At 73.0% G+C, this 55,628-nt stretch carries 51 protein-coding genes and 2 pseudogenes (1 of these 53 running past the window's edge); 24 read left to right on the top strand and 29 right to left on the bottom strand.

Annotated features, from left to right (window positions below):
- Positions 1-177, bottom strand: the 5' end (the start) of a protein-coding gene (locus tag ACZ5WC_RS23115) for a helix-turn-helix domain-containing protein (protein WP_468542565.1). It extends 657 nt beyond the left edge of the window; 177 of the gene's 834 nt are visible here — the first part of the coding sequence; its start codon is at positions 175-177; its stop codon lies off the left edge, out of view.
- Between the two features lie 213 nt (positions 178-390).
- Here ACZ5WC_RS23115 and ACZ5WC_RS23110 point away from each other — a divergent pair, with 213 nt between their 5' ends.
- The gene (locus ACZ5WC_RS23110) at positions 391-756 is read left to right on the top strand and encodes an ATP-binding protein (protein WP_468542564.1); all 366 of its coding nucleotides are present in this window, start codon (positions 391-393) and stop codon (positions 754-756) included.
- A 124-nt stretch (positions 757-880) separates the two neighbouring features.
- On the opposite strand, the gene ACZ5WC_RS23105 is transcribed toward ACZ5WC_RS23110, so the two are convergent.
- Entirely contained in the window at positions 881-1,573 is a 693-nt protein-coding gene (locus tag ACZ5WC_RS23105; protein WP_468542563.1) for a ribonuclease H family protein, read from the bottom strand.
- Positions 1,574-1,731: 158 nt separating this feature from the next.
- Between ACZ5WC_RS23105 and ACZ5WC_RS23100 the strand changes: the two genes are divergently transcribed.
- Positions 1,732-3,639 carry an ABC transporter ATP-binding protein gene (locus ACZ5WC_RS23100; protein WP_468542562.1) on the top strand — a complete coding sequence of 636 codons (1,908 nt, stop codon included), beginning with the start codon at positions 1,732-1,734 and terminating at the stop codon, positions 3,637-3,639.
- 100 nt (positions 3,640-3,739) lie between these two features.
- Here ACZ5WC_RS23100 and ACZ5WC_RS23095 read toward each other — a convergent pair whose 3' ends face one another.
- Entirely contained in the window at positions 3,740-4,009 is a 270-nt protein-coding gene (locus tag ACZ5WC_RS23095) for a hypothetical protein (RefSeq protein WP_468542706.1), read from the bottom strand.
- Positions 4,010-4,182: 173 nt separating this feature from the next.
- Here ACZ5WC_RS23095 and ACZ5WC_RS23090 point away from each other — a divergent pair, with 173 nt between their 5' ends.
- The 3 genes from ACZ5WC_RS23090 to ACZ5WC_RS23080 all read left to right on the top strand — a co-directional run bounded on the left by ACZ5WC_RS23090 (position 4,183) and on the right by ACZ5WC_RS23080 (position 7,296).
- Complete coding sequence (locus ACZ5WC_RS23090; RefSeq protein ID WP_468542561.1) at positions 4,183-4,842, top strand: class I SAM-dependent methyltransferase; 660 nt, start codon at positions 4,183-4,185, stop codon at positions 4,840-4,842.
- 316 nt (positions 4,843-5,158) lie between these two features.
- Positions 5,159-5,755, top strand: a complete 597-nt coding sequence (locus tag ACZ5WC_RS23085; RefSeq protein WP_468542560.1) for a carbonic anhydrase — start codon at positions 5,159-5,161, stop codon at positions 5,753-5,755.
- 71 nt (positions 5,756-5,826) lie between these two features.
- Complete coding sequence (locus ACZ5WC_RS23080; protein ID WP_468542559.1) at positions 5,827-7,296, top strand: SulP family inorganic anion transporter; 1,470 nt, start codon at positions 5,827-5,829, stop codon at positions 7,294-7,296.
- Between the two features lie 175 nt (positions 7,297-7,471).
- On the opposite strand, the gene ACZ5WC_RS23075 is transcribed toward ACZ5WC_RS23080, so the two are convergent.
- From ACZ5WC_RS23075 to ACZ5WC_RS23065, 3 genes are all read right to left on the bottom strand, one after another.
- Positions 7,472-7,906, bottom strand: coding sequence for a DUF2267 domain-containing protein (locus tag ACZ5WC_RS23075; RefSeq protein ID WP_468542558.1), 435 nt, complete (start codon positions 7,904-7,906; stop codon positions 7,472-7,474).
- Positions 7,907-7,935: 29 nt separating this feature from the next.
- The gene (locus ACZ5WC_RS23070; protein ID WP_468542557.1) at positions 7,936-8,331 is read right to left on the bottom strand and encodes a DUF2267 domain-containing protein; all 396 of its coding nucleotides are present in this window, start codon (positions 8,329-8,331) and stop codon (positions 7,936-7,938) included.
- 99 nt (positions 8,332-8,430) lie between these two features.
- On the bottom strand, positions 8,431-8,862 hold the full coding sequence (locus tag ACZ5WC_RS23065) for an Hsp20/alpha crystallin family protein (RefSeq protein WP_468542556.1): 432 nt from the start codon (positions 8,860-8,862) through the stop codon (positions 8,431-8,433).
- 139 nt (positions 8,863-9,001) lie between these two features.
- Here ACZ5WC_RS23065 and ACZ5WC_RS23060 point away from each other — a divergent pair, with 139 nt between their 5' ends.
- On the top strand, positions 9,002-9,685 hold the full coding sequence (locus tag ACZ5WC_RS23060) for an HSP18 transcriptional regulator (RefSeq protein WP_468542555.1): 684 nt from the start codon (positions 9,002-9,004) through the stop codon (positions 9,683-9,685).
- Positions 9,686-9,694: 9 nt separating this feature from the next.
- Here the strand turns inward: ACZ5WC_RS23060 and ACZ5WC_RS23055 are convergent, their stop codons facing one another.
- The 8 genes from ACZ5WC_RS23055 to ACZ5WC_RS23020 form a co-directional block, all read right to left on the bottom strand.
- Positions 9,695-10,480, bottom strand: a complete 786-nt coding sequence (locus tag ACZ5WC_RS23055) for an SAM-dependent methyltransferase (RefSeq protein WP_468542554.1) — start codon at positions 10,478-10,480, stop codon at positions 9,695-9,697.
- Positions 10,481-10,568: 88 nt separating this feature from the next.
- Positions 10,569-10,724, bottom strand: a complete 156-nt coding sequence (locus ACZ5WC_RS23050) for a hypothetical protein (protein WP_468542553.1) — start codon at positions 10,722-10,724, stop codon at positions 10,569-10,571.
- Between the two features lie 170 nt (positions 10,725-10,894).
- Complete coding sequence (locus ACZ5WC_RS23045) at positions 10,895-11,848, bottom strand: 5'-nucleotidase (protein WP_468542552.1); 954 nt, start codon at positions 11,846-11,848, stop codon at positions 10,895-10,897.
- Between the two features lie 66 nt (positions 11,849-11,914).
- Positions 11,915-13,282 (bottom strand): lanthionine synthetase C family protein, encoded by a 1,368-nt coding sequence (locus tag ACZ5WC_RS23040; RefSeq protein ID WP_468542551.1) that lies wholly within the window; start codon positions 13,280-13,282, stop codon positions 11,915-11,917.
- Complete coding sequence (locus ACZ5WC_RS23035) at positions 13,254-14,477, bottom strand: JmjC domain-containing protein (RefSeq protein ID WP_468542550.1); 1,224 nt, start codon at positions 14,475-14,477, stop codon at positions 13,254-13,256. Before ACZ5WC_RS23035 ends, ACZ5WC_RS23040 begins: the two co-directional genes overlap by 29 nt.
- Positions 14,474-15,763 (bottom strand): hypothetical protein, encoded by a 1,290-nt coding sequence (locus tag ACZ5WC_RS23030; RefSeq protein WP_468542549.1) that lies wholly within the window; start codon positions 15,761-15,763, stop codon positions 14,474-14,476. Before ACZ5WC_RS23030 ends, ACZ5WC_RS23035 begins: the two co-directional genes overlap by 4 nt.
- The gene (locus ACZ5WC_RS23025; RefSeq protein WP_468542548.1) at positions 15,760-18,255 is read right to left on the bottom strand and encodes a DUF4135 domain-containing protein; all 2,496 of its coding nucleotides are present in this window, start codon (positions 18,253-18,255) and stop codon (positions 15,760-15,762) included. The genes ACZ5WC_RS23030 and ACZ5WC_RS23025 overlap by 4 nt, the downstream gene beginning before the upstream one ends.
- Before the next feature lie 78 nt (positions 18,256-18,333).
- The gene (locus ACZ5WC_RS23020) at positions 18,334-18,501 is read right to left on the bottom strand and encodes a hypothetical protein (protein WP_179500316.1); all 168 of its coding nucleotides are present in this window, start codon (positions 18,499-18,501) and stop codon (positions 18,334-18,336) included.
- A gap of 120 nt (positions 18,502-18,621) precedes the next feature.
- Here ACZ5WC_RS23020 and ACZ5WC_RS23015 point away from each other — a divergent pair, with 120 nt between their 5' ends.
- A complete protein-coding gene (locus tag ACZ5WC_RS23015; protein ID WP_468542547.1) occupies positions 18,622-20,694 on the top strand; it encodes a neutral/alkaline ceramidase in 2,073 nt (690 codons plus the stop codon).
- A gap of 4 nt (positions 20,695-20,698) precedes the next feature.
- Here the strand turns inward: ACZ5WC_RS23015 and ACZ5WC_RS23010 are convergent, their stop codons facing one another.
- The 4 genes from ACZ5WC_RS23010 to ACZ5WC_RS22995 all read right to left on the bottom strand — a co-directional run bounded on the left by ACZ5WC_RS23010 (position 20,699) and on the right by ACZ5WC_RS22995 (position 24,399).
- Positions 20,699-21,181, bottom strand: a complete 483-nt coding sequence (locus tag ACZ5WC_RS23010) for an NUDIX hydrolase (RefSeq protein ID WP_468542546.1) — start codon at positions 21,179-21,181, stop codon at positions 20,699-20,701.
- 30 nt (positions 21,182-21,211) lie between these two features.
- A complete protein-coding gene (lnt, locus tag ACZ5WC_RS23005) occupies positions 21,212-22,804 on the bottom strand; it encodes an apolipoprotein N-acyltransferase (protein ID WP_468542705.1) in 1,593 nt (530 codons plus the stop codon).
- Between the two features lie 175 nt (positions 22,805-22,979).
- On the bottom strand, positions 22,980-23,543 hold the full coding sequence (locus ACZ5WC_RS23000) for a hypothetical protein (protein WP_311118455.1): 564 nt from the start codon (positions 23,541-23,543) through the stop codon (positions 22,980-22,982).
- A gap of 70 nt (positions 23,544-23,613) precedes the next feature.
- A complete protein-coding gene (locus ACZ5WC_RS22995; protein WP_468542545.1) occupies positions 23,614-24,399 on the bottom strand; it encodes a glutamate racemase in 786 nt (261 codons plus the stop codon).
- 58 nt (positions 24,400-24,457) lie between these two features.
- On the opposite strand from ACZ5WC_RS22995, the gene ACZ5WC_RS22990 reads away from it, so the two are divergent.
- Positions 24,458-25,657: a glycosyltransferase gene (locus ACZ5WC_RS22990; RefSeq protein ID WP_468542544.1), complete on the top strand. Its 1,200-nt coding sequence runs from the start codon at positions 24,458-24,460 to the stop codon at positions 25,655-25,657.
- Positions 25,658-25,712: 55 nt separating this feature from the next.
- On the opposite strand, the gene ACZ5WC_RS22985 is transcribed toward ACZ5WC_RS22990, so the two are convergent.
- Positions 25,713-27,032, bottom strand: a complete 1,320-nt coding sequence (locus ACZ5WC_RS22985) for a TerD family protein (RefSeq protein WP_468542704.1) — start codon at positions 27,030-27,032, stop codon at positions 25,713-25,715.
- Positions 27,033-27,656: 624 nt separating this feature from the next.
- A pseudogene (locus ACZ5WC_RS22980) lies at positions 27,657-27,911 on the bottom strand (SulP family inorganic anion transporter); the annotation flags it as partial.
- Between the two features lie 245 nt (positions 27,912-28,156).
- On the opposite strand from ACZ5WC_RS22980, the gene ACZ5WC_RS22975 reads away from it, so the two are divergent.
- The 4 genes from ACZ5WC_RS22975 to ACZ5WC_RS22960 all read left to right on the top strand — a co-directional run bounded on the left by ACZ5WC_RS22975 (position 28,157) and on the right by ACZ5WC_RS22960 (position 32,856).
- Positions 28,157-28,606: a DUF6643 family protein gene (locus ACZ5WC_RS22975; protein ID WP_468542543.1), complete on the top strand. Its 450-nt coding sequence runs from the start codon at positions 28,157-28,159 to the stop codon at positions 28,604-28,606.
- A gap of 130 nt (positions 28,607-28,736) precedes the next feature.
- A complete protein-coding gene (locus tag ACZ5WC_RS22970; RefSeq protein WP_468542542.1) occupies positions 28,737-29,561 on the top strand; it encodes an MOSC domain-containing protein in 825 nt (274 codons plus the stop codon).
- A gap of 27 nt (positions 29,562-29,588) precedes the next feature.
- Positions 29,589-30,197: an Rv1733c family protein gene (locus ACZ5WC_RS22965; RefSeq protein ID WP_468542541.1), complete on the top strand. Its 609-nt coding sequence runs from the start codon at positions 29,589-29,591 to the stop codon at positions 30,195-30,197.
- A 226-nt stretch (positions 30,198-30,423) separates the two neighbouring features.
- A complete protein-coding gene (locus tag ACZ5WC_RS22960) occupies positions 30,424-32,856 on the top strand; it encodes a right-handed parallel beta-helix repeat-containing protein (protein WP_468542540.1) in 2,433 nt (810 codons plus the stop codon).
- Here the strand turns inward: ACZ5WC_RS22960 and ACZ5WC_RS22955 are convergent.
- A complete protein-coding gene (locus ACZ5WC_RS22955; RefSeq protein WP_468542539.1) occupies positions 32,823-35,324 on the bottom strand; it encodes a hypothetical protein in 2,502 nt (833 codons plus the stop codon). The genes ACZ5WC_RS22960 and ACZ5WC_RS22955 overlap by 34 nt on opposite strands.
- A gap of 239 nt (positions 35,325-35,563) precedes the next feature.
- On the opposite strand from ACZ5WC_RS22955, the gene ACZ5WC_RS22950 reads away from it, so the two are divergent.
- The 4 genes from ACZ5WC_RS22950 to ACZ5WC_RS22935 all read left to right on the top strand — a co-directional run bounded on the left by ACZ5WC_RS22950 (position 35,564) and on the right by ACZ5WC_RS22935 (position 39,289).
- Positions 35,564-36,430, top strand: coding sequence for a DeoR/GlpR family DNA-binding transcription regulator (locus ACZ5WC_RS22950; protein WP_468542538.1), 867 nt, complete (start codon positions 35,564-35,566; stop codon positions 36,428-36,430).
- 88 nt (positions 36,431-36,518) lie between these two features.
- A complete protein-coding gene (locus ACZ5WC_RS22945; RefSeq protein WP_468542537.1) occupies positions 36,519-36,965 on the top strand; it encodes an SRPBCC family protein in 447 nt (148 codons plus the stop codon).
- A gap of 217 nt (positions 36,966-37,182) precedes the next feature.
- Positions 37,183-38,748 carry an SDR family oxidoreductase gene (locus ACZ5WC_RS22940; RefSeq protein WP_468542536.1) on the top strand — a complete coding sequence of 522 codons (1,566 nt, stop codon included), beginning with the start codon at positions 37,183-37,185 and terminating at the stop codon, positions 38,746-38,748.
- Between the two features lie 61 nt (positions 38,749-38,809).
- Positions 38,810-39,289: an SRPBCC family protein gene (locus tag ACZ5WC_RS22935; protein ID WP_468542535.1), complete on the top strand. Its 480-nt coding sequence runs from the start codon at positions 38,810-38,812 to the stop codon at positions 39,287-39,289.
- Between the two features lie 27 nt (positions 39,290-39,316).
- On the opposite strand, the gene cds1 is transcribed toward ACZ5WC_RS22935, so the two are convergent.
- Complete coding sequence (gene cds1, locus ACZ5WC_RS22930; protein WP_468542534.1) at positions 39,317-40,450, bottom strand: L-cysteine desulfhydrase Cds1; 1,134 nt, start codon at positions 40,448-40,450, stop codon at positions 39,317-39,319.
- A 232-nt stretch (positions 40,451-40,682) separates the two neighbouring features.
- Between cds1 and ACZ5WC_RS22925 the strand changes: the two genes are divergently transcribed.
- Positions 40,683-41,000, top strand: coding sequence for a hypothetical protein (locus ACZ5WC_RS22925; RefSeq protein WP_468542533.1), 318 nt, complete (start codon positions 40,683-40,685; stop codon positions 40,998-41,000).
- A 250-nt stretch (positions 41,001-41,250) separates the two neighbouring features.
- Positions 41,251-41,769, top strand: a complete 519-nt coding sequence (locus ACZ5WC_RS22920) for an ATP-binding protein (protein WP_311118467.1) — start codon at positions 41,251-41,253, stop codon at positions 41,767-41,769.
- Positions 41,770-42,041: 272 nt separating this feature from the next.
- Here the strand turns inward: ACZ5WC_RS22920 and ACZ5WC_RS22915 are convergent, their stop codons facing one another.
- A complete protein-coding gene (locus ACZ5WC_RS22915; protein ID WP_468542532.1) occupies positions 42,042-43,256 on the bottom strand; it encodes an ROK family protein in 1,215 nt (404 codons plus the stop codon).
- 228 nt (positions 43,257-43,484) lie between these two features.
- Between ACZ5WC_RS22915 and ACZ5WC_RS22910 the strand changes: the two genes are divergently transcribed.
- Positions 43,485-44,618 (top strand): MFS transporter, encoded by a 1,134-nt coding sequence (locus tag ACZ5WC_RS22910; RefSeq protein ID WP_468542531.1) that lies wholly within the window; start codon positions 43,485-43,487, stop codon positions 44,616-44,618.
- A gap of 142 nt (positions 44,619-44,760) precedes the next feature.
- Complete coding sequence (locus ACZ5WC_RS22905; RefSeq protein WP_468542530.1) at positions 44,761-45,534, top strand: maleylpyruvate isomerase family mycothiol-dependent enzyme; 774 nt, start codon at positions 44,761-44,763, stop codon at positions 45,532-45,534.
- A 48-nt stretch (positions 45,535-45,582) separates the two neighbouring features.
- On the opposite strand, the pseudogene ACZ5WC_RS22900 reads toward ACZ5WC_RS22905, so the two are convergent.
- Positions 45,583-45,807: pseudogene (locus ACZ5WC_RS22900) on the bottom strand (DNA-binding response regulator); the annotation flags it as partial.
- Between the two features lie 113 nt (positions 45,808-45,920).
- Entirely contained in the window at positions 45,921-46,625 is a 705-nt protein-coding gene (locus ACZ5WC_RS22895) for a TetR/AcrR family transcriptional regulator (protein ID WP_468542529.1), read from the bottom strand.
- Between the two features lie 152 nt (positions 46,626-46,777).
- Between ACZ5WC_RS22895 and ACZ5WC_RS22890 the strand changes: the two genes are divergently transcribed.
- On the top strand, positions 46,778-47,230 hold the full coding sequence (locus ACZ5WC_RS22890; RefSeq protein ID WP_096632886.1) for a nitroreductase/quinone reductase family protein: 453 nt from the start codon (positions 46,778-46,780) through the stop codon (positions 47,228-47,230).
- 124 nt (positions 47,231-47,354) lie between these two features.
- On the opposite strand, the gene ACZ5WC_RS22885 is transcribed toward ACZ5WC_RS22890, so the two are convergent.
- Positions 47,355-48,608: a geranylgeranyl reductase family protein gene (locus ACZ5WC_RS22885; protein WP_468542528.1), complete on the bottom strand. Its 1,254-nt coding sequence runs from the start codon at positions 48,606-48,608 to the stop codon at positions 47,355-47,357.
- Between the two features lie 195 nt (positions 48,609-48,803).
- On the opposite strand from ACZ5WC_RS22885, the gene ACZ5WC_RS22880 reads away from it, so the two are divergent.
- On the top strand, positions 48,804-50,168 hold the full coding sequence (locus tag ACZ5WC_RS22880) for a M20/M25/M40 family metallo-hydrolase (protein WP_468542527.1): 1,365 nt from the start codon (positions 48,804-48,806) through the stop codon (positions 50,166-50,168).
- Between the two features lie 215 nt (positions 50,169-50,383).
- Here ACZ5WC_RS22880 and ACZ5WC_RS22875 read toward each other — a convergent pair whose 3' ends face one another.
- Both ACZ5WC_RS22875 and ACZ5WC_RS22870 read right to left on the bottom strand, forming a co-directional pair.
- On the bottom strand, positions 50,384-51,421 hold the full coding sequence (locus ACZ5WC_RS22875; protein ID WP_468542526.1) for an NUDIX hydrolase: 1,038 nt from the start codon (positions 51,419-51,421) through the stop codon (positions 50,384-50,386).
- A 150-nt stretch (positions 51,422-51,571) separates the two neighbouring features.
- Positions 51,572-52,501 carry an ROK family protein gene (locus ACZ5WC_RS22870; RefSeq protein WP_468542525.1) on the bottom strand — a complete coding sequence of 310 codons (930 nt, stop codon included), beginning with the start codon at positions 52,499-52,501 and terminating at the stop codon, positions 51,572-51,574.
- Positions 52,502-52,698: 197 nt separating this feature from the next.
- Here ACZ5WC_RS22870 and ACZ5WC_RS22865 point away from each other — a divergent pair, with 197 nt between their 5' ends.
- Both ACZ5WC_RS22865 and ACZ5WC_RS22860 read left to right on the top strand, forming a co-directional pair.
- The gene (locus ACZ5WC_RS22865; protein ID WP_468542524.1) at positions 52,699-53,727 is read left to right on the top strand and encodes a LacI family DNA-binding transcriptional regulator; all 1,029 of its coding nucleotides are present in this window, start codon (positions 52,699-52,701) and stop codon (positions 53,725-53,727) included.
- A 166-nt stretch (positions 53,728-53,893) separates the two neighbouring features.
- Positions 53,894-54,064 (top strand): hypothetical protein, encoded by a 171-nt coding sequence (locus ACZ5WC_RS22860; RefSeq protein ID WP_468542523.1) that lies wholly within the window; start codon positions 53,894-53,896, stop codon positions 54,062-54,064.
- A gap of 71 nt (positions 54,065-54,135) precedes the next feature.
- Here ACZ5WC_RS22860 and ACZ5WC_RS22855 read toward each other — a convergent pair whose 3' ends face one another.
- The gene (locus ACZ5WC_RS22855) at positions 54,136-55,434 is read right to left on the bottom strand and encodes a DUF6986 family protein (protein WP_096625316.1); all 1,299 of its coding nucleotides are present in this window, start codon (positions 55,432-55,434) and stop codon (positions 54,136-54,138) included.
- Positions 55,435-55,628 lie beyond the last annotated feature (194 nt).

The raw sequence follows: 55,628 nt of genomic DNA, 5'->3' as shown, positions 1-55,628 counted from the left end.
GCTGACCTGCCGGGCGTCGAGTCCGGTCTCGGCCCGTTCGATCCGCCGGACGGTGGCGGGGTGGGCATCCAGTGCCTCCGCGGCGGCCCGGAGGCTGATCCCGGCGCGTTCCCGCAGCAGCCGGAGGCGGACCGCCAGTACGCGGTGCTCCACGGTGGGACCGGAGCGGGCTCGCATGCGGATACCTTCCTCGTCGAGCCCCGATAGGGAGCACTACACACTCTGTCGGTTGCAAAGTACGCGTTTTGCGTCGAGAGTGCATACATGTCGGAAATAGCCATTTGCGCGGAACGCGCCCCCGATGCCGTAGGCGGCCGAGGTGCGCACAGCTGGTGGGTGCCCCGATCGCCCAGGGGGGTGCCGGAGGCGCGGCACCGGGTGCAGGAGGCGATGCGCGCGTGGGGCGAGCCCGCCGACCGCGTCGAGGCGGCCGCTCTGATCGTGACGGAACTGGTCACCAACGCCGTGCAGCACACCAGCACCCGGCGGATCCGCTGTCGCCTCCTGCGCTCGGCCGGTGGGGTGCGCCTGTGCGTGTGGAACCGCGGCCGGGCCCGTATCCCCTCCCCCGCCTGTCCTGACGACTCGGCGGAGCTGCTGAGGGCCTCGGCCCGGGAGACGGGCGGCCCCGGCGCCGACGATGCGATCGACTGCCTGTCCGAGGACGGCAGGGGCCTGCTGCTCGTCGACGCGCTGGCGGCCCGCTGGGGCACCCGCGCCGCGCTGGCGGGCCGACTCGTCTGGGCCGACCTCTGACGCCGCTCGTCGCCTGACGCCACTCGCCGCCTGACGCCGCCCGCCGTCTCGGGGCCGGCGCCGCCCCGCCCCCGGCAGGGACCGGGGCCCGGGCAGGGACCCGGCCTCAAGCAGGGGCCGTGGCTCAGGCAGGGGCCGTACGGCACTCCGGGTGTCCCCAGCCGTTCGGGTTCTTCGCGATCGGCTCCTTGGCCGCGTACGACTTTCCGCAGTGGCACCGGCCCGCGAACCGCGCCTTGATCGTGCCGGTGGACCGCCCGCCCCGCGAAGCGCCCGCCGCGCCGGAGGCTTCCGTACGCCCCTTCGCCTTCGTCGACCGTGCGGGAGCGGGCACCGGCAGAGCCGTGTCGCCGTGGGCCGTGCCCGCCGGGCGCTGGGTCACCGCGGCCTCGCTCGCGGCCTGGTCGGCGAGCGCGTTGAGCCGGTCCCCGTCCACCTGATGGGCGGGGACATGGCGGAAGGTCACCGAGCGCTCGGTGAGCAGGGCGTCGATCCGGGTGACCAGCTCACGGTTGGCGACGGGCTTCCCGCCGGAGGTCTTCCAGCCGTTGCGCTTCCAGCCCGGCAGCCACTTGGTCACGGCGTTCATCGCGTACTGCGAGTCCATCCGCACCTCGACGCGCACCGCCGGATCGACGGATTCCAGCAGCTCGGCCAGCGCGGTCAGCTCGGCGACGTTGTTCGTCGCGGTGCCGAGCGGTCCGGCCTCCCAGCGCACGGGGGTCCCCTCCGCGTCCGCCACGACCCACGCCCAGGCGGCCGGTCCCGGATTGCCCTTGGACGCCCCGTCACAGGCGGCGATGATGCACTCGTTCATCCCTCGATCATGCCAGCCCCGCACGACCCTTCCGACCGGCCGCCCACAGGGGCCACACGCAGCCTTGACCTCAACCAAACTTGGGGTTTTAGCGTTCTCAGTGCACCCGGGGCCGCACGGCCACGGGCCACCCTGGCCATCAGATTTCGGAGCGCCCCATGGACATGGAAGTCACGGCTTGGCACTCGCTGCACAGTGCGATCAACGCCCAGGAGGACCGCCGGCCCTTCTCCCGGGCCACCTTGCGCCGCATCCTGGTCTTCGCACGTCCCCACCGGCGGCGCATCCGCCGGTTCCTGCTGCTCAGCGTCGTGACCGCGCTGCTCGCCGTGGCCACACCGGTCCTCGCCGGCTGGGTCGTCGACGCGATCGTCAAGGGTGAGGAGACCGGGACGGTCATCCGGCTCGCCCTGCTCATCGCGCTGATCGCGGTCCTCGAAGCCGGGCTGGCGCTGCTCACGCGCTGGTTGTCGGCGACGCTGGGCGAGGGTCTGATCCTGGACCTGCGCACCGCCGTGTTCGACCACGTCCAGAAGATGCCGGTGGCCTTCTTCACCCGGACCCGGACCGGTGCCCTGGTCAGCAGGCTCAACAACGATGTGATCGGCGCCCAGCGCGCGTTCAGCAACACGCTCTCCGGGGTCGTCTCCAACCTCGTCACCCTGCTGCTGACGCTCGCCGTGATGCTCACGCTCTCCTGGCAGATCACCCTGCTCTCGCTGGTCCTGCTCCCCGTCTTCGTCGTGCCGGCCCGCCGGATGGGAGCCCGGATGGCCGGGCTGGAGCGGGAGGCCGCGAGCCACAACGCCGCGATGGGCACGCAGATGACGGAGCGGTTCTCCGCCCCCGGCGCGACCCTCGTCAAGCTGTTCGGGCGGCCGTCCGACGAGTCCGCGGAGTTCGCCGCCCGCGCCGACCGGGTCCGGGACATCGGTGTCCGTACGGCGATGGTCCAGTCGGCGTTCATCACCGCGCTGACCCTGGTGTCCGCCCTGGCCCTGGCGCTCGTGTACGGGCTCGGCGGGTTCTACGCCCTGCGCGGCAGCCTGGAGCCGGGGGCCGTCGTGGCACTGGCCCTGCTGCTGACCCGGCTGTACGCGCCGCTCACCGCGCTCGCCGGGGCGCGGGTCGAGGTGATGAGCGCGCTCGTCAGCTTCGAGCGGGTTTTCGAGATCCTGGACCTGAAGCCGCTGATCGAGCAGAAGCCGGACGCCCGTCCGGTGCCCGAGGGCCCGGTCTCCGTGGAGTTCGACCGGGTCTCCTTCGGCTACCCCTCCGCCGAGAAGGTCTCCCTCGCCTCCCTGGAGGAGGTCGCCGCACTCGACGACCGGGGCGGCACACCGGTCCTGCACGAGGTGTCCTTCCGCGCCGAACCGGGCCAGATGATCGCCCTGGTGGGCTCGTCCGGCGCGGGCAAGTCGACGATCGCGCAGCTGCTGCCCCGGCTGTACGACGCGGATGCCGGTGCCGTCCGGTTGAACGGTGTCGACGTACGGGACCTGAGCGCCGACTCGATCCGGGACACACTCGGCATGGTCACCCAGGACGGGCACCTGTTCCACGAGTCCGTACGCGCCAATCTGCTGCTCGCCCGGCCCGACGCCTCCGAGGACGAGATCTGGGACGCCCTGCGCCGCTCCCGGCTCGACGGCCTGATCGCCTCGCTGCCGGACGGTCTGGACACGGTGGTGGGCGAGCGGGGCTACCGGCTCTCCGGCGGTGAGCGTCAGCGGCTCACCATCGCCCGGCTGCTGCTGGCCCGCCAGCGCGTCGTGATCCTCGACGAGGCGACCGCGCACCTCGACTCCACCTCGGAGGCCGCGGTGCAGGAGGCCCTGGCAGAAGCGCTGGCGGGCCGTACCGCCGTGGTGATCGCCCACCGGCTCTCGACCGTACGGGCGGCCGACCGCATCCTGGTCGTGGAGGCGGGCCGGATCGTGGAGAACGGCACGCACACCGAACTGCTGGCGGCGGGCGGGCGGTACGAGGAGCTGTACCGCACCCAGTTCGAGCGGCCGTCGGGGGACGGGGAGGACGAGATCCGGGAGATCGAGCCCGTCCGCTGACCCACTCCCCCGCCGCCTCCCCGTTTCCCACTCCGTACCCCTGACACCGCCATTCCGTACCCCTGACGCCGTCCGGCCGGACATCACCGGCCGGACGGCGTCAGCGCGTGCCGAAGCGGCCGATCCTCACCCGTTCGGCGGTACGCAGCCTGCGCAGCGCGTGACCGCCGCACCGGCGCCACTCCTTCGGCGACACACGCGGGCGGTGACCGCCGTTGGTGACCAGTGCGTTCACCGACGTCATCGGGTCCGCCGCCATGGTCTTGGCCAGCAGCACGCCGACCACCAGCGGGAGCAGCGTGACGGCGAGGGCGGTACCGGCGGTGGTGACGTGCTGGATGCCTGGGTGGCGCGGCGCTTCGGAGGTCATACGGACGTCGGAGGTCATACGGGTATTCGAACAGCGGCCGGGCGCCGGAACATCGGGGCACGTACTCAGGGGTGGCGGCCCGGCATACTCAGGTGGTCACGGGGGACGCTCACAGCGGCCGTGCACGACGACGGGCCCCGAACTCACCGCCGTACCACGGAAGGACCGCTCCGATGGGTGACAGCCACGGACTCCCGGACGCGCACGACGGCCGGGGGCGTCCGGCCGCGACGGTGTTCGACGCGCTGGGGGCGGAGTACGAGCGGGCCTTCGCCTCCTCCACGGCTCACCGCGCCTCGCTGGACCGCCTGTTGGCGGACCTCGCGCCGGGCAGCCGCGTACTGGACGTGGGCAGCGGAACGGGCCGTCCCACCGCGCAGACCCTGGTGGAGGCGGGGCACCGGGTGCTGGGCGTCGATGTGTCGCCGGTGATGACGGCTCTCGCGGTCCGGCAGGTGCCGGGGGCCGAGTTCCGGTGTGCCGACATCCGCGAACTACCTCTGCCCGAGCGAGAGTTCGACGCCGTCTGCGTCTATTTCTCGCTGCTGCAGATGTCTCGCGGCGAGCAGGGCGAACTGCTGGAGCGGCTCACCCGGTCGCTGCGGGCCGGCGGGGTGCTGGTGGCCGCCACGGTCCCGGTGGACGTGGCGGATGCCGACGCGGTGTTCATGGGGCAGCCGGTCCGGGTCTCCAGCTTCGGGGCCGAGGAGTTCACCGCACTGCTGACACGGTCGGGGCTCATCGTGGAATGGGAGCGGAGCACGCTGTTCACCCCGGAGCATCCGGCGGGCCGACCCGAGCCGCACCTGTTCCTGCACGGCCGCCGCATCTGACGTTCCTCCCGTCCCACGCGGACCGGCCTCCTCATTGGCTATCACAAAGAACCAGCCGAATGAATGGCAAGGATGGCGCATTCGTGTTCCTTCACGAGAAGGTAATGCGAAAGCAAAGTTCTGGTCTATATGGTGAGCTGTAGTCGTATCCCCGCGATGCGATCGGAACGGGTCTCACAGTGCCTGCCTTGCGGCATATCACGAGGTGAGACGCCCCCTCCGTTCCGAACATTCATACGGATATAAACAGCTCATTCGCCAATATGACCCGACCACACCGCTCCCCGGCCCCGCCGGATGCAGGAGGCAGGCCACCATGCAGTCCCTCGTAGAACACGCCCGGACTTTCACCGAGCACGTCGCCGCGAACGCAAAGGATTTCGCCCTACTCGCGGACGGCCAGACCCCCGAAGCCCTCTTCATCACCTGCTCGGACTCCCGGGTCGTCCCCTCACTGTTCACCGGCGCCCGCCCGGGGCAGCTCTTCGAACTCCGTACGGCGGGCAATATCGTGCCGCCCTATCCCGAACGGGACCGGCCCACCGGCGAGGCCGCGACCATCGAGTACGCGCTGCGCATGCTCCAGGTGCGCGACATCATCGTCTGCGGGCACTCCCACTGCGGCGCGGTGGGCGCCGTGTTCCGGGGCGACGACCTCTCCGCCATGCCCGCCGTCCGCCATTGGCTGGAGTGCTCCTCGGACGGCAGGACCCCCACCGCCCACTCCGGCGATCTGCCCGGGGCGATCCAGGCCCACGCCCTCGCCCAGCTCGACACCCTGCGGGGTTACCCCGCGGTGCGGGAGCGGCTCGCCGAGCGCACCCTCGGTCTGCACGCCTGGTACTACGAGGTGCACACCGGCTCCGTCAGCGTGCACCGACCGGAGCACGGGCCCTCGTTCGCCCGCCTCTGACGGCTTCCCTCCCCCACTCTCACGCGCCCGGCCCCGGCCGGGCGCGACCGTACCCACAAGGGAAACCATCCGTGATCTCCGCGAAGGAACTCAAGAACCCCCAGGTCGTTCGACGTGACCTACTGGCGTCGATCGTCGTCTTCCTCGTCGCGCTGCCGTTGTGCGTCGGTGTCGCCGTCGCCTCCGGAGTCCCGGCCGAACTGGGCCTGGTCACCGGTATCGTCGGCGGGCTCGTCGTCGGCATGATGCCGGGCAGCAAGCTCCAGGTCAGCGGGCCCGCCGCAGGGCTCACCGTGCTGGTCTACGAGGCGGTCAAGGAGTTCGGGCTCGGCACACTGGGCCCGATCGTGCTGGCCGCCGGACTGCTCCAGGTGGTGCTGGGCGCGGCCCGCTTCGGCCGCTGGTTCCGCGCCATCTCCGTCTCCGTGGTGCAGGGCATGCTCGCCGGGATCGGCCTGGTCATCGTGCTGGGCCAGCTCTACGCCCTGGCCGACACCGAGCAGCCGGGCAGCGGGCTGTCCAATCTGGCCGGACTGCCCGGACTGGCCGTCGAGATCGCCACCGACGGCGAGGCCCTGACCGCCTTCGGCCTGGGCGCCGGGACGATCGCCGTGCTGCTGGTGTGGCCGAAGCTCCCGGCCGCCGTACGGATCGTGCCCGCGCCGCTGGCCGCGGTGGGCCTGGCCACCGCAGCCGCCTACGTGGCCGGGCTGCGCCCCCTGGTGGCCGATGTGAACGGGCTGCTGCACGCCATCGAGCTGCCGGGGGGCGCGGAGTTCGGACGGCTCGCCGATGTGGCGGTCATCGGCACCGTCCTCGCCTTCGCCCTGATCGCCTCCGCCGAGAGCCTGTTCAGTGCGGCGGCCGTCGACCGGATGCACGACGGGCCGCGCACCGACTACGACAAGGAACTGGTGGCCCAGGGCGTCGGGAACACCATCTGCGGGGCGCTCGGCGCGCTGCCGATGACCGCGGTCATCGTCCGCAGCGCCGCCAACGTCCAAGCCGGGGCGACGACCGCACTCTCCCGGGTCGCCCACGGCATGTGGCTGCTGCTGTTCGCCGCCCTGCTCCCGGCGGCCATCGGCATCATCCCGCTGGCCGCGCTCGCCGGAATCCTCGTGCACGCCGGGTGCAAGCTGGTGCCCGCCAAGGAGTTCGGGCCGCTGTGGCGCGAGCACCGCGGGGAGGCGGTCCTGCTGGCGGTCACCGCGCTGGCCATCGTGGTGACCAACCTGTTCGAGGGGGTCGTGCTCGGTCTGCTGCTGGCCGTGGTCAAGTCGGCCTGGGAGACCTCGCACGTACAGCTCTCCACCCACCAGCTCACCGGGGGGCGGGTCGTGGTGACGCTCACCGGCAACGCCACCTTCCTGCGTCTGCCGCGCATCCTGGAGCAGCTGGAGAAGCTTCCGCAGGACCAGGCCATGGAGCTGGACCTCAGCGGCCTGCGCCACCTCGACCACGCCTGCCGGGTGGCGCTGGAGAACTGGGCGCGGAGACACAACGACGCGGAGACCGACCCGGTGACGATCCGCCGCTAGGACCTGTGCGCGCGGGAGGAGCTGGGCGCGTCGGCGGTGCGGGCCGCTCTACGCATCCGCCGCGCGGACATGGGCCGGGGCCACCGGCCGCGGGTGCCGAATCTCCCGCCCGGGCCGTGTCCGGACACGGCCCGGGTCCGCTGACGTCCTCGTCGGCGGCCGGAACGCCTACGGGTCAGGCGGCCGGGGCGAGTTCCGCGCGCCCGAAGAGGAGCGCGTAGCCGGGCGGCAGCCTGCGGACGAGCCGGGTGACCAGTTCGTCCCCCACGAGAGCGGCGACGGCGGTCAGGACGACTCCGGCGTCCCAGCGGGCGGTCGCCGGGGTTCCTGCGGTGCGCAGGGCGAGGTCGTACACGAAGCCCGCGCCGCCGAGCTGTTCGAGGGCCGGGGCCTCGGTGGTGAACGCCCGGGCGGCTTCTCGGGGCAGGGCGGCGGCGAGGGCGACGCGCTCGTCGCCGGTGACCTGTCGGCCGAGTGCGGTCAGCACGGCGCGCAGGGTGTCCTCGGCGCGTTCGCGGGTGGGGTAGGCCCCGTCGTATCTGATCTTCTCCAGCAGCCGGTCCCACGTCGCGTCCTGTCGTGCGCCGGCGTTCCGAGGCTCGTGAATCATCGTGGCAGCAGCCCTTCTCGTCGTACTGCTCAGGTGTTCTTCAGGTGGCCGAAGAGCGCGTCGTACCCCGTCGGCAGTTGCAGCAGGATGCGGCGGGTGAGTTCGTCGCCCGCCGCATCCGCGGCGACACTGAGGACGGCGCCGACGTCCCACAGGGCCGTCTGTTCGGTGGCGCCCTCGATCCACGCCGCGGTGGCGCGCACGAACCGGTCCGGGGAGAGCGGTTCGGCGGCCTGGAGCGGGTTCAGCAGGATCAGGGCCATGGTCTCCGGGAGCCGGGCGGCCAGCTCGGCCCGTTCCCTGCCCACCAGGTGGGCGCCGAGGAGAGCCAGGACGACGCGCGCGGCGCGTTCGGCCTCCGTTCGCGTTTCGTACTCTCCGCGTTCCCGGACCCGGTCCAGGAACGCCTCCCATCGCAGGGTCACCGCAGCCGCCCCCTCGGGGTGGTGAGGGCGGGAGCCGGGACCGGGGGAAGAAGGGGAGATCCCGTCCCGGCCCTCGCCGCTGTCGCGGGCGGACCTGGGTCAGCCCTTGATCTGCTTGCGCCGGGACCCCCCGCCGACGGCGATCTTGCGGGGCCGGGCGCGCTCGGCGATCGGGATGCGCAGGGTCAGCACACCCGCGTCGTAGTCGGCGTCGATCCGTTCGGTGTCGAGGGTGTCCGCGAGGACGATCTGCCGGGAGAAGACGCCCAGCGGGCGCTCGGAGAGCTCCATCTGCACGTCGTCGGTGTTCACGGCCGGGCGGCGCTCCGCCCTGACGGTCAGCATGTTCCGTTCGACGTCGATGTCGATCGCGTCCGGTGAGACACCGGGAAGATCGAATGCCACCACGTACTCGTCGCCCTCCCGGTACGCGTCCATCGGCATCGCCGAGGGCCGCGACCAGGTGCCGGGGCGCAGGATCTGCTCGGTGATCCGGTCGAGTTCGCGGAAGGGATCGGTACGCATCAGCATGGCGGAAACACCTCCAGTCGCTCGGGCGGGTAGCCCACGCATTTCACCTGACACCGTTGTAACATGTCATCCATTCGATGACAAACATGAGTGTCGCCGAAAGGATGACAGCATCTCCGAGCACCTCAGGGAGTCCCCGGTGTCCCCATCAGCCCAGCCCGACCCGGTTCACCGCCCCGATCCGGACCCCGTCTCCTTCCTCGCCGCCTCGGCGGCCCTCGAAGCCATCGACGAGGCGGTCCGCGACGCGCACGCCCCGGGCGCGGAGGCCGCCTGCGCCCCCTCGGCGGACCCGGAGCGCGACCGGGCCCTGGCCTCGCTCCAGCTGCTGCGCGAGGTGCGGGAGCGGCTCGCGGGCTGGGAGACCGGGCTGATCGAGGCGGCCCGGGCGGCGGGGGCGAGCTGGGCCGACCTCGCCGATCCGCTGGGCGTCGCCAGCCGCCAGGCCGCCGAGCGGCGCTATCTGCGGCTGCGCCCGGGCACCGCGGGCAGCACCGGCGAGCAGCGGGTCCGGGCCACCCGGGACAGCCGGGCGGCGGACCGGTCGATCACCACGTGGGCCCGGCAGAACGCGGCGGACCTGCGGTCGCTCGCCGGGCAGATCACCGCGCTCCCGGACCTCCCCGCCTCGGCGGACCCCTCGCTGGACCGGCTCCGCCAGGCTCTCGGCGCGGACGACGCCGCCGCCCTGGTCACCCCGCTCACCGCGCTCCACCCCCATCTCGCCCCGGGGCACCAGAAGCTGGCGGACCGCGTCGACTCGCTCACCCGTCACACCAGCCAACTGCGCAGGGATACGACCACCCGGCGGCGGAGCGGCTGAACGGTACGGCTACGGCTTGCGGGCGACGAGCCCCCACTGGTCGACCGGCACCGCGTCGTCGCCCTCGGGCCGCCACCGGTCGATCGAGACGAATCCCGGTTCGAGGAGCTCCAGGCCGGCCGCGCAGGCGGTGATCTCCTGCGGGTCCCGCACCAGGTACGGCGGGTTGTCGCCCGAGTCGTAGGCCTCCTGGGCGGCCAGGGTCTGCGGGGTCTTCACCGTGTCGCAGAGCACCAGATGACTCCCCGACGGCATGCGGGCCATGTACCGCTGGACGACCTCGACGCCCTCGGCCGGAGCGAGGTGCCCCAGCGTCGACAGCAGGAGCACGGCAACGGGTTCGGACAGGTCCAGCGTCTTCGCCGCCTCGTCGACCACCGCGTCCGTGTCGGAGAGATCCTCGTCCACATAGGCCGTGCGGCCCTCCGGGGCGCTGGTCAGCAGCGCCTGGGCGTGGGCGAGGACGATGGGGTCGTTGTCGACGTAGACGATCCGCGCCTCGGGCGCGATGCTCTGGGCCACCTCGTGGGTGCTGTTCGCCACCGGCAGCCCGGTGCCGACGTCCAGGAACTGGCGTACACCCATGGAGGCCAGATGGCGGATCGCGCGGACCTGGAAGGCACGGGAGGCGCGGGCGATGTCGACCATCTGCGGATAGGCCGCACTGACCGCGTCGGCCAGCTCCCGGTCCACCGGATAGTGGTCCTTGCCGCCCAGCCAGGCGTTCCAGACGCGCGCCGAGTGGGGAACGTCGGAGCGGACCCTGCGGCGGAGCTCATCGTCGTCGACGCTCATGTCTCTCCTCTACTCGCCGGCACTCCACACGGAGGTCACTTTCTGTGACTTTAGCGTAGCCGTACGCACGCACAGGGGGGCGGCGACGTCAGAACAGCCGTCCCAACAGCCCGAAAACCCAGCTCATCAGCATCGCGAGCAGGATCGCCACCCCGAGGACGATCACGCCGCACCAGGACCAGCGGCCCCTTGTGACCATCTCGTGCTCGTCGCGTCCGCCCAGCTCCCCGTCGAACAGGTCCACGGTCTTCCCTCCCTCGTCACCGGGCCCCCGGCCCCGTAGGTACGCGAACTCTCGCACGGCGCGCCGGACAGGTGGCTCAGCGGGTGCGCCCGGAGCGATGGGCGGTCAGCTCGCCGTGGGCCGCGAGCGCGGCGGGCAGACCGGCAACGTCGACGCACCATCGAACGGGATCAGGCGTCCGCACCCGTCGGCGCCGCCCGCTGGTTGAGCCTGCCGAACGGCACGTGCACGCTCGGGGTGGTCCGTGAGGTGCTCTCCAGGTGGCCCTGCTGGTCGTCGAAGAAGATGTGCGGCTTCAGGACCTTCATGATCTCGCCCTTGTCGATGCCGCCGAGGAAGAACGCGTCGTTGACGGTGACGCCCCATCCCTTGAGGCTCTGCACCGCACGCTCGTGCGCGGGCGCGTTGCGGGCGGTGACGATGGAGACGTGCAGGCGGATGCGGTAGCCGGGGTTCTTCCGGCGCTCCCTCTCCTCCCGCTGCTGGATGCGGTTCACATTGGCCAGGAAGTCCCTCAGCGGGCCCGCGTCGTGCGGGACCGCCGCGTTGGCGACCTCGTGGGCGCGGAACTTCTCGATGCCGCCCTCCTGGAACACCTGCTCCGATGCGTCCGTCGCCAGGACCCCGTCGAAGTCGAAGGAGATCCGCAGGTCGTGGTCTTCTGCGTCGTCCTCGTACGGAGCACCCAGCACATGCCCGGCGGGCCGCCCGGCGGTGACGGCCTCGCGGACGTCCTGCTCGTTCGCCGACAGGAACAGGGACATGTTGAGCGCGGGCATGAAGCGGTGCGGGGAGCGGCCCTGCATGAAGATGGCGCGGCTGATGGGCAGTCCGTGGGCCGCTATGGACCGCATGACCCGCAGCCCGGTGTCGGGGTCGTTCCGGGACAGGACGATCACCTCGACCAGGGGGTCGTCCGCCGCGCCCAGGTCGTTCAGCGACAGCAGACGCCGGATGAACGGGAACGCCGTCCCCGGGCGGAGCGGATCGCCCACGTGGTGCTCCTGGTAGGCGCGGTAGCTCTCCTCGCCCTGTTCCCGGAAGACGGCGTCCGACTCCGTGAGATCGAAGAGAGCGCTGGACGCGATCCCGATGACCAGCCGGTCGGCAAGGTCGTAGTGCACGGTGATTCCTCCGGTGGGCCACTGGTTCGTTCGCCCCCCGACTATCGCACCGGCGCATGCCCGCTCTCAGCTCAGCAGCAGCGCTCCGTCCCACGGCGTGGCCGGTGCGTTCCCGGTGGCGTAGGTGTGCAGGGCGAGGGCGATCCCCGCGGCTCCCTCCAGAAAGCCGGGCCGGTCCAGTTCGCGGGCGGCCAGGACGTGGGCGTAGCGGAAGCCGAACGGCGCCTCGGGGTCGAATCCGTCGGCCACCCGGGCCGCCAGCCGGTCGGCGTCCGCCCGGTAGTCCTCGTCGGCGGTGTCGTGGGCCATGCGCAGCACGATCTGGAGCAGTCCCGCCCAGCCGTGGCACAGCGCGGAGTCCCGGATCAGCTCGTCGCTCGCCGCGTCCAGCGCGCCCCGCAGGGCGGCGTGTGCCTCGGCGCGCCAGTCCGCCCGGTCCAGCGCCAGCCCGGCGAGGTGCACGGCGCGGGCCGCGCCCGCGGCGCCGTAGCACCAGGAGTCCCGTCCGCGTTCCGGCCCCTCGCCGCTCTCGATGTGGGCGAGATTGATCAGGTGCGGCCAGCGGGGTCCGTGGGCGTCGGTCGTCCGGCGGCGCGACAGGAGGGCCATGATCCGTTCGATGGCCTCGTCCTGACGGTCCACCCGGAAGCCCGCCCGCCAGGCGGTGGACAGGAGCGCGAGGGGACCGGTGACCCCGTGTGCGAGACCGAAGTTGACGTGTTCGACGAGCCCGTGCTCCAGCCCGTCGGTGACCCACCACGCGGGCAGCCGGGTGCCGTGGCGCGTGATGTCGTCGGCCGTGGCCGCCGCCACGAGGGAGGTGAGCACGTCGGTCAGCGCGGCCCCGGCCGTCTCCCGCGCCGCCTGCCCGTCCGCCGCCTCGTGCCGGGCCAGCAGATAGCGGCCGATCCCGGCGGTGCCGCCCAGTACGTCGTAGCGGCTCCACGCGCCCACCGGCTCTCCGGCGCGCGTCCGTTCCAGGTCCGCGTGGGCGCGTTCCCGGGCCTGGTCGGTGATGTGCCGGTCAAGACCGGCCAGCATCGTCGCGTAGCCGCCGGATCCGACGGCGGCGGTGTGTCCGGCGTACGCGAGCGCCACCATTCCGCCGAACAGGGACTGCGGCCGGAGCCGGATGCCGGCGGCGAGGGCCGCCGAGAGGTGTGCGTGTGCCCGGCCGCGCAGTTCCGGCTCGCCCGCGGCCAACTCCGCGAACAGCAGGGCGACTCCGGGGTGGCCGTCGTTGAGCAGCAGCGGGTCCCAGACCGGTTGCGGGGCGCCCGGATAGCGCATGACGTTGTCCGGTACGCCCGCGATCCGGGCCACCCGCTCCGGCTCGGCGAGCCGGTCCGCGATCTCGGCGACGACGCGGGCGGCGGCGGTCCGGCGGGCGGGGGCCGCTGTCCGGTCAGTCGGTGTCGGTGCGCGTGACGGCACGGAAGCTCTCCAGTTCCTGGAGCAGGCGGCGGGCCTCCGCCCGCCGGGACACGGGAAGTTCACCGACGCGCACTACGTCACCGGCGTCCAGGCGGCGCAGCACGGCGAGCGCTTCGGTGGTGATCGGGCCGGAGACGGCGTGGCCGTTCGCGGCGCAGGCGCGGGTGCCGTCGCCGGGCGCGGCCAGCAGCGGGGCGCACGCCCGTACCGGGGTGTCGTCGTCGAGCACCCGCTCCTCGGCGGGCGGCTCGGTCGGCCAGAAACCGCCCGCCGTCCTCACCCGCAGGGCCAGCGCGGTCGCCCGCTCGGCGAACCGGTCCTCCTCCAGGTGCCGGGCGAAGGTCTCCACGGCAGCGGCGAGGGCCGGGGGCAGCTCACCGGCGAGCCGCCCGTCCGCACCGGCGTCCGGGGTGAACAGCGGGGCGGAGGCCACCGGACGGGTGCCCCGGAACAGGTCCTTGATCTCGTAGTACGGCCGGTGTTCGCGGCGCGGGATGCCCACGTTGACGCTGGTCGCGGGGGTGTCACCGGTGCTCTCCCCGACGTGGTAGTAGCGCGAGGGCCAGTACAGCAGGTCCCCCGGTTCGACCTCGGCGACGAACGATGAGGCCAGGTACGGCTGGTAGTCGAGCACCGTGTGCACCGGGTCCGACCACGGACGTTCGGCCCAGAACCGCATGCGCTTGGTGCCGCGTACGCAGTACATGAAGGTCGCGAAGCGGTCCTGGTGCACGCCGACGGGGCTGTGTTCGTAGGAGCCGTGGAACAGCGTGGATCCCGCGCTGTGCGTGGGCTGGCCGACCCGCTCCCACAGTCCGCCGTAGAACCGCTGGGCGCGGGCCCACAGCGGGTGGGAGAAGGCGTGGAAGCGGTGGACGACGAGGGCGTAGCGCTGCCCGTCCAGCCGGGCGGCCATCCGCTGCTCGTAACCGTCGAGCGAGCCGTCGGAAAGCTCGGGCGGATAGTCGTACGGCCGGGTCTGCTGCCGCCGTCGCACGACGAACTGGACGTTGCCCGGGACGGCGAGCGGATGGGGCGGGCGGCTGCCGCGCACGGCGGCCCCGAACACCTCGGCCTCGTCGTAGGGCGCCCCCTCGAACGCCCCGTCGACGCCTTTGTACAGCACGGGCCGCCGGTCCCAGAACCGGTCGACGAAGGTGTCCCAGTCGAAGGACTTCTCGATGCTCAGCGTCATCGCCCGGGCTCCTCGACCACATCGGCCTCCTCGGCCACGTCGATGCCGCGCAGCCGGTAGAGCTTGTCGAGCAGCGCGAGCACCGTCCTTTCGGTCCTGTCCTCGTCACCCGCGCCGAGGGCGCGGCACACCTCGTCGGCGCCGGTCTCCTCGCCGTCGCCGAGCGCGGCGTACGCACGGTCGCTCGCGGCTGCCGGCAGGGTGAAGACGTTTCCGTTGACCGCCCAGACCTCCTGGCGGGGCCCGTCGGGCATCCGGACGATCTCGCTCGTGCGGCGGAAGCGGGTCCGGCGGGTGATCCCGACGCCCTCGCGGGGCACCGGGATCGGTTCGAGACCGGCCGCCGAGCGCAGCGCCGCCCAGCGCACCCGCAGCGTCCTGTGCAGCTGCTCGCCGGTCACGGCCGTGCGCAGTTCGTCGCCGAGCGCGGTCAGGCGGGGCAGCACCCCGTCCTCGTCGTCGATCCGGGTCCCGGGCCCGAACGGGAAGTACGGCACGGTCTCGTCGTTGCCCTGGCCCCGGTGCACCAGGTCGGCGAGGAGGTCCCGCAGTGCGGTGAAGGGCAGCCCCCGGTCGACGGGGACGCTCAGGCGAAGCGCCACGCACCGGTCGCCGTAGGTGTCCACGTGCCGCTGGTCGCCCGGCCAGTACAGCAGCTCTCCCGCGCCGGCGCTCAGCGTGCGCACGCCCTCCACCGGCCGGTCCGGGTCCGCGATCGCCTCGGGAGGGGGGCCGCCGCGCTCGTCCCACAGCCGTACGTCCATCCGCCCGCGCAGCACCCATGTCAGCGCCGCGTGGGTCGGCCGCTCGGCCGCGCCGGTGTGCTGGGTGAACCGGTCACCGATCAGCACCTCGGCGGTCAGGGGGAGGTTGGGCCAGCCGACCTGCCGCCACAGCCCGCTGATCGCGTCCCGTACCGCTGACCACAGCGCGTGGTCCAGGAGCAGCGGCTGAGTCACCGTCAGCAGGTAGCCCTGTCCGGACACATCGGCGTCCAGCCGGTCCAGGTAGGCGTCCAGGGTCGGATCGCCGGTGTCGGGCAGCAGGGCGCCGGGGGCGCGCAGTCGGCCGTCGCCGACCAGGAACCGGACGTCGGGCATCACCCAGAAGCGGGTTCCGGCGCGGAACGGGGCGCACGACTCGACGGTCAGGGCGTGGATCCGGTCGAGGGGGACGGGGGGCGCGGCGGTCAGCCGGGCGGGGCTCCGGTCCCAGTACCGCTGCCCGAACAGCTCCCAGTCGAGGGCGCCGTGCGCTCGTCGCGCCTCGTGGATCTGCGTGCTCATGACCCTCCCTTTCCGGTCAGGGGGTGTCTCGTCGCGGACCCGGCCTTGTCCGGGGCGACACCCTCCAGGGGGAACCGCCGCCGTATCCGCTCCGTGTGCTCGGCCAGCGGCTCCATTCCGAGGGCGGCCCGGCGGCGGTCCACGCCTTCCGGGTCCTCGACCGGCCACGGCACCAGCTCGCCGCCGACCGGCTCGAACCGCGTTCCGTACACCTGCGGGAGCCCTTCGGCGAGGCGCAACTCATCCGTCAGATAGGCGACTTCCCGCCAGGGCAGATCGCCGCCCTCCGCCGCCTGCCGCATCAGCTCCAGGCAGTGCTTGCGGAACTCCAGGTGTTCCCGGGCATGTTGTACGAGGCGGCTCGCCGCGACAGCGGCGTCATGGCCGACCAGGGCGCGCCCGGGCCATCCGTGGTCGGCCACGACGGTGGCCAGCCAGGCGATTCCGGCGTCGGTCAGGGTCCGCAGCCGTTCCTCGGCCGCGGTGTCGGTCATGCCGCCGTCCGCCCAGGGCACCCGGACGGCCCCGTCGAGGCGGTCCAGCCGCAGGAGCCTGCGCCGGATCTCCCCGGCGGGCGCGGGCTCGGCCGGGGCCTGCGGCGCGTCGACCGGGTCGATGCGCAGCCGTACCTTCTCCCGGTCCCAGAGGTAGGTGATCCTTCGGGCCGCCTCCGGCCAGTCGAAGGCGACCTGCCCCTCGGCGGGGCTCTGGAGGTGCAGCCGTACGCCCGACTCCGGGTCCGTGACGTCCAGCTCCGGCACATCGTCGAAGACGTGCTCCGCCGCGTCCCGGAGTGCCACACCGAGCCCGGCGAGGGTGAGGTTCGCGCCGTCGAGCAGTTCCCGCAGGGGCGGCCAGCCGCCCTCGGGGGCCGGGCGGGCCGCGACCGGGGCGAGCCCGTGGGTCTGCGGCGGCGGTTCGACCCGCAGCACCGGGCCGCCCTCCAGCGAGCGGACGAAGTAGGGCACGTCCATGCGCCGGAGCTGGTCGAGCTCCGCCCGGTCGAAGTGGACGTCGGGTTCGGCGGGTCGGGGCGCGGCGCCGCCGCCGGACAGCCAGCGGGGCACCAGGGCGTCGAAGTACCGGAACGTGGGCTGCCGCAGCACGCGGACGTAGTGGCCCGGGGTGGCGGTCGCCAGGAAGTCCCGGATCGTCGTCCGCTGCCGGCACATCAGGGTCCAGGCGTCGAACATGCCGCGCAGCATGGCGGTCAGGTGGGGGCCGTATCCGGTCCGGCCCTCGGTGTCGGCGACGACGTTCCTGGTCTCGTCCCGGGCGTAGGGGCGGCGGCGTCGGTGCAGGCGCAGGGCCCCGGTCGCTTCCTCGGTCCAGCAGACGGGCGGGCCCTCGGCGCTGCACCAGCGGGCGGTGCGCTCCAGGCCGACGTGGTGCTGGTCGACCTCGGCGGTGGGGTCGTGCAGCAGGCCCGTGTCGTACAGCCGGGGGACGTGGCAGAAGTAGATCTCCAGGTCGATCGGGTACAGCAGCGGCTCGGGGTCGCCGGGCCGGCTTCCGGTCACCACGTTGCCGCCGATCATGTCGGTGATCCCGAAGGCGAACATCGCGGCGGTCAGGGAGCCCGTCCGGTGCCAGAAGCGTCGCGCCTCCGGCGGGGTGAGCCGGGTGCCGGTGAGCTGCCACGGTCCCGAGGTACGGATCGGCCCCCACTGGTCGGGCGGCTCGATCCATTCCTGCCAGAGATAGCCGGGGGCGGACCCGGGCCAGCAGGAGAGCACGGGCAGCCGGACCGCGCCGGAGGCCGCGGGCGCGTGGTTGAGGAGGTCGAAGACGGACGAGGGAGGGCCGTCCCCGCCGTGCGCGGTGAACAGCAGCTCACCGGAGGCGGGTCGCGGTTTGTACGCGATGCGGCCGCCGCCCGCGCAGTCAAGCCGCAGCACGCGCTGGCGGCCGTTGTGGGTTTCCTCGCCGTGGGTCCACAGGCCGACGACCGGTCCCCGGAATGCCGGGTTCCCGGGCCAGCAGGTGGTCAGGTCCTTGAGCAGCCGTTCGAGAAAGAGCGTCAGAAAATCCTCGCAGCGCGCCGCCCACTCCGCGACCCGGTCCCGGGCATAGTGCGTTCGTCCGGTCGCGCAGGCCACGAACGCCTCGGACACCACGGGGCCAAAGATATCGGCGTTGGCAATATCCAGCAGTCCGGGGGAAATTGCCGCGGAATACCGTCGTCCGGCCGTCTCGCACCAGTTGTCGAGCCGGTCCAGCAGCGCCAGGAGCGGTGCGAACCGGCGGTCGCGGAGCGCGTGGGCGAGCATCCGCGCGTCCTTCTCACCGCCGAGCAGCCGCCCGGTCCTGACGGTCCCCTCCGGGCCCCCGGCGACCACCGGCGGGAAGAGCCCGCCCGCCGTGCCCTTGCCGACAGCGGCGAGTACCCGCTGCGCGACCGGTGAGAGGTCCGCCCAACCACCCTCTTCGGAGAGACTTTCGGGGTCGCCCGTCTCCCAGAGCGGTTCGGTGTCCGCTGATCCTTCCGGCAAAGCTGCCCTCCGACTCCTCGCTACGGGACGCACACGCACCCGGGTGGCGCCGGTGTCAGCGGCGCCACCCGGTACGCATCAACAGCAGTAGATGCTCGCGCACGAACCGCAGGCGGTTCCGCTGCCGGAATTCGTCGGCGAGGCAAGCGGCGGAATTTCCTGCTCCAGATCGCCGATCACCAGATCGAATACGTCGTCGGCGTTCTGGTCGGATGCGACCTGGACCTTTTCTTCGAGAGTCTGCATGAATACCCTCCTTCTGTGCCGAGTAATTGACCGTCACTCAGTAGAACCGGACTGCATGCGCATGTCAACAAGACGTGATCCGGACGCCTTCCCGCTCCGTCTCCGCCCCCAGGAGGTCCCATGCCGCCCCCCACCGCGCGCCGCCCGCGGCACAGGCTCCCCGTCGCCCTGCTCGCCGCGGCGCTGGGGGCGGCCACTCTCGGCGCTCCCGCCCCCGCGGCCGCCAGCGAGTCCGCCGACTCCCCCGCGTCCGGCGGGAGTTACCTCGTCGGGCGCGGCCTCGCCGATGTCACGGGCGAGGCCGCCGAGACCGGGATGATGGGGTACTCCAGCTTCGACCAGAAGACCTCCGGCATCCACCAGCGGCAGCGGTCGCGGGCGTTCGTCGTCGTCGACCGGTCGAGCGGCAAACGCGTGGTGTACGTCAACGCCGACCTCGCGATGATCTTCCAGTCCGTACGGCAGGGGGTCCTCGCCCGGCTCCAGGAGCGCTACGGCAGCCTGTACGACGAGGACAACGTCCTGCTGTCGGCCACCCACACCCACTCGGGCCCCGGCGGCTACTCCCACCACCTGGCGTACAACCTCTCCGTCCTCGGCTTCCAGAACGGCACCTACCGGGCCATCGTCGACGGCATCGCGGACTCCGTGGTCAAGGCCCACGACGACCTGAAGCCCGGCACGGTCAGCCTGGGCACCGGAACGCTCACCAACGCCAGCGTCAACCGCTCCCGGGACGCCTTCGACCGCAACCCGGCGGCCGACCGGGCGGCCTTCCCCGACGCGATCGACCCCGCGATGACCGTGCTGCGCTTCCGGCAGGGCGACAAGGACGCGGGCGCGATCAGCTGGTTCGCCACCCACAACACCTCGATCACCAACAGGAACACCCTGGTCAGCCCCGACAACAAGGGCTATGCCTCCTACGTCTGGGAGCACGACCACGAAGGTGTGCGCCATCTCGACGACACCCCGGGCTTTGTCGCGGCCTTCCCGAACACCAACGCCGGGGACATGTCGCCGAACCTCAACCTGAAGCCGGGCTCCGGCCCCACCGAGGACGAGTTCGAGAACACCCGCGTCATCGGAGAGCGCCAGCTCGACAGGGCCCGCGAGATCTACGACGACGCGCGGCCCGTCGCCGGTGGCGTCGACTCCCGGCTCGCCTACGTCGACATGGAGAACGTGACCGTACGCGGGGAGTACACCCCGGACGGGCAGGAGCACCGCACGTGTCCCGCCGTCGTCGGCGCGTCCACCCTCGCGGGCAGTGTCGAGGACGGCCCGGCGATCCCGGGCTTCGAGGAGGGCATGCGCACCCCGGTCGCCGGAATCCTCGACGCGCTGCGCATCGACACCCCGTCCTGGCTCGCGACCTGCCAGTACCCGAAGGCGAGCGTCGTCCCCACGGGCCTGCTGAGCAAGGTCCACCCGGTCACACCGAAGATCCTCCCCCTCCAGATCATGAAGATCGGGGAGCTGCACCTGGTGGCCGCCCCCGGTGAGTTCACGATCACCTCGGGCCTCCGGGTCCGCCGCACGGTGGCCCGGCAGCTCGGCGTCCCGCTCGACCGCGTCCTGCTCCAGGGGTACGCCAACGCCTACAGCCAGTACGTGACGACGCCCGAGGAGTACGACGCCCAGAACTACGAGGGCGGCTCCACCCTGTACGGCCGCTACACGCTGCCCGCCTACCAGCAGGAGTACGACCGGATCGCGGAGTCCCTGCGCGAGGGCACCGCGCTCGACGCGGGGCCGACACCGCCGGACGAGTCGGGAAGGCAGTTCAGCCTCCAGACCGGGGTGGTGTACGACAACCCGCCTGTGGGGAAGGCGTTCGGCGGCGTCCTCAAGGCGCCGCAGGCCTCGTACGCGCGTGGGGAGAAGGCGACCGCCGAGTTCGCCACCGGCCACCCGAAGAACAACGTCCGCCGGGGCTCCACGTTCCTGGAGGTCCAGCGGCTGGAGAACGGCGCCTGGGTGCGGGTGCTGGACGACGGCGCCTGGGAGACCACCTACCGCTGGACCCGGCTCAATGGTCTGACCGGCACCTCGAAGGCCACGATCACCTGGGACATCGGTGCGGACACCGCTCCGGGCACCTACCGGATCGTGCACCACGGGGACGCGAGGAACCTGTTCGGGAAGATCACCCCGTTCACCGGGGCGACCGGGACCTTCACCCTGAAGTAGGGGGTCAGACCTCGCGCGTTGTGGGCTGGAACCAGGCAGGTCCTTCGGTGAGGGCCTGCTTGATCCGGAACAGGGAGAACTCGGCCAGCGGAGGGAGGCCGTCCAGCGGGAACCAGCCCACTTCCAGCGACTCGTCGTCGTTGACCCGGGCCTCGCCGCCGGTCGCCCGGCAGCGGAAGGTGATGTCGAGGTACTGGCAGCGGTCGCCGTTGGCGTACTGCACGGGCTCCAGCGCCTGGGTGAGCACGACCCGCTCGGCCACGCAGTGCACGCCGGTCTCCTCCAGCACCTCGCGCTCCGCCGTGGCCGCCGGCTCCTCGCCCGGTTCGGCGATGCCTCCGACGAGCGACCACTTGCCCGTGTCCGCGCGCCGCCCGAGCAGCACCCGGCCCTCATCGTCGAGGACGACGGCCGTCACCCCGGGCAGCAGGAGCAGCTGGTGCCCGGCGGTGGCGCGGATCTCACGGATGAAGTCGGGGGTAGCCATGGATCGAGCCTACGTGGCAGGCATCCGGTGCTACTTCCCGGTTCCCGGCACCCTGCGTGCCCGGACCGCCGAGACGCTCACCCAGCCCAGGCCCGCCAGGGCCAGCAGGGCGATGACGCCCTCGGGCAGCGGGCCCATCCGGGTGGCCGGGGTGAGCGAGGAGCGCAGCGGGACCTCGGCGACCAGGGCGTCGGGGGTGAACATCCCGCTCCGGTCGGCGATCGTGCCGTCGGGCCGGATCACCGCGCTGACCCCGCTGGTGACGGGGACGACGACGGCCCGTCCGTGCTCGACGGCCCGGACCCGGGACATGGCGAGCTGCTGGTAGGTCATCTCGCTGCGGCCGAAGGTCGCGTTGTTGCTCGGCACGGCGATCATCTGGCCGCCGTGGAGGACGGTGTCGCGGGCGGCATCGTCGAAGGCGGCCTCGTAACAGGTCACGAGCCCCACCTTCGTACCGGCGAGGTCGAAGACGCCGACCTCGGTGCCGGGGACGAACTCGCGCTGCACCCGGTCGACGTCCTCGCTGAAGAACCGGGCGACCGTCCGCATCGGCATGTACTCGCCGAAGGGCTGGATGAACCGCTTGTCGTAGGTGTCGACGGGGCCCTTGCCGGGGTTCCACTCGATCAGGGTGTTGCGCAGGCTGTCGGGGCCCTTCTCGACCACCGAGCCGATGACCGTGGGCACGCCGATCGCCTTCACCGCGTCGTCGATGACCTGGCGGGCGTCGGCGTTGAGGTAGGGGTCGAGGTCGGAGGAGTTCTCGGGCCACAGGACGAAGTCGGGCTGCTTCTCCTTGCCCGCCTTCACGTCTTCGGCGAGCTGCGCGGTACGGCGGGCGTGGTTGTCGAGGACGGCGCGGCGCTGGGCGTTGAAGTCGAGGCCGAGGCGCGGGACGTTGCCCTGGATGGCGGCGACGGTGGCCGTTCCGTTCTCCGCCGAGTCGTCGACCAGGGGCAGCGCGCCGAGCGCGGCGGCGATCGGGACGAGGACGGTCGCCGCGGCCCCCGCCACGGCCGCGCGCGGGACCTCTCCGGTGCTCCGGTACGTACGGAACCGGCGCACGGCCTCATACAGCCCGAAGCCGCACAGGACGACGGCGAAGGACAGCAGCGGGGTGCCGCCCAGCGCGGCGAGCGGCAGGAACACGCTCTCGGCCTGCCCGAAGGCGATCTTGCCCCAGGGGAAGCCGCCGAACGGGATCCGGGCCCGGACCGCCTCGTCCAGGGTCCAGACCGCGGCCGCCCACACCGGCCAGTACGCGAGGCGGGTCACGGCGGCGATGCCGAGAGCGCCCACCGCGATGAAGAGGGCCTCCGCGGCGGCGAGGGCGAGCCAGGGCAGCGGCCCGACGTCCTCTCCGGTCCAGCGCAGCAGCGGCAGCATGAACCCGAGCCCGGACAGCAGCCCGAGCCCGAAGGCGGCCCGCAGCCGACGCCCGTGCAGCACCCAGCCGAGCAGCGCGAACCCGGGCAGCACGAGCCACCACAGCGGGCGGGGCGGGAAGCTCGCGTAGAGCAGGACGCCGGAGAGGACAGCGGCGGCCGGACGGAGGAGCCGCAGCAGCAGTCCGGTGGCCGGGGGCACTGCGGCGGACGGCAGGTCGTCGACAGGAGTCATGGTGGCGCTCACCCGCCGGAGTCTACGGTGGGCGGCTGTGAGCGGCGGCGCTGGCCGTGCCCGGGCAGGGCGGGGCGGGGTTGTGGGCACCGGGCGTGCCGGGCGGTGCGGACCGGGGCCTGGCGGGCCGGGGGCCACCGGCCATCGGCCATCGGCCATCGGCGGGACGGTCGGGTCAGGGGGCAGGAGGCCTGCCCGGGGCAGGCAGGTGAAGGCGTTCGCGGATGAAGCGTACGGCCGTCTCCGCGTCGTCGACCGTGACGGTGAAGGTCCGGCCGTCGGCGAGGTGCAGGATCATGCCCTCGCCCTTGCGCACGACGACGGCGGTGCCCTGTTCGGGCCGCCAGCGGTAGCCCCAGCCGCCCCACTCGCGCGGGTTGATCCTCGGGACGAATTCCGCCCCGACGACGTGGTCGAGCAGGATCCTGCGGCGCGGCAGACCGGCGTGGCCGCAGCGGACCTCCAGGGCGCCCCCGTCGACCTTGACGGCCACGTGGACGAAGGCGAGCGTTCCGTAGAGGATCAGCAGACCGACGGCGACGCAGCCGATCACGGACATGAGCAGCGGGGCGAAGCCCGAGGTCCAGGTGGAGCCGACGGCCAGCTCGATGCCCAGCGCCATGCAGGCCGCGCCCACGAGGGCCAGCAGCCACTGCAGCCGATTGGTGGCCCGGCCGTTCCACTCCGCGGGCGGCACCTGGCTCGACCCGTGCCTCGCATGCTCGGCGTGGTCCGTCATATTCAGCAGCGTAACCGCGATCCGGGCGGTCGGCCGGGGCACGAGCGCCCTTCGTGGCGATCGGACCCGGTCAGGAAGCGGGGGCGACGGCCGTCAGGTTCCGGCCCTCGGCGTAGGCCAGGGCGGCTTCCGGCAGACTGCCGGGGCGGCCGCTGAGGAGAACGGTGAGCGCGCCGGCCGGTTCGGCCGTCGGGGCGGGGGCCGCTCCGATCCGGCGCAGCGCCTGGGCGGCGACCGCTCCGGCGGAGGCGTGCAGGGCGAGCGGCGGACGGCCGGGCCGTTGCACGGCGTCGCGGATGCGGGTCGCGACCAGCTCGTAGTGGGTGCAGCCGAGGACGACGGCCCGCACGTCGGGCGGGGTGAGGGCGGCGGCCGCCGCGACGGCCCGGTCGATCCCGGCCTCGTCGCCGTGCTCCACGGCGTCGGCGAGCCCGGGGCAGGGCACCCCGGTGATCTCGGCGGAGCCGCCGAATTCCGCGATCAGCCGACGCTGGTAGGGGCTGCCGGTGGTGGCCGGGGTGGCCCAGATGGCGACGGAGCCGCCCCCTGCGGCGGCGGGCTTGATCGCGGGGACCGTGCCGATCACCGGAAGCGCGGGCTCCAGCTCGGCGCGGAGCGCGGCCAGTGCGTGGACGGAGGCGGTGTTGCAGGCGACGATCAGGGCGTCCGCCCCGTGGTCGGCGGCGGCCCGGGCCACCGCCAGCGCGCGGGCGGTGATCTCCTCGGGGGTGCGGGGGCCCCAGGGCATCGAGCCGGGGTCGGAGGAGAGCACCAGCTCGGCGTCGGGGCGCAGTCGGCGAACGGCGGCCGCCGCCGCCAGCAGGCCGATTCCGGAGTCCATGAGCGCGATCTTCACCCGGTCACCCTAGCCGACAACCCTTGCGGACCCGGCTCAGTGGGGCAGACTTCGGCGGATGAGCGCCGTTGCCTGGATCGCCGTGGGTTCGCTGATCGTGTGGGTGTGGCTGCTGCTGGGGCAGGGCTTCTACTGGCGCACCGACCAGCGGCTCCCCCGGCGCACCGACCCGGTGCGCTGGCCGTCGGTGGCGGTGGTGGTGCCCGCCCGGGACGAGGCGGAGATGCTCCCGGTGAGCCTGCCCTCGCTGCTGGTCCAGGACTATCCGGGCGACGCGTGGATCACCCTGGTCGACGACGGCAGCAGCGACGGCACCGGGCAGCTGGCCCGGGACCTGGCCGCGCGGCTGGGCGGGCTGCCGCTGACCGTCGTGTCCCCCGGGGAGCCGGAGGCGGGCTGGACGGGCAAGCTCTGGGCGCTGCGGCACGGGATCGCGGTGGCCCGGCAGCACAAGCCGGACTTCCTGCTGCTGACCGACGCGGACATCGCGCACGAGCCGGACAGCCTGTGCGATCTGGTGGCCGCGGCCGGCTCCGGGGGCCCGGACGGCTTCGACCTGGTGTCGCAGATGGCCCGGCTGCGGGTGGAGAGCGCCTGGGAGCGGCTTGTGGTGCCCGCGTTCGTCTACTTCTTCGGGCAGCTCTACCCGTTCCGCCGGGTGAACCGGGCCAGGTCGCGCACGGCGGCCGCGGCGGGCGGATGTGTGCTGCTGCGCACCGAAGCGGCCGAGCGGGCGCGGATTCCGGAGTCGATCAGGCAGGCGGTGATCGACGACGTGTCGCTGGCGCGGGAGGTGCGGCGCAGCGGCGGCCGGATCTGGCTGGGGCTCGCGGAGCGGGTGGACAGCGTGCGGCCGTATCCGCGGCTCCGGGATCTGTGGCGGATGGTCGCACGCAGTGCGTACGCGCAGTTGCGGCACAGTCCGCTGCTGCTCGCGGGGACCGTGCCGGGGCTGCTGCTCGTGTACGTCGCGCCGCCCGCGACCCTGGTGGCCGGGTTGCTGACGGGTGACGGGGCGGCGGCGTGGGCGGGCGGCGCGGCGTGGGCGGTGATGACGGCGACGTATCTGCCGATGCTGGCGTACTACCGCCAGTCGCTGTGGCTGGGGCCGCTGCTGCCGTTGACGGCGGTGCTGTACCTGCTGATGACCGTGGACTCGGCGGTCCAGCACTACCGGGGGCGGGGCGCGGCCTGGAAGGGCCGTACCTACTCCCGGCCCGACCCGGACACGACGCCCGACGCCGCGCCCGGCCGGTGACGCCACGGGGCAGCGGGCGCCGGGTCCGGCCGGGCGGCGGGGCGGGTCTCGCGGGTCACTTGCGGCCGGGCGTCCAGTTCATGCCCCAGCCGTAGGCGGCGTCGATGGTGCGCTGCGGGCTCACTCCGCGGTCCGGGACGAGGTAGCGGGCCTCGCGCTGGACGGTGAGGTCGCCGCCGTTGTTGGTGATCAGCGCCAGGGCGCAGACGCTGGAGGGCACGGTGCATTCGTCGAGGGAGAAGTCGATCGCCGCGCCGTTCTGCGGCTGGAGGGTGACCGTGGCGTGGAGATCGGCGAAACTCCGGGCGCCCTCATAGATGGTGACGAAGATCAGTACGCGCCGGAGCAGGTCCTTGCGGTCGAGGTTGATGGTCATGTTCTCACCGGTGCTCAGCGCACCGGTGCGGTCGTCACCGTCGAGATGGATAAAGGGCGGCTGGCTCAGCGAACCGAACGCGTTCCCGAGAGCCTGCACCACTCCCTTGCGCCCGTCGGTGAGTTCGTACAGGGCGCAGAGATCAAGATCGAGATCGGCGTGCATCGCGACGGCCCGGCCGAGTTTCGCTCCCCACCCCTTGAACTGTTTGCGTACTTCCCAGTTCAGATTGACGCGCAGCGCTCCGGAGGTGCCGCCCTGCTTGGCGAGGGAGACGGCCGGTGCGCTCTTCGTCAGCGTGATCTTGGTCAGGCGTACGGGCGGGGCCGCGGGCGGGGCGGGCGGGGCCGCAGGAGCGGGCGGTGTGGGCGCGACCGGCGCGGGTGCGGGCGGTGCCACGGGGGCGGGCGGGGGCATGGCCGCCACGGGGGCGGGCGCGGAAGGCTGGGGCTGCGCGGACGGCTGGGCCTGCTGCGGTTCGTCGACGGAGATACCGAAGTCCGTCGCCAGCCCTTCGAGCCCGGTGCTGTAGCCCTGTCCCACCGCGCGGAACTTCCAGGCGCCCTGGCGCAGGTACAGCTCGCCGAGGATGAAGGCGGTCTCGACCGTGGCGTCGGTGCTGTCGAAGCGGGCCAGCTCCGCCCCGCCCGCCGCGTCCGTGATCCGCACGTACAGCCCGCTCACCCGGCCGAAGGTGCCGCCGTCCGCCGAGGCCGCGACGACGATGCGCTCGATCCCGGGCTCGACCTTGCCGAAGTCGACGACGAGCGTGTCGGTGACCCGGTCGGGAGCCGTCCGCTTACCCTCGTGCCGGACCGCGCCGGAGCCGTGGGCCGGCTGGTTGTAGAAGACGAAGTCCGCGTCACTGCGGACCTTTCCCGCCACCAGGAGGAGGGCGGAGGCGTCGACGTCGGGGGCGCCCGGCGCCGCGTGCCACCCCAATTCGACGCGTACGGTGCCGGCCGGCACCGGAACGTTGGTTCCTTTTTGCATGGTCATGCTCGCCCCATCACGAGTCCGGCTGCCCGCAGGCTTTCCTCCACAACTTAGACCCACGGGCGATCGGAGGGCCGCACCCGCCCGAAGACCGCCCCTGGTCCCCTGGCGGCAGGACGATCCGGGCCGTCGGCCCGAAGGGCGGCGGCCCGGATCGTCACGGCGGACTCCGTTGGCGGACGGCCTGGCGAGGGGGCCTTCACCGTCCGGAGCGACGGCGGCGACGGCGGCCTCGCGCGGTGTGCCGTCCGTCGCCGGTACGGGGTCGTGGACGGCGCCGCTGTGCGTGCCCCAGGCCTCCAAGGCGGCGCGGCAGGCGTGGTCGACGTGGCGCAGCCGTGTGAGGCCGAGCTCCACCGGCCGGCCCTTGGGCAGGGCCTCCAGGGTGTCGAGGATCAGGGGCAGGCGCAGGAAGGTGACGCTGCCGCCGAGGGCGACCGTGGTGCGATCGGCCTGCTCATCAATGTCCAGACGGACGGCCGAGGTCTCCCACGCCGTCCTGACTACGGCCATCCCGATGCCGAGCAGGACACCCATGAACATGTCCGTGAGGATGATCGCCGACGCGGTCACCACCAGGACCACGGCCTCGCCGCGGTGATCGCGCCAGAGCGGGCGGATGGTCGAGACGGGGATGAGTTTGGCCCCTGCGTGGATGAGGACGCCGGCGAGCGTGGCCACCGGGATCAGTGCGAGCACGGCGGGGAGCAGGGCCGCGAACAACAGCAGCCACCCACCGTGCAGGATCCGCGACGCCTTGGTGCGCGCACCTGCCTGCACGTTGGCCGCACTGCGCACGATGACGGCGGTCATGGGCAGCGCGCCGGGAAGGCCGCAGATGGTGTTGCCCGTTCCCTGGGCGACGAGTTCCTTCTTCGCCACGACGTGCCGTGCGCATCGCGCATTGGGTCTATCGCTATTCGCTTCCCGCCCGAGTGCGTCGACGCTGTTCCCGTTCACCGGCGGGAGCGCACCCCGAAGCCATCGCCCACCAGCGGAAAGACCCCTGCCGTTAAGGAACGCTTTAACGATGTTTCGGCGGGCCGGGCGCACAGAACCAGCGTAAATCGGATAACCCAAAGATTGGGGCTCCCCATACAGCACATCGTGGGCTTAACTTAGGTGGCATGACGTCCCCCCGCTCCACCTTCGGCGGCGGCTACTACGCCGCGTCGTTCCCCGACACTCCGATCTACGACTCCCTGGTCGCGGAGCGGGGAACCCCTCAGATCGCCCCCATCCGTGTGCCGGCCGCCTATGACACCGGCAGCAGCTATCTGCCGGCCCTGCCGTCGGCGCTTCCGGCCCTTCCCGCGGCCCCCTCGCAGCCCATCGGCTACGGCTACCCGCAGCAGCCGATGCCGCAGTACCAGCAGGCCCCGGCGCAGCACGCGCCGATGCAGCCCGCCCAGTTGCAGCACGCGCCCGCGCCGTACATCCCGCACCAGCCCCAGGCGCAGCGGCCCGCGCCCGGCACCGGGTACGAGGCGATGCGCCCGGCATCGCCGCGGCCCGCACCGGCCCCCTCGCCGTACGAGGACCCGTACAACCGGCCGTACCAGAGCCGGGGGTACTGAAGCCCCTGGCACCTCTGACACCGTGCGGCGGCTCCGCGCCGGGGGACGCACCGGACGTCGGTCGCATCTGCGTGACGAACGCTCCGGATGCCGCGCGTACGGTGTCAGAGGTGGCTGGCAGGATGAACGCATGAGCCATCCCTCCCTCCGGGCCATCCGGATCTATCCCGTCAAATCGCTCACCGCCCGCGTGGCCGACGCGGTTGCCGTCGAGCCGTGGGGACTCGATGGCGACCGCCGATGGATGCTGGTCGACAAGGCGGCGAGGGCGCTCACGCAGCGTCAGCAGCCGTTGATGGCCCGCATCTCGGCCGAGCTGCTGTCCGGGGGCGGCCTGCTCCTGTCCGCGCCGGGCCGCCCGCCCCTGCGCGTCGAGGTGCCGGAGCCGGAGCGCACGATCACCGTGGAGCTGCACCGGGACACGGTGGTGGTGGCGGAGGCGTCGGACGACGCCCACGCCTGGTTCAGCGAGGTCCTCGACTGCGAGGTCCGGCTCGTCCATCTCGACGAGCCGTCGCACCGCAGACACGTCGACCCGGAGTTCGCACGCCCCGGCGACACCGTCTCGTTCGCCGACGGATATCCGCTCCTCCTGACCACCACGGCCTCCCTGGACGCACTCAACGCCCTTGTCGCCGCGGGCGACCGGCCCGAGGAGGGTCCGCTGCCCATGGACCGCTTCCGGCCGAATGTGGTGGTCGGGGGCACCGAACCATGGGCCGAGGACGGCTGGCGGCGGATCGCCGTCGGCGAGGTCGCCTTCACGGTGGCCAAGCCCTGCGGCCGCTGTGTGATCACGACGACGGACCAGGAGACGGCCGAGCGGGGCAAGGAGCCGCTGATCACGCTCGCCCGCCACCGCCGGTTCGGCAAGCAGTTGGTCTTCGGCCAGAATCTGATCCCCGAGGGGACGGGAGTGATCCGGGTCGGGGACCCCGTCCGGATCCTCGACTGAGGGCCGTGGGCCGTGGGGGGAACGGGCGTGTGGGGACTGTCGGCGCTGCTGCGCGGGCGGCGCAATCTGCTGCGCCGCGCCACCGACCGTCACGAGGGGTGGGTGACGATCGGCGCACTGCTGCTGATGGTGCTGGGCGCCCCGGCGGCGGGCTGGGCGGGCGGTGCGGCCGCCGACGCCTCGCTCCAGCGGTCGGTGAGTGCCCAGCACGCGGAGCGCCACGCCGTCGACGCGGTCGTGGTGCACCCGGTGCCGGGACGGGAGCGGGGCGGCGGCGACCCCGGAGCAACCGCCGAACGCGCCGCGCGGACCTGGGTGGTGGCGTCCTGGCAGGCCCCGGACGGCAGTAGGCACACGGAGAAGGTGGCCACCGCGTCACGGCCCGTCGGCCCCGGTTCCCCGGTGCGGATCTGGACGGACGAGGCGGGTGTGCCGGTGGAGCCGCCGATGGACGGCCGCACGGCCCGGTCGCACGCGGTCCTGGGCGGCGTCGGTGCGTTCCTGCTCGCTGTCGGATGCGTCGAGGCGGGCAGGCGGCTGGTCGTAGCCCGGATGGTGCGGGCGCGGTACGCACGACTGGACCGCGAGTGGGCCGCCACGGGCCCGGACTGGGGCAGAGCCGGTACGGGCGGCTGACCACGGGCCCGCTTCGGCTCTCCCTCGGCCCTCCTTCGCCTCTCCCTCGGCTCTGCTTCGGCTCTGCTTCCGCCGGAGGGGCATCGGCAACATCACTCCGAGGAGCCGACTCGTCAACTCCCGCCCCTCCCGCGCGCTACGGTGGTGCGACCCCGTCCGCCCGACAGCTCGGCGGGCGGACGGACCCGAGGCATCGCACAGCACGAGGTGGGGGCACAACAACGCCATGGCACAGGGCACGGTCCAGGTGACGCACACCGGCACATCGCGATGGCGCCGCCGCACGGGCGAGTACGCCTCCCTCTCCGCGGCCCTGGAGGCGGCAGCCGACGGCGACGTCCTCACCGTCGCGCCCGGCACCTACCGGGAGAACCTCGTCATTCACCGCGCGGTGACCCTGCGCGGCCCCGAGGGATCGGTCGGCTCCGTGCGGATCGCGCCGGTCGACGGCGTACCGCTGACCGTGCGCGCCTCCGCCGTCGTCCAGGACCTGCACATCGAGGGCCAGGATTCGGCGGCCCCCGCCCTGCTGATCGAGGACGGCACGGCAGACCTCTGCGACCTGCGGATCGTAACCAGGTCCGCCGCGGGCATCGAGGTGCGCGGCGCGGCCCGGCCCACCGTGCGGCGCTGCACCGTCGACAACCCGGCCGGGGTCGGCATCGCCGTACTGGACGGTGCGGGCGGGATGTTCGAGAAGTGCGAGATCGTCTCGGCGGGCCAGTCCGGGATCTCGGTCCGCGACGGCGGCCATCCGCGTCTGGACCGCTGCCGGATCCACCACACCTCGGGCGCGGGCATCGGCGTCACCGGCGAGGGCAGCGGCCTGGAGGCGTTCGGCTGCGAGGTGTACGAGATCAAGGGCAGCGGCATCCAGATCACCGCCCGCGCCTCGGCCCACCTCACCGACTGCACCGTGCACCGCACCTCGGCGGACGGCATCACCCTGGACACCGACGCGGTGCTGACGCTCGCCGACTGCGACATCCACGACATCCCGGAGAACGCCGTGGACCTGCGGTCGCGGTCGGTGCTCACGCTGACCCGCTCCACGGTCCGCCGCTTCGGCCGCAACGGGCTCTCGGTCTGGGACCCGGGCACCCGGGTGGACGCCAACCAGTGCGAGATCCACGACAGTACGGGCGACTATCCGGCGGTCTGGGTCAGCGACGGGGCGACGGTGATACTGGACGCCTGCCGGGTGCACGACGTCCCTGACGCGATCTTCGTCCTCGACCGGGGCTCCCGCGCCGACGTCGTGGACAGCGACCTCTCCCAGATCCGCAACACCGCCGTCTCCGTGAGCGACGGGGCCACCGCCCAGCTGGACGACTGCCGCATCCGGGAGGCGTCCACCGGGGCCTGGTTCCGCGACCACGGCAGCGGCGGCACGCTGAACAACTGCACGATCGACGCGGCGCAGACCGGGGTCATCGTCACCAAGGGCGCGGACCCCACCATCGAGCGCTGCACCGTCACCTCGCCCGCCGAGGCGGGGTTCTACGTCTCGGCCGAGGGCCGGGGCACCTTCGAGAGCTGCCGGGTGACGGGCACGGAGGGCTACGGCTTCCACATCATGGAGGGCTGCCGCACCACTCTCACCCGCTGCCGCACCGAGCGGTGCGCCCGGGGCGGCTACGAGTTCCCCGAGGGCGACGGCGCCTCGGCGACCGGCCCGATCGTCCAGGACTGCACGAGCGACGAGAGCGGTCTGCGTACGGCACCGGCCCCGGCGCCCGCGGTGCTGACGGCCACCCTCTCCACGCCCGGGCTGCTGAACACGATGCCCGGACAGCGCGCGGTCGAGCCCGCCGCCCCCGATCCGGCCGCCCCGGCGGAGCCCGCCCGTGATTCCTCGGCGGTCCTCGGCGAACTGGACGCGCTGGTGGGGCTGGACAGCGTCAAGCGCGAGGTGCGGGCGCTGACCGACATGATCGAGGTCGGCCGCCGCCGCCAGGAGGCCGGGCTGAAGGCCGCTTCGGTCCGCCGCCACCTCGTCTTCACCGGCTCCCCCGGCACGGGCAAGACCACGGTCGCCCGGCTGTACGGGGAGATCCTGGCCGCGCTCGGGGTGCTGGAGCGCGGCCATCTGGTGGAGGTGTCCCGGGTCGACCTGGTCGGCGAGCACATCGGCTCCACGGCGATCCGGACCCAGGAGGCGTTCGACCGGGCACGCGGCGGGGTGCTCTTCGTCGACGAGGCGTACGCCCTCTCCCCCGAGGACTCCGGCCGGGACTTCGGCCGGGAGGCCATCGACACGCTGGTGAAGCTGATGGAGGACCACCGGGACGCGGTGGTCGTGATCGTCGCCGGGTACACCCACGAGATGGAGCGGTTCCTCACCGTCAACCCCGGTGTGGCCTCCCGTTTCTCCCGGACCATCACCTTCAGTGACTACGTGCCCGAGGAGCTGCTGCGGATCGTCGAACAGCAGGCCGAGGAGCATGAGTACAGCCTGGCCGACGGGACCGGGGAAGCGCTGTTGAAGCACTTCACCGCGCTCCCCAAGGGCCCCGCGTTCGGCAACGGCCGCACCGCGCGCCAGACCTTCGAGTCGATGGTGGAGCGGCACGCGGGCCGGGTCGCCCAGCTCGCCGAGACGAGCACGGACGACCTGACCCTGCTCTACCCGGAGGACCTTCCCGAACTGCCCTTCTGACCGCCTTTCTGCATCCGCGCCTCCGCCGGTCCCTGCGGCTGTCCCTCCGCCTGGCGGGGCACGATCGGGCCCAGCTCTTCCAGGAGGGCGGCCCGCTGCTCGGCGAAGGCCGGATCGGCCTGGTAGTCGGAGTGGCCCAGGATCGGTTCGGGCAGCGGGAGCTCGGTGGTCCGCCCGTAGGCCAGGGGGTCCTTCAGCGGCCCCCGGTCGACGCCGGGGTCGGGGTCGGTGCTGATACGGACGGGCCCGCCGATCGGGTCGGTGGCCCGCCACAGATTGCGCCAGCAGTGCACCGAGCGGTGCAGCCCGAGCAGGGGCACGGGGCCGAAGTAGGCGGGGAACCACCGTCCGTACAGCCGCTCCAGGGGCGACCCGTAGGTGAGCAGCCCGACCCGGCGGCGGACCGCGTCGGGCAGCTGCCACACGGCGGAGGCCGCGAGGACGCTGCCCTGCGAGTGGCCCGATATGACGAGCCGGCCCCGGGGCATGGTCGTGGTCCAGGCCGACATCCGGGAGGCGAGGTCGGGTACGGCGCGCTCGGCGTAGCAGGGGGGTGCGAAGGGGTGGGCGGCGCGCGGCCAGAAGGTGCCGACGTCCCAGAGTATGCCGATGGTGCGGCGGGCCGAGGCGTCCTTGTAGGCGCGGCGGCCCCCCGCGACGAAGAGCACGAAGCCCAGGCCGACCAGCCAGGACCCCGTCGACTGCGCGGCCTCGGCGAGTGATTCGAGGAGCGGCACGCTCCCGTCCGCGGCCCGGCCCGGCACCTCGTTGCTGCGCCAGGAGCCGACGATCGCACCCGCCCCGAGCAGCAGGGTGGCGGCGGAGACCACGCCGACGATCCAGGGTGCGGAGTCGGTGAGGGCGGCGGTGGCACGGATGCGGGCGATGCGGCGGGTCCGGGCGCGGTCGGGCGGTTCGGGGGCGTACTCCGCCTCGACGAGCGGTCCGAGGCGGCGGGCGGTGCGCGCGGTGCGGACGACGAGCGCCACGACCGGGAAGAGCAGGAGCAGCAGGAGGACCGGAATGACGGAGGCCTGCCAGCTGAGCAGAACGGGCGGCCCGGCCATGTCGGCCTGGTCCATGCCCGGGGTACCTGGCCCGTCGAGCCAGTCGGCGACGCGCTGGGCGACTCCGCCGGTCATCACACCGCCGAGGGCGCAGGCGAGCATGGCGACCGCGGGGCCGCCGAGTCCGTACAGGATGGTGCGGGGTTCGGGAGTGCGGCGGTGGAGGCTGCGGGCGACCAGGGCGAGCGCGACGACGAGGACGCCCTGGCCGAGGGCGAGGAGCCGGAAGGCGGTCTCGCCGGGCAGGCTGCCCGAGGACTGCCAGGCCGGGCGCGACCAGGACGCGTGAAGGACGGCGAGGGCGAGCAGGACCAGTGCGGAGCCGGGCAGGTAGGTGGTCAGGGCGCCGTCCAGCCGGGTGTCGCGGACCCGTTCGCTGCGCCCCCGGCGGCAGACGACCCACACGGCGACGAGGCCGCACAGCACGATGCCTCCCTCGACGGCCGCGCCGAGCGCCTGGGGCACCGGACTGTCGGGGGTCCGGTCGTAGCGGGCGGCGGCGCCGGTGACCGCCGCGGCGACGGTCAGGAATCCGATCGCCGTGTGGGCGGCCCGGAGCCGGGCGACGAGCCGGCGGCCGTACCAGAAGCCGGGGCGGCCGAGCGCGGGGCGGACCGGGGCGGACGGCCGCCTCCGGTCTCCGTCGGCGTCCGGGGCGGGCACAGTGAGGGGGCTGGGCGCGTCGGGGGCGAGGGAGTCCGGGGCGGGGGCACCGGGGCCGTGGGCCTCCTCCGCCCCGTCGGGGTCGTTCCCGTCGACGTCCGTACCGTCCAGGGGGCCCTGGGACTCGTACGCGCTCCAGGTGCGGTGGGACAGATACCACAGGAGCCCCACCAGAGCCGTGGGCAGAAGGGCCGCGAAGGCGATCCGCCGCCCTGGCTGTGACCACCAGCTGCCCTGATGTTCCGACAGAAAGCCCAGCCAGGAACGGCGTTCGGCGCAGCTCCGGGTGCCCGCGCACTGCCAGGCCACCAGGTCCAGGGCGACTTCGCAGGCCGCCGCGGTCAGCAGCACCGTCAGGCTGAGCGCGACGAGCCGCACCAGGACGCCGTACAGCCGGACCGCGCGGGTGCGGCCGGTGGCGGTGGGGCGCATCCAGTGGGCGAGGTTGACCACCATGAACGGCAGGAGCAGCAGCCACAGGGCACGGGAGCTGTTGCCGGAGGTGAGGCCGGACCAGCAGTACGCCTCGGCGACGGGCTCGTCCCGGTAGCGCTCGGGGTGCTTCTCGCCGTGGGCGTCGTCGGTGCGCCGGTACACGGCGGCGGTCGCGTCCCCGGTGACCCGGACCGTACGGGGATCGCCCAGCACCTCCTGCGGGGTGGCGCCGCCGACGCCGTGGACGAGCAGTTCCAGCGCTGTTCCGGTGGCCTGCGCGGGGGGTGGGGTGGCGGGAGACAAGGGAGACTCTCTCTCGGACGCGTCGGGCCTGGCGGCGGACGGGGAATCGGGGAAGCAGTACGCGGAGGCGGAGGTGCGGGCCCCTGAGCCGGACCCAGGATCGCGGGCTCGGGGCGGGCGCGTGAGCGGTCTCACGGAATCTCCCCAGGTGGTACGCGGGACATGCCTGCGTGGCAGGATGAGCGTGTGTCGCAGACCTCTGCGGACCGTACGGCCAGAGGGAAGGAACGGACCCGGCGTTGAGCGGGAATCAGAACCTCCTCGCGGAGCAGCGCCGTGCGCTGATCCTCGACGAGGTGCGCAGGCGGGGCGGGATCCGGGTCAACGAGCTGACCCGCAAGCTGAACGTCTCCGACATGACGATCCGTCGGGACCTGGACGCGCTGGCCCGGCAGGGTGTCATCGAGAAGGTCCACGGCGGCGCGGTCCCGGTCGTCGAGCCGAGTACGCACGAGCCCGGGTTCGAGGCGAAGTCGGCGCTGGAGCTGAGCGCCAAGGAGGACATCGCGCGGGCGGCGGCGGCACTGGCAGTGCCCGGCAGCGCGATCGCGCTCTCGGGCGGGACGACGACGTTCGCGCTGGCCCGGCATCTGCTGGAGGTGCCGGATCTGACGGTGGTCACCAACTCGGTTCGGGTGGCGGATGTGTTCCACGACGCGCAGCGTCCGGCCGCCGGACGGAACACGCGCCCCGGGGCGGCGACGGTGGTGCTGACGGGCGGGGTGCGTACGCCGTCGGACTCGCTGGTGGGTCCGGTCGCCGACCGGGCCATCGACGCGCTCCACTTCGATGTGCTGTTCCTCGGTGTGCACGGCATCTCGACCGAGGCGGGGCTGTCGACGCCCAATCTCGCGGAGGCCGAGACCAACCGCCGCTTCGTCCGGGCGGCGCGCCGGATCGTGGTGGTGGCCGACCACACCAAGTGGGGGACGGTGGGCCTGAGTTCCTTCGCCGCGCTGGAGGAGGTCGACACGTTCGTCACGGACGCGGGTCTGGCTCCCGAAGTACGCGAGGAGATCGCGGAGCATCTGCCGGGTCTGCTGGTGGCGGGCGAGTCCCCCGCCACCACCTCGCCCTCCGGTGCTTCGCCCGCCTCGGGGGGCTGACCGGGGGGGGCCGGTTCTGATGCCGCGTGGGGCTCCGCGGATTCCGTTCGGCTCGCCGCAGCCCCGCCGGCCCCCATAGGATCGCAGGGTGGCCGTCTTCCGGATCGAGCGCTTCCCCCCTCTTCCCGCAGCCGAGGCCTGGCGCCGGGTGACCGACTGGGAACGGCACGCCGCGCAGGTGCCGTTGACCGCGATCTCGGTGCCGACGGGACTGCCCACGCAGGTCGGGACGGTTTTCGTGGCGCGTACGGGCCTGGGGCCGCTGGCCTTCGACGACCCGATGGAAGTGGTGCGGTGGACCCCGCCCGCCGGTGGCCGGGCCGGGGTGTGCCGGCTGGAGAAGCGGGGGTCGGTGGTGCTGGGGCGGGCCTCGATCGATGTGCTTCCCACGGATTCCGGTTCCCATGTGGTGTGGGTCGAGGAGCTGCGGGTGCGGCTGGTGCCGGGGTGGGGTGACCCGCTCATCGCCTCCGCCGGGCGCCGGGTGTTCGGCAGGGTGCTGGACGCGCTGCTCGCCTCGCCCGGCACGACCTGAGGTCTGCCCCGGCGCACCCCGGAGATCACCGACGATCGGTCGGCCGTTCCCGTTCGGGTGATGCGGCCGTCACATGTTTGACTCGTTGGCCGGTACGACATCCCCACCACCGTCGGAGGGCGTGGTCCCGCCGTTCCATCAGCCGCGGCGACGTCCGTGCCGCCGTACGGGGGTCCCCGGACGGTCCGCGCGGCCGTCCGGTGCCAGACTCGGACAGGTGACGGACGAAACAGATCACGCCGACGCCCCGGGGCTTGCCGACCGGCCCGCGGCGCGCGCTCTGGTGACCGGTGCCACCGGCTACATCGGTGGTCGGCTGGTACCCGCGCTGCTGGACTCCGGGCACCGGGTGCGCGCCCTGGCCAGAACGCCGCGGAAACTGCGCGACTACCCCTGGGTGGACCGGGTCGAGGTGGTGCGCGGCGATGTCACCGACGCGGAGTCGCTGGCGGAGGCGATACGGGACGTCGATGTGGCGTACTACCTGGTGCACGCGCTCGGCTCCGGCTCGGACTTCGAGGAGACGGACCGCAAGGCCGCCCGGACCTTCGGCGAGCAGGCGCGTGCCGCGGGGGTGCGCCGGATCGTCTACCTGGGCGGGCTGACCCCGGCCGGGGTGCCGGAGAAGGAGCTGTCGCCGCATCTGCGGTCACGGGCCGAGGTCGGCCGGATCCTGCTGGACTCCGGGGTGCCGACGGCGGTGCTGCGGGCGGCGGTGGTCATCGGGTCGGGATCCGCGTCGTTCGAGATGCTGCGTTATCTGACGGAGCGGCTGCCGCTGATGATCACCCCGAGCTGGGTACGGACCCGTATCCAGCCGGTGGCCGTCCGGGACGTGGTCCGGTATCTGGTGGGGAGCGCGTCGCTGCCCGACGAGGTGAACCGGACCTTCGACATCGGTGGCCCGGACGTCATGACGTACCGGGACATGATGCAGCGCTACGCCCGGGTGGCAGGGCTGCCGCGGCGGCTGATCCTGCCCGTGCCGGTGCTCACACCGACGCTGTCCAGCCGCTGGGTGGGTCTGGTCACCCCGGTGCCCAGCTCCATCGCCCGTCCGCTGACGGAGTCGCTGCGCCACGAGGTGGTCTGCCGGGAGGACGGCATCAGGCGTTACGTCCCCGATCCGCCGGACGGGACCGTCGGCTTCGACCGGGCGCTGCGGCTGGCCCTCCAGCGCATCCAGGAGGCGCAGGTCGACACCCGCTGGTCCACCGCCTCGGTGCCCGGGGCGCCGAGCGATCCGCTGCCCACCGACCCGGACTGGGCGGGCGGCAGCCTGTACCGCGACGAGCGGGAACTGCCCGTTCCGGTCGCCCCGGACGCGCTGTGGCGGGTGATCGAGGGCATCGGCGGGGAGAACGGCTGGTATTCCTTCCCGCTGGCCTGGGCGGTACGCGGCTGGCTCGACCGGATCGTCGGCGGGGTGGGGCTGCGGCGCGGCCGACGGGACGCCCAGCGGCTGCGGGTGGGCGACTCGCTGGACTTCTGGCGGGTGGAGGAGATCGTGCCCGGCGAACTGCTGCGGCTGCGGGCGGAGATGCGGCTGCCGGGCCTGGCCTGGCTGGAACTGTCGGCGCGCGGCGACGAGCACGGCCGGACCGTCTACGGGCAACGCGCCCTGTTCCATCCGCACGGGCTGCTCGGCCATGCGTACTGGTGGAGCGTGTGGCCCTTCCACTCGGTGGTCTTCGGGGGGACGGCGCGGAACATCACCCGGGCGGCCGTGGCCGAGGCGGAGCGGCGGCGCGTACCGGTGGCCGACAGTGGTACAGACAACTGAGGGCCCGCCCGCTATGGTGTGCGCGGCTCCATCAGCCGCAGACCGCCGGGAGGTGCATGCGATGGCACGCCGACTCCGTACCGTAGGACTGGAGTTCGTCGATTCCGCGCCGATGCGTCTGGTGTTCGCCGCCGAGGTGTCCGCGCCGGCGGACGTGGTGTACCGGGCGCTCGCCGAGGACGTCGCGTCCTGGCCGTCCTGGTTCACCGCCGTCACCCGGGCCACGCGCACCGATGCGGGCGCGGGCCGGGAGGTGCGACTGAGGGGCGGGGTCCGTTTCCGCGAGACGATCATGGCCGCCGAGCCGGACGAGCGGTACGCCTACCGGGCCGACGAGACCAACGCCCCCGGTCTGCGGGCCCTGCTGGAGGAGTGGCGGCTCACCCCGGAAGGGTCCGGGACCCGGGTGCAGTGGACGTTCGCCGCCGACGGGACGGGGCTGTTCCGCCTGGTGCTGAGCCTGGGGCGGGCGGGGGTGGGCCGGTCCTTCCGGGACGCCGTGCGCCGCCTGGACGCGCGGCTGGCGAGCACGACGCCCTGAACGCGCCGGGGCCCTTCCTCAGCGGGGTCAGCAGGGCCAGGTGCCGGTGGCGAGGAAGTCGTCGACGGCGGCGGCGTACGGGGCGATGTCCAGGCCCTGTTCCTCCAGCCAGGAGTCGGAGTAGTACTTGTCCAGGTAGCGGTCGCCCGGGTCGCACAGCAACGTGACGACGCTGCCCTTCTCCCCCTGCTCCACCATCTCGGCGATGAGCTTGAACGCGCTCCAGAGCCCGGTACCGGTGGACCCGCCCGCCTTGCGGCCGATGGCCCGCTCCAGGGCGCGGACGGCGGCGACGCTGGCCGCGTCGGGGACCTTCATCATGCGGTCGATGGCGCCGGGCACGAAGCTGGGCTCCATCCGGGGGCGGCCGATGCCCTCGATCCGCGAACCGCAGTCGCTGGTGGCGTGCGGGTCGTGGTGGGTCCAGCCGTCGAAGAAGCAGGAGTTCTCCGGGTCGGGCACGCAGATGCGGGTGTCGTGCTGGAGGTAGTGCACGTAGCGGGCGATGGTCGCCGAGGTGCCGCCGGTGCCCGCGGTGGCGACGATCCAGGCGGGTTCCGGGTAGCGCTCCAACCGGAGCTGCTGGTAGATCGACTCGGCGATGTTGTTGTTGCCGCGCCAGTCGGTGGCGCGCTCCGCGTAGGTGAACTGGTCCATGTAGTGTCCGCCGGTCTCGGCGGCGAGGGCGGCGGACTGCTCGTACATCGTGCGCGAGTCGTCGACGAAGTGGCACTGCCCGCCGTGGAATTCGATCAGGCGGCACTTCTCCGGGCTGGTGGTGCGGGGCATCACGGCGATGAACGGGACGCCGATCAGCTTGGCGAAGTACGCCTCCGACACGGCGGTCGAGCCGCTGGACGCCTCGATGACCGGCTTTCCGGGCCGGATCCAGCCGTTGCAGAGCCCGTAGAGGAAGAGCGAGCGCGCGAGGCGGTGCTTGAGGCTGCCGGTGGGGTGCGTCGACTCGTCCTTGAGGTAGAGGTCGATACTCCACTCCTCGGGCAGCGGGAAGCGCAGCAGGTGGGTGTCGGCCGAACGGTTCGCGTCGGCCTGCACCTTGCGGACGGCCTCCTTCAGCCAGGCCCGGTACTCCGGGTCGCTGCGGTCGACGTCCACGGTCGCCGCGGGCCCGCGTACCTGTCCGTGCTCAGTGGTGTCCATCCGCGCGCTCCCGCTTGTCGTGGCTCTGCTCTTCCTCCCTCCACGATATGCCCCCCACCTGCACAAACGGTCGCTTTGATGGTCCATAGCAGTGCCTTTGGCCCACACCTGGGAGGCGGCTGTGGCGGGCGGTGCCGCCCGCCGCGCTCCGTACGCCGGTGCGCCCTGGCGATACGGCCCGCGCCGGTGCACACTGCACAGCAGGAGTAGCGACGAAGGGGGCGAATCCGCAGTGGCGGACGTCGAGTTCAGTGCGTCGGGGGTCAGGATCGAACGCTTCACCCGGTCGCTGACCAGGGCCGGTCAGGTGGTCGTCAAGGACGGCAGGCTGTCTCTGCTCACGAGCAACGGGCGGGAGATCGACAGCGCCCCGGTGGGCACGGTCAGCGCGGGCAAGCGGTGGTTCGCGGCGGCGGATTCGGCGATCGCCCGGGTGAACGGGGTGCGCTACCGGTTGACGATGGGGCAGCGCAACCGCAGACGTGACGGGTCCGCTCCGGTACGGCGTTTCCTGGAGGCTCTGCGCAGCGCGCGCGGCCGCCGGGCCTGACCTGCCGGGCAGGAAGCGGCCCGGTCCGCCGCCGCACCGCTCCGCCGCGAGTTGCGGAGCCGTATCCCCTGGGCCACGCTGGTCCCATGTCACTGAAGGTGCACCCTCGGTGACAGAGCGATCCGCTCCACGGACCGGGTCGCGCGACACGAGCAGACACGACAAGAGCAGAGCGGATGCGGCAGTCAGTCGTCCGCCGGCGCCGTTCGCATCTCTTCTTCTTCCGGACCTATTTCGGGGAGTCGCAGCCGTGATCAGCGAGCCAAGCAGGCACTGCACGGTGGAGCTCCAGGCCCTGCCGTCGCGGATCGGTCAGGTCCGCAGAATCATCTCGGCGCAGCTGCGCTACTGGCATCTCGATCCTCTGATCGACCAGGCAGCCCTGGGCGTCACCGAGCTTCTCACCAATGTCCACCGGCACGCACAGCCGGACAAGTCATGCACCGTCGACATCGAGCTGCTGCTCGACCGGCTGACGGTCTCCGTCCATGACCACGACCCGCGCCTGCCCACGATGAACGAGCCGGACTCGTTCGCCACGTCGGGCCGGGGCCTGGCGCTGATCGCCGCCGTCAGCGAGAGCTGGGGCGTGCGGCCGGTCGGCCCGTCCGGGAAGGCGGTCTGGTTCACCCTCCCGGCGGCCACGACCGCATCGACCCTGCCCCCGCTCGCGGTCTACGGGTCGACGACCGACGGACCGTTCACGTCCGTGACCATCACCGCCGAGGACATCGCGGCCCAGCCCGCCAGGTCGGCCGTCGTCGGCTGACCGGGCGGGCAGGCCCCTCCGGCGGGGCGGCTTCACGCCGTGCTGCCGCCCGTGCCCCGCCCGAACCGTTCGTCCAGCACGGGGAGTCGGCGCCTGTGAGCAGCAGGACCCAGGGGCCGGGCCCGCCGGAGTGCGCCAGGGTGTTCATCTCGGTGTTTCCGGTCACTGCCGAGCCCGCCCGCGGGAGGGGGTGCGGGACGTCGAACGGCGGGCGGCCGTGTGCGGACTCCGGTGGGAGCAGCCGAGCCCCTTGGGCGTTCCTCCGAATCCCTTCAGGCCAGCGCGGCGAGGGGGTCGTCGAGGACCGGCTGCCAGGCCAGTTCGGCGGCGCCCACGAGGCTGTTGTGGGCGAGGGTGCACGGCAGGATCGGCACACTGCCACTGCGCCCCCACAGGCTGCGGTCGGCGACGACGGCGCGCAGCCGCTCGGCGTCCGCCTCCAGCAGGTCGCGGTGGAGCCCGCCGAGGATGATCCGGTCCGGGTTGAGGATGTTGACCAGGCCCGCGAGACCCAGCCCCAGGCGGTCGATCAGCGCCTCGGCGGCGTTGCGTACGTCGGTGTCCTCGTACTCCGTACGCAGCAGGTCACCGGCCTGCTTGAGGAGCGACTCCTCCGGGCCGGGGTCGCGGCGCGCGGTGGTGAGGAAGGCCAGCGGGTCGGTCTCCACGTCGAGGCAGCCGCGCCCGCCGCAGTGGCAGGGCCGGCCCTCGGGGTTCACGGTGAGATGGCCCACCTCCAGCGCCAGGCCCGAACTGCCGCTGTGCAGGCGGCCGTCGAGGACGAGGGCCCCGCCGACGCCGCGGTGGCCGGTGGCGACGCAGAGCAGGTGCTGGGCGCCGCGCCCCGCTCCGTGCCGGTGTTCGGCCAGGGCGGCGAGGTTGACGTCGTTGCCGGTGAACGCGGGTTCGGCGATGCCCGCCTCCCGGACGCAGGCGGCGAAGATGTCCCGGACCGGGGAGCCCGCGGGCCAGGCGAGGTGCAGCGGGTTGAGCGCGGTCCCCTCGGGTTCGGCGACCGCCGACGGCACGGCGAGGCCCGCGCCGACGCAGCGCAGCCCGTTCTCGCGCAGCAGCCGCGCCCCCGCGGCCACCACCTCGCCGAGCACCTGCGCGGGGTCGGCCATCACCGCGACGCAGCCCGGCGATGTGGCGACGATCCGGCCGCCGAGTCCGACGAGCGCGGCCCGGAAGCCGTCGGCGTGCACCTGGGCGGCGAGGGCGACGGGACCGGCCTCCAGGACGGCCAGCCGGTGCGAGGGGCGGCCCTGGGAACCGGCCGCCGACCCGGGGCTGGAGTCGACCCGGATCAGCCCGAGCGCCTCCAGTTCCGCGGCGACCGCCCCGGCGGTGGCGCGGGTGACGCCGAGTTCGGAGGTGAGGACGGCCCGTGTGGGGGCGCGTCCGGTGTGGACCAGTTCCAGCGCGGGCCCGAGCGCGCTGCGGCCCCTCTCCAACTTCGTCCGGGTGGTGGTCGCCTTGCCGTTCATGGGGGCGAGTCTCCCATGATCCGAAGGCGCCCCGGACGCCGAGGGATCCGGTAGCGGTCACCGCCTCACGCCCGGAACGTGCGGTGCGCAGTGGTGTTGCGTCGGCTGTCGGCACGCCCCTATGCTGACTTTGTGCCGCAACTAAACAAACTGCGGACGGCCCTACCGGGGGGACCTGGCGGAGACACCGCCCCACCCGCGTCGGCCCGCCTCCGTACCGCGCTGACCGTGTTCTTCGCCCTCGACGGCTTCCTCTTCGCCGGCTGGGTGGTCCGTATCCCGGCCATCAAGCAGCAGACCGGAGCCTCCGCCTCCACCCTCGGCCTCGCCCTGCTCGGGGTCTCCGCGGGCGCGGTGATCACCATGATGCTCACCGGCCGCCTCTGCCGGCGTTACGGCAGCCATGCCGTCACCGTGGCCTGCGGCGTCCTCCTCCCCCTGAGCATCGCCCTGCCCGCGCAGACCCACTCGCCTCTCTCGCTCGGCCTCGTCCTGCTGGTGTTCGGCGCGGCGTACGGCGGGATGAACGTGGCGATGAACAGCGCGGCGGTCGACCTGGTCGCCGAGCTGCGCCGCCCCGTGATGCCCAGCTTCCACGCGGCGTTCAGCCTCGGCGGCATGATCGGGGCCGGGCTCGGCGGGCTGGTCGCGGGCGGCCTCTCCGCCTCCGCCCATCTCTTCCTCCTGGCCGGGGTCGGCCTCCTCGTCACCGCCGTCGCCGGACCCTCACTGCTGCGCCACCGCCCGGCCACGGCTCCGGAGGCAGCCGTACCGGAGGCCGTCCGCCCGCGCCCGGCCCGGCAGCGGCTGACGCCCCGGGCCCGCCGCATCGTCGCGCTCTTCGGCGTGATCGCCCTGTGCACGGCGTACGGCGAAGGGGCCCTGGCCGACTGGGGCGCACTGCACCTGGAACAGGACCTGGGCGCACACCCCGGACTCGCCGCCGCCGGATACGCGCTGTTCGCCCTGACCATGACGGTGGGGCGGCTGACCGGGACCCTGCTCCTGGAGCGGCTCGGCCAGACCCGCACCCTCGTCCTCGGCGGGGCGACAGCGGCGGCCGGAATGCTGCTCGGCTCGCTGGCTCCGACCGCGTGGCTCGCGCTGGCCGGGTTCGCGGTCACCGGCCTGGGGCTGGCCAACATCTTCCCGGTCGCCGTGGGGCGGGCCGGCGAACTGGCCGGGCCGAGCGGAGTGGCCGCCGCGTCGACACTCGGCTACGGCGGGATGCTGCTGGGCCCGCCCGCGATCGGCTTCCTCGCCGACTGGTTCTCACTGCCAGTGGCGCTGACGACGGTGGCCCTGCTGGCCGCGGCGGCCGCCGCACTGGGCTACGGAGCCCGCAACGCCACGCACGCGTGACCGGCCCCGGGCGCCTGCTCGACACTCCTCCGGTCGATGGCCCTGGGCTGGTTCGTCCGGCCGGTGCGCTTGGCCGGTTGGGCCGGATCCCAGCCCCCGCACGGCGCTTGACGCCCGGCGCGGCCCTGGCACAATCGCCGCCATGAAGATCGCCGAGCACATCACGTCGCTGTCCGAGGAGGGGCGGCTGCTCGCGGCCGCCGCCGAACAGGCCGGCACGGGGGCAGCGGTCCCGACCTGCCCCGGCTGGCAGATACGCCATCTTCTGCGGCACACCGGCATGGTGCACCGATGGGCTGCCGCCTTCGTCACCGAGGGGTACACCGCCTACCACCCCGACAACGGCGAACCCGCTCTCGACGGCGCCGAACTCCTCGACTGGTTCCGCGAAGGACACCGCCATCTGGTCCGGTCCCTGGAGGACGCACCCGCCGACCTGGAGTGCTGGACGTTCCTCCCCGCCCCCTCACCGCTGGCGTTCTGGTCCCGCCGCCAGCTGCACGAGACCGCCGTGCACCGCGTGGACGCGGAGTCCGCGCTCGGCGGTCCCCTCACCCCGGTAGCGGCGGACCGCGCGGCCGACGGCATCGACGAACTCCTCACCGGCTTCCACGCCCGCCCCAAGAGCCGCGTCCGCTCCGCAACCCCCCGCACCCTGCGCATCCGGGCCGTGGACACCGACGCGACCTGGACCGTACGCATCTCGGACGAACCGCCCCAGGCCGTCCGCTCGTCGAGCACCGCACCCGGACCGTGCGCCCCGGAGCGCACGGAGGACGCCGACTGCGAACTGAGCGGCACGGCCGAGGGGCTCTACCTCACCCTCTGGAACCGCCTGCCGCTCACCGCCGTCACCCTGCGCGGCGACCGCTCGGTGGCCCGGCTCTGGACGGACAACGCCGCGGTCACCTGGTGAGGACCGCCACCCCGGGTCACCCGAGCCGGCCGGGGCGGACCAGCCCCGCACCTTCTGTTCCCGTTCGGTGAGCCGGACGGGCGAAGCGGCGGCCGCGGGTCCCTTCGAGCGGGTGGCGAAGTCCGCGAGCAGGCGGCGGGTCACGCCCGGCGGGAGCAGTGCGTCCCCGCCGACCACCGCCCGTACCGCGCGGAGCGGTTCGTCCGGTCCGGTGTCCTTGACGAGGAAGCCCGAGGCTCCGTCGCGGATGGCCTCGAAGACGTACGCGCCGAGGGAGCGTCCGCCGTACGTTGGATCACCCGTACTCCGCGGGGAGTGCGACGCCGGGGCGTGGGGCCGGTGAGGCGGCCCCTGCGGTCACACGGCGAGGCGACGGCCCCCTGTCGTCACGCGGTCCGGACGCCCGGTAGACCGACCGAACGGGCCAGCTCCTCCACCGCCTGCCGGAACAACGGCTCGCGCGCCTCGACCACCCGGTTGAACTGACCGAACAGCTCGAAGGAGATCAGGCCGAACAGCTGGGCCCAGGCGGCTACCAGGGCCGCGACGGCCGCCGGAGGCAGGTCCGGGGCGAATTCGGCCGCCATCCGCTCGGCGTCGGAACGCAGCTCCGGCGCGAGACGCGGCACGGCCAGTCCGTCGGCCCGGAACGCCGTGCGCAGGATGTCGATGAAGGCCAGGCCCACCCGGGATGCGGGTCCCACCGTGTCCATCGGGGCGATGTACCCGGGAACGGGCGAACCATAGATCAGGGCGTACTCGTGGGGGTGGTCGAGCGCCCACTCCCGTACGGCCATGGCCACCGCGATCCAGCTCGCGGCGGGGGACGCGGCAGCCTCGCACTCCGCCGCCGCCCGTTCCGCGGCCTCGCCGATCGCGTCGAACGCATCGACGATCAGAGCGGTGAGCAGGTCGTCCCGGCTGGGGAAGTAGCGGTAGAGCGCGGACGAGACCATGCCCAGCTCCCGGGCGACGGCCCGCAGCGAGAGCTTGGCCGCACCCTCCGCCGCGAGCTGCTTCCTGGCCTCGTCCTTGATCGCGGCGGTCACTTCGATGCGGGCGCGTTCCCTGGCCCCTCGGATGGTGCTCATCCGCTCAGTGTGCCATGCGATCGGAGCACCGAACAGAAACAAGAGCAGTGCTCTTGCTTTTGGGTTCCCCTTCCGTGCACACTGATCTCAAGCGAGAGCACCGCTCTCTCAAGGTCGCAGCGGCGTCCTTACGGTCTCACTCGGGAGTCACCATGGCGCAGACGTACTACCTCCGGGCCGGCGCTTCCGCCCGCCGCCTCAACCAGGTCGTCGGCTGGCTGGCCCGGCACGGGATCAGCCTCATGGGCTCCGCCGAGATGTCCGTGCGCGGACGCAGGAGCGGACAGATGCAGCGCCTCCCGGTCAACGCCCACACCTTCGAGGGCGAGCGGTACCTCGTATCGGCCCGGGGCCACTCGCAGTGGGTGCGCAACATGCGCGTCGCGGGCGGCGGCGAACTGCGGCTGGGGCGCAAGGTCAGCCGCTTCGCCGCCGTCGAGATCGCGGACGACGCGCAGAAGGCCCGGATCATCCGGGCCTATCTGGAGCGGTGGGGCTGGGAGGTCAGCCAGTACTTCCAGGGGATCACGGCGAAGTCCACGGACGCCGAGCTGCTGGCCGCCTGCCCGGACCACCCGGTCTTCCGCGTCACGGTCACCGACTGACCGCTCCCGGCCAGGGCGCGTCCGGCGGATCAGGGCCGGATGGCCCGCCGCGTCCGGTGCGGTGCGTCGCGAGGCGCTGGGACGTCAGCGCCATGAGGTCTCGCACCGGACGCCGCGGACCCGGTCATGATCCGCCGGACACGCCCTGGCGGTCCATCGCGGTCAGCGCCCGCTGCGCCAGCGGGTGTCTGCGGACCAGCTCGGCCAGCGACGTCGTCCCCCGGGTGATCCCGGCGAACGACTTCCAGGCCGGGCGGAAGCCGGTCAGCACCGCGTGCAGCAGGCCCGGCCGACGCTCGAACAGCTTGAGCATGCGGCGGCCGACCCCCATCTCCACACCCAGACCGGCCTTGATGGCGAAGGCGTAGTTGAGCGCCTGGCGGCGGGCGTCCACCGCGTCGCGCGACTCGGCGATCCTGACCGCCCACTCCCCCGCGAGCCGGCCGGAGCGCAGCGCGAAGGAGATGCCCTCGCGGGTCCACGGCTCCAGCAGCCCGGCCGCGTCCCCGCACACCACGACCCGGCCGCGAGAGAGCGGCGAGTCGTCGCTGCGGCAGCGGGTGAGGTGCCCGGAGGAGACGGCCGGTTCGAATCCGGCGAGGCCGAGCCGGGCGATGAAGTCCTCCAGATACCGCTTGGTGCCCGCTCCGTCGCCGCGCGCCGAGATCACGCCCACGGTCAGGGTGTCGCCCTTGGGGAAGACCCAGCCGTAACTTCCCGGCATCGGGCCCCAGTCGATGAGGACCCGGCCCGCCCAGTCCTCCGCGACGGTCGCCGGAACCGGGATCTCCGCCTCCAGGCCGAGGTCGACCTGGTCGAGCTTCACCCCGACATGGGCTCCTATCCGGCCCGCACTGCCGTCCGCGCCGACGACCGCCCGCGCGAGCACCGTCTCGCCTCCGGCCAGCACCACGGCGACCGTTCGCCGGTCGGGGACGGCGGGGCCGTGCTGCTCGACGCGCACCACCGAGGCTCCGGTGCGCAGTTCGGCCCCGGCCTTCTGTGCCTCCTCGACCAGTCCGGCGTCGAACTCCGGGCGGTTGATGAGCCCGAAGAGCATGCGCCGGGAGCGCCGGGTGCGGGACAGCTTCCCGTTGAGCGAGAACGTGACCGCGTGGATGCGGTCCTTCAGGGGCAGTTCGAACCCCGGCGGCAGCGCGTCGCGCGAGAAGCCGATGATTCCTCCGCCGCAGGTCTTGTACCGCGGCAATTCCGCTTTCTCCAGCAGCAGGACTCTCCGGCCCGCCACCGCCGCCGCGTACGCCGCCGATGCGCCGGCGGGTCCGGCGCCGACCACGACGACGTCCCAGACGGACGACTCCTCCGGCTCACGTCCAGCGTCCGGCTCACGTCCGGCGTCTGCGTTCTCGCTGCTCACGATGTGCTTCTGCTCCCGATCCGACCAGTGGCCCCAAGCTGCTCACGGCATCCTACGGCGCGTTCCGGCCAAGCCCTCCTGTGGGAGGATCGGCCATGATTTCGTCGTACATGCGTCGTCGCACGAACGGCGTCGTACACGGTCGCGTACACACCGCGTCCTACCTTTAACGTCGCACCCACGAGGAGCGTGCCCATGACCGCCCGTCCGATTCCTGAGACCGTTGCCTCGCTGATGCCCCGTGCGCGGGCGGAGCTGGCCGAGCTGGTCGCGTTCCAGTCGGTGGCGGACCCCGCGGTGTTCCCGCCGAGCGAGTGCGAGGCGGCGGCGAACTGGGTCGCCGACGCGCTGCGTGCCGAGGGCTTCGCGGACGTCGCCCTGCTCGACACCCCGGACGGGAGCCAGTCGGTCTACGGTTTCCTGCCCGGCCCGGCCGGTGCCCCGACCGTGCTGCTGTACGCCCACTACGACGTGCAGCCGCCGCTGGACGAGTCGGCCTGGCTCTCCCCGCCGTTCGAGCTCACCGACCGCGACGGCCGCTGGTTCGGCCGGGGTGCGGCGGACTGCAAGGGCGGGTTCATCATGCACCTGCTCGCGCTGCGCGCCCTCAAGGCGAACGGCGGCGTCCCGGTCTCGGTGAAGGTGATCGCCGAGGGTTCCGAGGAGCAGGGCACCGGCGGTCTGGAGCGGTACGCGGAGGCGCACCCGGAGCTGCTGGCGGCCGACACGATCGTCATCGGCGACACGGGCAACTTCCGGGTCGGGCTGCCGACGGTCACGGCGACGCTGCGCGGCATGACGATGCTGCGGGTGCAGCTGGACACCCTCGAAGGGAACCTGCACTCGGGGCAGTTCGGCGGCGCGGCCCCGGACGCGCTGGCCGCGATGATCCAGCTGCTGGCCTCGCTGCGCGCCGAGGACGGGACGACCACGGTCGACGGTCTGACGGGTGACGCCGACTGGGACGGACTCCAGTACCCGGAGGCCGAGTTCCGTCAGGACGCCAAGGTGCTGGACGGGGTGGAGCTGATCGGCTCCGGTACGGTCGCGGACCGGATCTGGGCGCGGCCCGCCGTCACCGTCATCGGCATCGACTGCCCGCCGGTGGTGGGCGCGACGCCGTCCGTGCAGGCGAGCGCGCGGGCGCAGATCAGCCTGCGGGTGCCGCCCGGCCAGGACGCGGCCGAGGCCACGAAGCTGCTCACCGCGCATCTGGAGTCGCGCGCGCCCTGGGGTGCGCGGGTGCGGGTGGAACAGGTGGGTCAGGGCCAGCCGTTCCGCGCCGACATGACGAGCCCGGCGTACACGGCGATGGCGGACGCGATGCGCGAGGCCTACCCGGGCCAGGAGATGCAGTCCTCCGGGATGGGCGGCTCGATCCCGCTCTGCAACACGCTGGCCGGTCTCTACCCGGAGGCAGAGATCCTGCTGATCGGGCTGAGCGAGCCCGAGGCGCAGATCCACGCGGTGAACGAGAGCGTCTCGCCCGAGGAGCTGGAGCGGATGTCGGTGGCCGAGGCGCTGTTCCTGCGGAACTACGCGGAGTCCAAGAAGGCCTGAACCGGGGCCGGGGGACGGGGTGGTACTGCCGGTCCGTCCCTCCCGCGCCACACCCCCGGCGAAGTCGCCGGGAACGGCGATCCGCTCACCGAGGACGCGGCCGCGATGACGGAGGAAGCGGCGGCGAAGGGGACGTGAAGTGCGGCGTGCCGCCTCCCTCGGGTCCGAGGGAGGCGGCGGCGAACGGAGACCTGAAGGGCCCCCGGGCGCGCCGCTCAGGCCACCGGGACCCCGGCCTCCAGGTTGAGCACCGTGGACCGTTCGCGTGCCCGCAGGGCCCAGCGCAGCCGCTCGTACCGGGTGGGCGGCAGCAGCTCCGCGGCCTCCTCCTCGGTGACGAAGCGCCAGCCGCGCAGCTCGGAGCCGGGCAGCAGCAGGCGGCCGGCGTCCTCGGAGCGCAGCAGACCGCCGTCGAAGAGGAAGCGCAGCCCGCCGTAGCCGGGCGGGCAGGGCGGCTCCCAGTCGACGAGCAGCAGGTTCGGGGCCCGGTCGAGGTGGAGGCCGGTCTCCTCGGCGACCTCCCGGATGCCCGCCTGTGCCGGGGCCTCGCCCGGCTCCACCACCCCGCCGGGGAACTCCCACCCCGGCTTGTAGGTGGGGTCGACGAGCAGCACCCGGTCCTGCTCGTCGAAGAGGAGGACCCCGGCGGCGACGGTCTCGGCCGTCGGCGGGGGGCTCTGGACGATGGCGCACGGCGCGGCGCTGCCGCTGCGCACGGCCTCCGCGATCCGCTCGGCGGTCTCGCGGGGGGTGAGGGCGCTGTTGTCGACGGTATGGGCGTCCTCGGCGATCCAGCCCAGGGCGTCGCGGTACGGGGCGATGTGCTCGTACGCCCACCGGCGCACCCGTTCGCTCTGCTCCGCGTCGCCGGGGAACTCCTCCCGGCCGGCGATCCGGCTGCGCAGGATCGTTTCCTCAGGTGAGAGCACCACATGCCGGACGGGGATGCGGCGGGAGGCGAGGCCGCCGAAGATCTCGTCGCGGTACTCCTGCCGCAGCAGGGTCATCGGCACGACCAGCACCCCGGGCGCCTCGGCCAGCAGTGCGGCCGCCGTGTCCACCACGAGCCGTCGCCAGATCGGCAGGTCCTGGAAGTCGGTGACCTCGGCGAGTCTCTTCTGGGGCAGCAGACCGCGCAGCCCCGCGCCGGTGATCTCCGGGTCGTACAGCGTGCTGTTCGGGATCAGGCCGATCAGTTCGCCCGCGGCGCTGGTCTTGCCCGCACCGAACGCACCGTTGATCCAGACGATCACGGGTCCCCCTCTTCCGTAGCCCCCTGTGGCTTGCCCGCTCCACCCTGTCGCGGAAACCCCGCCGGGGCGACGGCGTTGCCCGAATATGGCCGTCCGGACCGTTTCGGGGCCTCCGGCACCGCACCGAGGGGGCTGCCGCGACGGGGGCCCTCAGCGCAGCGCGATGGCCGCCGCGGCGGCTCCGACCAGGCCCGCGTCGGTGCCCATCACGGCGGGCGCGACGGTCAGCCGACGGAGGTAGGAGAGTGTGGCGTAGTCGCGCAGGCTGCGGCGGAGCGGCGCGAAAAGGACGTCACCGGCCCCGGCCACTCCCCCGCCGACCACCGCGATGTCCAGGTCCGCCAGGGTGGCCGTGGCGGCGATCCCGGCCGCCAGCGCCTGGGCCGCACGCTCGTAGGAGGCGAGGGCGACCGGGTCCCCGGCGCGGGCGGCCACGGCCACCGCTGCCGCCGTCGCGTCGCCGTCCGGGCCGGGCCGCCAGCCGCCCTCCAGCGCGCGGCGGGCGATGTTGGGGCCGCTGGCGATGCCCTCGACGCACCCGCGCGAACCGCAGGGGCACGGCTCGCCGTCCAGGTCGACGCTGATGTGCCCGATGTGACCGGCGTTGCCGGAGGGGCCGGGGCGCAGGGCACCGCCGAGGATCAGTCCGCCGCCGACGCCCGTCGACACGACGAGGCACAGCGCGTTGTCGTAGCCGCGGGCCGCGCCGAGCCAGTGCTCGGCCGCGGTCATCGCGACCCCGTCGCCGACCAGCGCGACCGGCAGCCCGCCCGTCGTCTTGTGCACCCGCTCCACCAGCGGGAAGTCGCGCCAGCCGGGGACGTTGACCGGGCTGACCGTACCGGCGGCCGCGTCGACCGGGCCGGCGCTGCCGATGCCCGCGAAGCCCGCACGGCCCCACAGCGGCGAGGCCATCAGCTCGCCCAGGACCTCGTCCACGGCCCCCATCACCGCCTCGGCACCCTCCCGGGCGGGCGTCGGCCGCAGTGCCCGTACGAGGAGGGATCCGCCGCCGTCCACCAGCGCTCCGGCGATCTTGGTGCCGCCGATGTCGAGCGCGGCGACGAGGTCGGTATGCATCGGTGTGGGCTCTCCGGATCGGTGAAGGGACGGGACCTGCGGGTTCCGGCCACAGTCTGCACAGTCTCCATTCTGTTGACAACGTTGTCCAGGGCCTATGCTCGACGCCACAGCCTCCGATCACCCCCACGGAGCCCCGCAGGGGCCCGGCCGGAGCGCCCGCAGCCCCGACCGTATCCGACGACAGGACAGCGCACGTGGACCGGACCGCCCGTCATTCCGAGACTCGTTACGGCAACCGCCCGACCATGAAGGACGTGGCGGCCCGGGCCGGAGTCGGCCTCAAGACGGTCTCCCGGGTGGTCAACAGCGAGCCCGGCGTCACGCCCGACACCGAGCGCCGCGTGCAGGAGGCGATCGACGCGCTCGGCTTCCGCCGCAACGACAGCGCGCGCGTGCTGCGCAAGGGCCGTACGGCGTCCATCGGACTGGTCCTGGAGGATCTGGCGGACCCGTTCTACGGTCCGCTGAGCCGCGCGGTGGAGGAGGTGGCCCGCGCGCACGGAGCGCTGCTGATCAACGGTTCCAGCGCCGAGGACCCGGATCGGGAGCAGGAGTTGGTGCTCGCGCTGTGCGCCCGTCGCGTGGACGGCCTGATCGTGATCCCGGCGGGCGACGACCACCGCTATCTGGAGCCGGAGATCAAGGCGGGCATCGCCACGGTCTTCGTGGACCGTCCGGCGGGCCGCGTCGAAGCCGACATGGTGCTCTCGGACAGCTTCGGGGGCGCCCGGCAGGGCGTGGCCCACCTCATCGCGCACGGCCACCGCAGGATCGGGTTCATCGGTGACCAGCCGCGGATCCACACCGCCACGGAGCGACTGCGCGGCTATCACGCCGCGATGAGCGACGCGGGCATCGCCGTCGAGGACGACTGGGTCTCCCTCGGCTCGACCGAGCCCGGCCGGGTCCGGCCGGCGGCCGAGGCGATGCTCGGCGGGCCCGAGCCGGTCACCGCGTTCTTCGCGGGGAACAACCGGGTGACGGTGACGGTGGTCCGGGTCATCGCCGAGCGCGAACGGCCGGTGGCGCTGGTGGGGTTCGACGACATCGAGCTGGCCGACCTGCTCGGGATCACCGTGGTCTCGCAGGACGCCGCGGCGGTCGGCAGGACCGCGGCCGAGCACCTGTTCCGCCGCCTCGACGGCGCCGATCACGCCCCGGTGCGGGTGGAGTTGCCGACGACGCTGATCCCGCGCGGCTCGGGCGAACTGCCGCCCGCCTGAGCGCGCCGGGGCCTGCCCGGGCCCGCCGCCTGCTCGCGCCCGCCCGGGCGGCCCGCGCCCACGTGAGCCGTCGGGCCGTCAGGCCCCGGCGGCCACCGGCCCGGCCGTTCGCGCTCCCGGCCGAACAGCGCCGGAAGCCGAGCCGGGGCGTCCTCCTGGGTGGTGTGTGTCCCACTCCCTCCACCCGGTGCGGCTCGGAGTGCGGGATCAGCGCGTGCCGCTGCTCGGCGGGGTACGGCGCACCGTCCCGGCGACCGGGCTCAACCCCCTCTGCGGCCCGGCCCTCGACCCGGCGGGCGCCCCGTACATCGCGGGCTTCGACAACGACCGGGCGTGAAGCCGCCGGTGAACGGTGCCCGTCGGCGGGCCTCGCGCCCCGGCCGGGGAGTGAGGCCCGCCGACGGCTCCCTACGGGGCCGTGACCGTCAGGTCGCCACGGCGCGGGGAGGCGAACGCGTCCAGGTCCGCGCGGGTCAGGCCGGTCAGCCGGGCGACCTCGGCGGTGTCCAGCGCGCCGCAGTCGATACCGCGCAGCAGATAGCCGCTGAGCGCCTTGGCGGTGGCGGGCTCGTCCATGACGTCACCGCCCGCCTTGGCCACGTACGCGGCGAGCCGGGCGGCGGCGGGCTCCAGACCCTCGCGGTAGAAGGTGTAGACGGCCGCGTAACGCGTCGGCAGGTGGCCCGGGTGCATGTCCCAGCCCTGGTAGTAGGCGCGGGCAAGGGCACGGCGGGTGAGTCCGTAGTGCAGCCGCCAGGCCTCGTGCACCTGGGCGGCGGGGCCGACGGGCAGCACGTTGGTGGAGCCGTCGGAGACGCGTACGCCGGTGCCCGCGGCGGCGACCTGCATGACGGCCTTGGCGTGGTCGGCGGCCGGGTGGTCGCTGGCCTGGTAGGCGGCGCTGACGCCGACGCAGGCGCTGTAGTCGAAGGTGCCGTAGTGCAGTCCGGTCGCCCGGCCCCGGGCTGCGTCGATCATGCGGGCGACGGCGGCGGTCCCGTCGGCGGCGAGGATGGACTGGCTGGTCTCGATCTGGATCTCGAAACCGATGCGCCCCGCGTCCAGTCCGTGGGTCTTCTCGAAGGCCTCCAGGAGCTGGACGAAGGCGGTGACCTGCTCGGGGTACGTCACCTTCGGCAGGGTCAGCACGAGCCCCTCGGGCAGCCCGCCCGCCTCGATGAGCCCGGTGAGGAAGACGTCCGTGGTCCGGATGCCCCGGTCGCGCACCCCGGCCTCCATGCACTTCATCCGGATGCCCATGTACGGGGCCGCCGTGCCGTTCGCGTATGCCTCGGAGACCAGGCGGGCGGCGCGGGCGGCGGCCTCGTCCTCCTCGGCGTCCGGGCGGGGGCCGTAGCCGTCCTCGAAGTCGATGCGCAGGTCCTCGACCGGCTCGCGCTCCAGCTTGGCGCGTACGCGGTCGTGGACCGGCCCGGCCAGCTCCTCGGGGATGCCGAGGACGGCGGCGAACGATGAGGCGTCGGGGGCGTGTTCGTCGAGGGCGGCCAGCGCCTGGTCGCCCCAGGAGCGCAACGTGCCGGGCTCGAAGACGTCACCCGGTACGTAGACGGTGTGCACGGGCTGGCGGGTGCCGGGATCGCCCGGGTAGCGACGGGCGAGCTCCGCGTCGACCGCCGTGAGGGAGGCGCTGATCTCCTCGCTGACCGTGCCCGCGAGGCTCGTCGCCACCTTCTCCTGCTGACCCATGACCGTACCCTCCACGCTCTCGCCGTTTCCGCTTCCCGGAATCAACAATCCGTATAGTGAAGTTATAAGTCCACCGGACCTGCGTCAATGGTGGCCCGGAACGGCTCTGGGCCGCGCGGTGGGTTCACCGTGCGGCCCAGAGGCGGGGTGTGCCTGCCCGGGGGGTCAGCCCTTGCGGGTGTTGATCTCCTCGG

The organism is Streptomyces sp. NPDC033165, from assembly GCF_055577965.1.
The sequence above is the reverse complement of the archived record's forward strand: the minus strand, read 5'-3'. Positions and strand labels throughout refer to the sequence as shown.

Excerpts from the sequence above, each read along its gene's own strand:
- ACZ5WC_RS22970 (WP_468542542.1), top strand. The coding sequence starts at position 28,737 with ATGAGCCATCCCTCCCTCCGGGCCATCCGGATCTATCCCGTCAAATCG.
- ACZ5WC_RS22935 (WP_468542535.1), top strand. The coding sequence starts at position 38,810 with ATGGCACGCCGACTCCGTACCGTAGGACTGGAGTTCGTCGATTCCGCG.
- ACZ5WC_RS23090 (WP_468542561.1), top strand. The coding sequence starts at position 4,183 with ATGGGTGACAGCCACGGACTCCCGGACGCGCACGACGGCCGGGGGCGT.
- ACZ5WC_RS23030 (WP_468542549.1), bottom strand. The coding sequence starts at position 15,763 with ATGAGCACGCAGATCCACGAGGCGCGACGAGCGCACGGCGCCCTCGAC.
- ACZ5WC_RS22975 (WP_468542543.1), top strand. The coding sequence starts at position 28,157 with ATGACGTCCCCCCGCTCCACCTTCGGCGGCGGCTACTACGCCGCGTCG.
- ACZ5WC_RS23020 (WP_179500316.1), bottom strand. The coding sequence starts at position 18,501 with ATGCAGACTCTCGAAGAAAAGGTCCAGGTCGCATCCGACCAGAACGCC.
- ACZ5WC_RS23110 (WP_468542564.1), top strand. The coding sequence starts at position 391 with ATGCGCGCGTGGGGCGAGCCCGCCGACCGCGTCGAGGCGGCCGCTCTG.
- ACZ5WC_RS23105 (WP_468542563.1), bottom strand. The coding sequence starts at position 1,573 with ATGAACGAGTGCATCATCGCCGCCTGTGACGGGGCGTCCAAGGGCAAT.
- ACZ5WC_RS22855 (WP_096625316.1), bottom strand. The coding sequence starts at position 55,434 with ATGGGTCAGCAGGAGAAGGTGGCGACGAGCCTCGCGGGCACGGTCAGC.
- ACZ5WC_RS22890 (WP_096632886.1), top strand. The coding sequence starts at position 46,778 with ATGGCGCAGACGTACTACCTCCGGGCCGGCGCTTCCGCCCGCCGCCTC.
- ACZ5WC_RS23075 (WP_468542558.1), bottom strand. The coding sequence starts at position 7,906 with ATGATTCACGAGCCTCGGAACGCCGGCGCACGACAGGACGCGACGTGG.
- ACZ5WC_RS23015 (WP_468542547.1), top strand. The coding sequence starts at position 18,622 with ATGCCGCCCCCCACCGCGCGCCGCCCGCGGCACAGGCTCCCCGTCGCC.
- ACZ5WC_RS23000 (WP_311118455.1), bottom strand. The coding sequence starts at position 23,543 with ATGACGGACCACGCCGAGCATGCGAGGCACGGGTCGAGCCAGGTGCCG.
- cds1 (WP_468542534.1), bottom strand. The coding sequence starts at position 40,450 with ATGGACACCACTGAGCACGGACAGGTACGCGGGCCCGCGGCGACCGTG.
- ACZ5WC_RS23065 (WP_468542556.1), bottom strand. The coding sequence starts at position 8,862 with ATGCTGATGCGTACCGATCCCTTCCGCGAACTCGACCGGATCACCGAG.
- ACZ5WC_RS22895 (WP_468542529.1), bottom strand. The coding sequence starts at position 46,625 with ATGAGCACCATCCGAGGGGCCAGGGAACGCGCCCGCATCGAAGTGACC.
- ACZ5WC_RS23095 (WP_468542706.1), bottom strand. The coding sequence starts at position 4,009 with ATGACCTCCGAAGCGCCGCGCCACCCAGGCATCCAGCACGTCACCACC.
- ACZ5WC_RS23100 (WP_468542562.1), top strand. The coding sequence starts at position 1,732 with ATGGACATGGAAGTCACGGCTTGGCACTCGCTGCACAGTGCGATCAAC.
- ACZ5WC_RS23010 (WP_468542546.1), bottom strand. The coding sequence starts at position 21,181 with ATGGCTACCCCCGACTTCATCCGTGAGATCCGCGCCACCGCCGGGCAC.
- ACZ5WC_RS23085 (WP_468542560.1), top strand. The coding sequence starts at position 5,159 with ATGCAGTCCCTCGTAGAACACGCCCGGACTTTCACCGAGCACGTCGCC.
- ACZ5WC_RS22990 (WP_468542544.1), top strand. The coding sequence starts at position 24,458 with ATGAGCGCCGTTGCCTGGATCGCCGTGGGTTCGCTGATCGTGTGGGTG.
- lnt (WP_468542705.1), bottom strand. The coding sequence starts at position 22,804 with ATGACTCCTGTCGACGACCTGCCGTCCGCCGCAGTGCCCCCGGCCACC.
- ACZ5WC_RS22985 (WP_468542704.1), bottom strand. The coding sequence starts at position 27,032 with ATGACCATGCAAAAAGGAACCAACGTTCCGGTGCCGGCCGGCACCGTA.
- ACZ5WC_RS22960 (WP_468542540.1), top strand. The coding sequence starts at position 30,424 with ATGGCACAGGGCACGGTCCAGGTGACGCACACCGGCACATCGCGATGG.
- ACZ5WC_RS22915 (WP_468542532.1), bottom strand. The coding sequence starts at position 43,256 with ATGAACGGCAAGGCGACCACCACCCGGACGAAGTTGGAGAGGGGCCGC.
- ACZ5WC_RS23055 (WP_468542554.1), bottom strand. The coding sequence starts at position 10,480 with ATGAGCGTCGACGACGATGAGCTCCGCCGCAGGGTCCGCTCCGACGTT.
- ACZ5WC_RS22870 (WP_468542525.1), bottom strand. The coding sequence starts at position 52,501 with ATGCATACCGACCTCGTCGCCGCGCTCGACATCGGCGGCACCAAGATC.
- ACZ5WC_RS22880 (WP_468542527.1), top strand. The coding sequence starts at position 48,804 with ATGACCGCCCGTCCGATTCCTGAGACCGTTGCCTCGCTGATGCCCCGT.
- ACZ5WC_RS23035 (WP_468542550.1), bottom strand. The coding sequence starts at position 14,477 with ATGACGCTGAGCATCGAGAAGTCCTTCGACTGGGACACCTTCGTCGAC.
- ACZ5WC_RS22905 (WP_468542530.1), top strand. The coding sequence starts at position 44,761 with ATGAAGATCGCCGAGCACATCACGTCGCTGTCCGAGGAGGGGCGGCTG.